The organism is Mesorhizobium sp. M0152 (assembly GCF_040322415.1).
Classification (GTDB): domain Bacteria; phylum Pseudomonadota; class Alphaproteobacteria; order Rhizobiales; family Rhizobiaceae; genus Mesorhizobium.
Window position 1 is genome coordinate 1 of record NZ_JAMYTH010000041.1, and the last position, 44,127, is coordinate 44,127.

Below are 44,127 nucleotides of genomic sequence, written 5' to 3' on the forward strand. Positions count from 1 at the left end.
ACGCCTCTACCCGCTCAAGGTCTATGACATGCACGCCATCTCAGAAGGAGGCGGCCCTCCCGCGCAGCGGGTTCGTGCATTGGGCGCATGCCAGGCATTCAGCAGCCGACCGTTTCGCGTGCCAGTCGTATCTTCCCTTCCACATCGTCGATCGGAGAACAGCCTGCATATGCTCTGCGAGGTCGAGTTCGCCGAGCGCCTCGATCTCTAAAAGATATAGGGCCTTGGCCAGGCGATCCCCTTCCCCAACCGCAGCATACCTGCAGATCGCGAGCAGCGCCCTCTTCTCCTCTCGGCCGGCTCGGGCGGAGTCGCTTCTGCCACCACCTACTTCGTGCAGGGCTTTACCGAACGCAGCATAAGCTGTCTTGTGAGCCTCAATCAGCGCTCGCAATTTATTGGAGGGTTCCTGGTCTCGACCTAACGGCTCTGTGCCCAGTGGCGTTGCCGCAACGGTCGAGGCGACGACTGCGCTGCCCGAGTGGAAGAGCAAGGCGCGGCGGTTGATCCTGGACGTGGCAAACTCTCCCGTTTGCTTCGAGGGCTATCAGATCGGTGACGTAACACCATCAGAACTTAACACGCTGGTTTGCGCATTCGTGTCAGGATGGAAGGCCCCATAGTAGCCGACAGCCCGCACGGCTGGGCCCTGCGCAGCGCCCGCATCTCGGACAGGATACCGCGCCCTACATGCCGCGATGGAAGCTTGGATCGGGGCAGGCTTGTAGCGGCCGGGGCACTTCGATTAACCCTTGAAGCCTATGCATCCGCAGTGCGGCGGGGAGCGCTAGCCGACAAGCCTGCGCTCGGCCGCCATCCTACAGCCGACGCGGGCGATGTCCGCTGCCGTTAGGCCCGACGAAGACCGCCGTGGCCGCCGTGCCGAAGCCGACAGCGAGTCACCGCAAGCTAGGTCAACGAGATCTGAAATTGAGTATCTACCAGCTTAGCTGCCCGCCGACGCGCGCAAAGGCTCAGGAAACAGCCCGACTTATGCAGTGGCCAAAAGCGATGTCTGGTTTCAGGCACAAAGCTGACCTGAATCAAAAGGTAATCAGACGTGGGGTTGGTCGCAAGTGGGCACGATGAGCGGCGGGAGGATCCCTCCCCTTGGTTCCACCAACGTCAAGAACCAGCGGCCCGGTTACATCGTCGTCGCGACAGTGTCATGGGCTGGCGGCGGCATCCAGCCAGTCATGCGCGCGGCCTCTTGGTCTGGCCACCAATATGCCCTGTTGCCGGGCGGCCTTGCTGAACGCTTCGAAGGCGGTGCTCGGACGGCAACTGCCCTCGATCGCGAGCCTGACCAGCCGAACGGCGTGGAGATAGCTGGGCGCGGTGTTGTCGGGCCATTGCTGCCGCAGCGCCGTCTCGGCCTCGGCCACGGAGCCGACCAGCATCGTCTTGTTGCTGCAAAAGCACAGCGTAACCGGAATGAAGGCCGTCATCGGCGGACCTCCCCTTTGCATCGACGCGACATAACGTGCGGGCCGGCGGCTGGTTCCATCAATCCGACCGCTGGCGCGGTGCGGAGAGTGGCATGAGCGGGGGTCACAGGTACTCCCTCCTAGGGATCGAGGAGTAGCATCCCTGCCTCCATGGCAGCCTCAACGAACGTACCAAAGGTGATGGCCGACATCCGAGCCTTAATCAGGGGTTTGGGCCGGTTCTTCTCGTCCTTTCTGGCGGAGCAAGGAGTGTGCCCGAATGGCCAGTAGGTCTGGCTAGATCGTCAAATCTAACCGCTTGTGCAGGTAGCGACCGGTTTCATCGTGAGCAATGATCCGCCGAACAGCGTTCGTCGCCGCCATCTGCCCTGATTGATAATGCTCAGCCATGATTGGGGAAACCCCACCTAAGGTCGTACCGTTGTTGGCTCATGAGTCTTTGGTGTGCCTGCGGTCCAGTTCGTCAAGTAGCGATCGATGCTCTTGCGGGAGATCCTCATCTGCCCTCAGCCTCAGTAGATGGCGAACGTAACGGCGGATCGTCTCTGAAGTAATCCACTTGCGGACAAGACGCGATATAGCCCGCTGATGTGCTGCGTCGAGTTCTTCCATGGCCGGACTGCCAGTCGAATCGGGCCGAACTTCGAGGTATGCGAATGGTTCCCTCCTGCGAGGCGCTACGGCACTTTTTCGTCAAAGGCAACGCCGAGGTGAAGTATGATGGATATCTCGATTGGTGCTGCAACCAATCCGCAGTCGGTTTCTGGTAGCTGTGGAGCTTGTTTCCGGACCGCCGCAATGGTTGCTTGAACTGACACCACGCCACCCCCTCCGGCCGCATGAATGGCCGCGAGAACAAGTTCCCTGATGGTGACTCCAGGAATGTAGTCGGTCGGCGAGTCCATGAGCCTCCACCCGGGTGGACCATCAGACTACTTCTAGCGAAAAATGCAACGTTCTCAATCGCACAAAGAAGATCGGGAATGTTTGGTAAAAAAATGCGAGCGGGTGATCGGATAACAGGCACGCGCTAAGACCCCCTGCCCCCCACGGTGCCGAGGGGTGCTTAGGGGGCCGAGGTAGCCAGGAGACACCCTCAGTCATCCCGATCTGATAGGAGGACCCCTTCCTCCTTGGCAGCCAGACGGAACAGCGTTCTGACATCCTGAGCTGACACCTTGCCTACCCCGAAAGCCATGCAAGCCAGGACCGCACGCCGCCAGTTAGCACCCCTCTTGGTGAACTTCAGGAGCTGCTCGCCGGCTGCCTCGACAGAAGAGACGTTGTAGCGATGGCTGAGGCTGGTCTTGACGGGGACCGGAGGGGAGAACCAATGGAGTGACATCAGGTGAACCCCTCGTAGGAGAGCCCGCTCTTCATGTCATAGGCGTTCAGCAGCATCGCGACGGCTGGGTAGCCGCTTACGATAGCCGGCAGCCCGGTGAACACATCGAACACCGTCCACGTCCCATCCGGCTCCTGCCTCACGTCGTACCGCCGAGTTAACATGAGGGAAGTCTAATGTTGGTCGGGAATGTTTGGTACAGATTTCTTCGAACCCCATCAGATATGTGGCAGCGCACGATACCCCCGTGCCCCCTCGGTTCCACCCGAGGCCACCCTCAGTGAATGCCCAGGCAGCCTCGCTTCACCCAGCGCTTGACGCGCCAGAGCCGTTTGTCGGTGGGGACGTGCATTGCACCCTCGCGAGACCGAACGCGGGCTGGGGGCTTGCCGTCTGCAGTCCGTCCCCATTCGATAAGCTCGTTGCCATGGAAACGCAGATCACCAAACGCGATATGTGCCGCGACTGGAGGCTTCTCCGGCACGGCTTTCGATTTTGAGTCGCTCGTCCGTACTTTTTTGCCAGTGTGTTCCCAGCGCTCCTTGCCCGTCACCTGGCACCTTATGCATGCAAGAGCTCCGGCTCAGTTGGACGTATGCCAAGCAGGGAGGCAGGCTGTGTTAGGTCGCGCCAATACTGCAGCGCCTTGACCCTCGCTAGAGTACCGGAATGGCCAGCCGCTCGAACGTCGGCCATGCGAGCACAGGTGTCGGTTCGCGTGCGTTGGATGCGGCCTTGATCATGGTCATTGAAGTTCCCCAGGTTGAAAAACCGGCCGCCAGGCCGGCAGTGCCGACCGCAATGCGCGGTCGGGTCGTTTGATGAATTTAACTCAAAGATTCGGAATTTTAGTTGCGCATGACGGGCATGCGGGTTGAGCAGAATCGCACTCGCCGAAGGATTTGGATGTCCCCCTAGTCTTCCTTCAAAGCCTCTGCCTCGTCTTTAAGTTTCTGCCAGTCCGCGCCATGCTTGCGAAGCAGCGCTCTGGCCTGTTTCGGAGAGACGTCCGTCACCTCCGCCAGGTGCTCAACTTCAAGTTCCGCACCCTTCACCACGCGGCTCGTGTCGTTCGTTTTTTTGGCGGCCATATCCTGCGCGCTCCTCGCCCATCGATCAGAGGCAACGAGCGCTAGTGAGCATTGTTCCGGACCTATGGAACTATCTGCCCGCCGCATTGGTTTCTCGATGGAAAGGAGGAGGATTCATGCTCAAATTTTTACTTGGTCTGGCCGCGCTCTATGCAGCATTTCAGATCGGCCGAGACTTTGGCCGAGCCGAGGCCTCGGTCATGTTGTCGCCTCCCGTCGATTATGATCGCCACCCATCGACAACGAGCGATTAGGGCTCGTCGGCCCTCGTCTCCCCGATCGGAGGTCGAGCGGGTGATAGCAGATTGTTGAATGAAAGACCGTCGCCGCCCGATTTGCCAATCGGCGAGGCCCCCGCCGCTCCAAACTGCCGGTCCCGACAGCCGGCGTTGCTGAACGCTGCAATCCTGGTGCCAGCCGCAAATGACCTATTATGGGTCGCCTAAGTGCGTCAGCTTAGGCGGCATCGGCTAAGATTAGCCGAGCGGCGCAGGCGCCGGCATGTGTGGCATGGTTCTTGCTCTCATAGCCGCAGACATGCTGAGCGAAAGACACTGTTCCACATCGTCATCGGCGTGTGAGGTTGGGACAATGATGTCGCGTAAGCTTTTGTTCGGTCTCCCCGCAGTGTTCTTGGCTGCGGCCCTTGGGAAAGCTCTCTTGTCGCCCGAGACCTCATTGGAATTTCTGACTCCGACCAAATCCGAACCGGTGTTTTGTTCAAGTGGTCCGTCACCTAAGACCTTATCGGCCTTGCTGTCGCGGATTTTGCCGTCATGTCCGCCGAGCGTCACCGGCTCATAGGAGCGCCTCGATGGCCGGGAGACTGTGGATGTTGTCGCGCATAGCATTCCTTAAAGGGTAAGATTGTGTCATGGGGTTGGTCACCAGTTGACATCAGCCTTTCGCGAATTCGTGGCACCGCGCTACAGACCAGAGCTCCACTCTATGCCCGGCCCCGGGCCGGCGACCGCGCGCCGCCTGAGCGGGCGCTGAAACCGACTTTCATGCTCCAACGTCCGCCACCGGCATGCTCGCGCGGCGCAGGGTATGGAGTTTCGTAATCGCAGCTTCGGCGACCCTCGGCGAGCCACCGCCTTTCCTCCGCATGGCTCGATTTTGCTCACCAGAGCACGATGCTCCTTGCCGAGGTTTTTCGCTAAGGCGCGATCTACGCCCCATTTTGACTGCGACCTTTAGGCTCTCGATGTCGCGGAAGATCGCAGCATCAGCCACCGTGCGCCCCGCGCGCTTGAAGCCCAGCTGGCAGTCCTTGGCAGCAATATCTCCATTGACCGCGTTCCCGTCCCATTGCCCGGCATAGCCGACATAGTTGATGGAAACATCGTAGTGCTGGCTCCAGAAGAACGGCACCGCGACGAATTTCTCGCGATGGCCGAGCATGTTGGCAAGGCCGAAAGAACGCCCGGATTCCTCCCCCGGCGCTGGGCGGCCTGCAATGTCCCGCGTGCGATGGAGCTCCAAGCGTCACCTGCTCACGCATCTTGACGTGGGGATGCGTCAATCGGGAATAATTCAGGCGGGAGGTTCGTTAATTCCTCAGACCATGCCGGGTTAAGGCAAAGTGGAAATAGCACTTCATTGAGGCCGCCAGACAGGTTGCGGCTTGCTCTGGCTCAGCTCGAAGGAAACCAGATATGAAAACGGCTGTTTCGACCCCTTTCACAAGACGAAGCGTTGTCGCGGGGCTGGCGGTCGCCGCCACATCGACGGCTGTATTGGCCGCAGACAACACGCAAGCGCAGGCCAAGCAAACCACGCCTGAGAAAAGTCTGTACGTGCGACTGGGAGGAGTGTTCGCCATCGCAGCGGTGGTGGATCATTTTAGCGATGCAGTCGTGAAGAACCCCATCGTCGGCCAGAGGTCCAAGAACCCGCAGCTGCGGAAATGGCACACCAAGAACCTTGGCAGGTTGCCCGGCTTGAAGTTCATGCGCACGCTGTGGGTCTGCGACGTTTCTGGTGGCCCCTTCAAGTTCGTGGCCACCAAGCCCGGGACGACGCCGCTTGGGCTTGAAGAGGCCCATCGGAACCTGCGGATCTCTCCCGCAGAATTCGATGAGGTCGCAGCAGAACTCGGGCGAACCCTTGACCACTTCAAGGTTCCGAAGCCCGAGAAGGCGGAGGTTCTGGCAGCCTTTGCCGCCCACAAAGAGGAAGTTACCGCCGGCTATGTCAAGCAGGGCTGAAGCCCAGCCCGCGAGGTGCAGCAGTTGCGGGAAGATGATTAAGCCGATTGTTAGCCTGGCAGAGCGTAGCGTAGGTCTCGTCAGACCATCGCGATCCAGCGAGGGGAGACGACCGCAGCGAGGATTGCCGCCGCAGTATGTTGCTAAGCTTCATCTCCTGGTCGCGTAGTTAGCCAGGCTTTTCGGAAGAGGCCACCATCCACGATGCCCGCCCAGCCCGGCATGGAAACGCTTGAGCTTGTAGCCGGTCCTTGGATTCCTCGGCGGGTTGCTGATTCTGGTCGGCTTTTTAACCCGGCCGGTCTCGTTCATCCTCTGCGGATGATGGCGGTCGCCTATTTCATGGTGCATCCCCAAAAGGGTTTTTCCCGCGTACAATATGAGCGATGCAGATCTTGTTCTGCTTTGCCTTCTTTTATCTGTGCTTCGCCGGACCTGGCCTATGGAGCGTCGACAAGCGAAGCTGAGTGAGGATGGCACGAGGCAGAAGCATTTGATGTCGTTCTAGCCCATCGACGACCAGCCTCCGGTCCACTTGACCTCGGGCTTGAACACCTAGGGCCGACAACGCTATTGCGCTCAGAACTTGACGCGGAGGTTGACCCTGGCGCCCTGATCGAAAACTCCGCTGCCGAGTTGCCCCGAATAGGACAAGCCGAGTGTGGCATAGGCCGCGAGTTGCAGATCGAGGCCGGCTTCAAAAAGGGCCGCGTCCCGCGCAATCGGCACGCCGGCGATTATGAAGGCATCGCCGCCGGCAAAGGCGAAGGTCGAGGTCGGCGTGACATCGCCAAAAGCGTGGCGCCAGCCGAGCATGCCGCGCGCGGTGGCGTTCACGCCGCCCAGCTCGAAGTCGGTCGAGCCGCGCAATCCAAGCGTGCTAAAGCTGGCGGCGGTGCTTGTGCCGGCGCTGGTCAAGGCCGCCGCCCCGCCCGTTTCGGTGAAGCCGTCGGTGACATAAGCGAGATTGGCGAAAGGCTCGAACCTAAAGCGCCCGGCATCGGGCTTGTAGGCGAGTGCGGTGCCGGCGTCGTAGTCGGCCGACAACGCATCCGTGAAGCCATCGAAGGCAACGGAGCGATGTGTCGAAAGTCTGCTCCAGCTATACGCCGCGCCGGTGTGCGAAAGGCGATCGCCGTCCAGCCATGGGCCACGACGCCCCTCATCCTCCGCCAAGAAGAGGTTGCAAGGCTAGGTAGGGCCGTTTCCACGGTCCGCATTATAGGTTTCCACGCTGACGCACACGCCTGCTTCCACACCGCCGGCCGATGACAAAGCCTTGAAGAAATCCTTCGAGGGCTGGAACATGTCGAATCGTCACTCATCACCTGTAGGCAGGGAGCTCCTGGACAGCGCGATGCCGCTGCGCGGTCTGTTGGCTGCCGCCGGCGCTACGACCGCGATGGCGTTCGGATTTGGCAGCCTTGCGCTGACATCCGTCTTCATCAGACCGCTTGAGGCGGAGTTTGGCTGGTCGCGAGCCGACATCAGCCTCGCCTACACGCTTTCCAGCGTCGGCATGGCCTTGGGCGGGCTGTTCTGGGGCCGCCTGTCAGATCGCCTGAATACCAGAAGTCTGCTGTTCATCGGCTCGGCAGGCATGGTGATCGCGCTTGCCGCGCTTTCCTTCGCCACTTCGCTTTGGCAGATTTATGCTGCCAACTTCGCTTTGGGCGGGCTCGGCTTTGCCTGTCTCTATGCACCGGTGCTTGCCGTAACCGGACTCTGGTTCGACCGCCGCCGCGGCCTGGCCATAGGGATCGTCACAGCGGGCGGAGCCTTGGGCCAGGGCGTGATGCCCTACGCCGCAAATGCCCTGATCGACGGCGTCGGCTGGCGCCTCGCATACGCGATCATGGCTGTGGCGACGATGACTATGCTGGCGATCTCCCTGCCATCGGTTCAGGCGCCGCCCGTCGATCGTGTCGTTGCCGCACCGTTGCGTTCTTCAGCAAAGCCCGGTTCCCAAGCTGGCCGGATTTCTCCGGTGACGCTTCTATCTGCCGCAGCCTTCCTCTGCTGCGCCTGCATGGGCGTCCCGCTGGTGCACCTCGCGAGCTTCGTGACGGGCGTGTGCGGGTCTTCGGATGTCGGATCGCTCAGCCTGCTGATCGCCATGCTGTTCGGCGCCATCGGGCGGATCGCATTCGGGCTGCTCGCTGACCGGGCAGGCAACCTTTCTGCTTATGTCGTGGCGTCGTTTATTCAGACTGCATGCGTTGCGCTTTTTCCCGCTCTGGACCAGCAGCTGAGCCTGTTGGCGCTGTCGGCGGTTTTTGGCTTCGGCTTTGCCGGAAACATGACGTGCCTGATCCTTTGCGTGCGCCAATTTGCGCCAGCCGAACGCTTTGGCCATTCACTCGGCATCGTCATGCTGATCGCCTGGGTAGGCATGGGCGTGGCCGGTTATTTCGGCGGCTTTGTCTATGACAGCCTCGGCAGCTATGGGCCCGCTTTCCTGGTGGCATTTGTCGCAGGTGCGGCCAATCTCGTGGTTCTCGGCGTATTGGCGGCATCATACGGCGCGAGAGCGCAGGTTCCATGCGGCCGGGTTCCGGGCCCAGCGATGAGCCGCTGATTCAAACGTCAAATCATTCAATTCCACGTTGGTTCGAACGCTGCAAACCACGGCCTCCTGCCAACCTCAAAGATCGATGAAAACGGGCGGAGCACCGTCCTCACCAAGCAGGGACCAGCTGAGATGAGCAGTATCTACGGCAGCATTCTCGACACGATCGGTGATACGCCGGTCGTTCGCCTTTCGCGTATCAACAACGGCGCCGCTTCGCTCTATGCCAAGATCGAGGCGTTCAATCCTGGCGGCTCGATCAAGGACCGTCTTGCCGCCGCGATCATTGAAGAAGCGGAGAGTTCCGGTGCACTTCGGCCTGGCCAGACGGTGATCGAGGCGACCAGCGGCAACACGGGCATAGGACTTGCCATGGTTTGCGCCAGGAAAGGCTACCCTCTCGTCATCGTCATGCCGGAAAACGCCAGCCTCGAACGCCGCAAGCTGATGCGCTTTTTCGGTGCCAAGGTGGTATTGACCCCTGCGGTAGAGCGCGGCAGCGGCATGCTCGCCAAGGCGGTCCAACTGGCCGGAGCGCACGGCTGGTTCCTCTGCCGGCAATTCGAGACGCCCGTCAACGCCGATATTCATGCCCGCACAACAGCGCTCGAAATCCTCGAGGCGTTCCAGGACCGTCCACTCGACTACTGGGTTACCGGCACCGGGACCGGCGGAACGCTTGCCGGTGTGGCGCGAGTACTCAAGCGCGAGCGTCCGCAAACGCGGATCATAGTCTGCGAACCCGACAATTCGGCGCTGCTGTCGAGTGGCATTCCCCAAAAATTCGACGAACACGGACTGCCGACTCGGGCGCACACTCGCTTCCGGCCACACCCGATGCAGGGCTGGAGCCCTGATTTCATTCCGAAGATCGTCGGCAATGCGATGGCTGACGATCTTGTGGACGAAATCCTGCCCGTTTCAGGCGCCAGCGCTTTGGAAGCTGCGCGCCGGCTTGCGACGGAAGAAGGAATACTGGCGGGCATCTCCGGCGGGGCAACCCTGAGCGGGGCACTGGAAATCGCTCGACGCGTCGGACCGGACCGGAACGTGCTATGTATGTTGCCTGACACGGGCGAGCGGTATCTCAGCACGATTTTGTTCGATCACATCAGCGAGGAAATGTCGCCCGCCGAAGAGGCGATCTCTCGCTCCACAGCCGGCTACCGCTTCGACCGGCCGCCGTCCTTCGCCCTTTCATCGGCGCCCGTCGACGAAATCCAAATTGATCATTCGGCGCATGCGTTTGTCGATGAGGCGATCAATGATCCGGAGCATCCGGTGGTCATGTTCGCCCTCACGTGGTGCGAATTCTGCTGGACGGTGAGAAATCTCTTCGATCGTGCCGGAATCGCCTACAGGTCCATCGAAATCGATACTCCGGAATTCCAGAAGAACGGCCGGGACGGGGAAATCCGCAAGGCCCTGAGGGCCCGGATTGGTTCGCCAACAATTCCGCAGGTCTTTGTCGGCGGCGAGCATATCGGTGGCTGCATGGATACGCTTGCGGCCTGGCGGGACGGCACGCTCGCCGCCCGGCTGGAGTTCGTTGGCGCAAACTACACGCCCGGCGCATGCGCAAATCCCGAGAGCCTGCTGCCCCGATGGGTGCGCGCGGCAGCGTGAGATCCCGCTCCCGTCTTTTCAGAGTGCCGTCGCTCAAAGCGAGCCGGAACGGGCGTGATCCCGTTCCGGCTCGGCATTCAGGTGGACTTATGTCCGTGTCGGCCTTCTCACAAAGCGAAGCCAAATCAGATCGCAGGCGGAAACCTCACGTTTCCGGAAACGAAGGCTTTCGGCGGTGGCACCGACTTGATACAATCCGCTGCTAATTTAGCAGGCGCACTGGGATTGGCATGGTGTCGCTCGAAATTCGCGTCCTCGGAGATCTGACCGTCCTTCGCCGTGGCGAGGTCGTTTCCTTGCCGCCTTCGAAAAAGACGCGGGCGCTGCTGGCCTATCTTGCGCTCGCAGAGCGCCCGCAGCGGCGCGAGCGCCTTTGCGAAATGTTTTGGGAGGTACCGGACGATCCTCGCGGCGCCCTGCGCTGGAGTCTCTCGAAGATCCGACAGGTCGTCGACCTCGGGGACGGCGAGATCCTGCAAGCCGACCGCAACGCAGTTCGCCTGAACACCAGCGAAGTCGTGCTGGACATTGCGCCGCTCCGGGGCCTCGGCGGTCGCGACATAGAGGCTCTCGAACCGGAGAAACTGGAGGCCCTCGCCGGAGCGTTCCGCGGCCGTTTCCTGGATGATCTTTCACTACCGCGCTGTCCGGAATTCGAAGCCTGGCGCATTGCGACCGCCGACGAATTGCACGTGACGCATCTGCGCATCCTTCGGGTGCTCGTCGACCGGCTTGAGCCGGCGCGAGCACTTCCGTACGCCCATGTCCTGGACGGGTTGGAGCCTGGAGACGAGGCTCTTCGAGCGGACATCCGCCGGCTGAGCGAGGCAGCACGGCAATCCGCCATGGTCCAGAGCCGCGCTTCGAGAGCCGACATCGGGGTCGCTCCCGCCGATGAGACCGTCCCTCCGACGCCTGTTTTGCCTGCGTCGGAGATGCAGCTTGCCTCTCCGCCGGAGCGAATCCTTGCGCAGGAGATTCGCCGATGCACGACGCCCGACGGCGCGTGCTTGGCCTATTCCTTGAGTGGTCAAGGCCCCCCTTTGGTAAGGGCCGCCCACTGGATGTCCCATCTCGAGCTCGAATGGGACAGTCCGGTCTGGAAGCACTGGATCGAGGGCCTCTCCGCCCACTACCAGCTGATCCGCTACGACCAGCGCGGCAATGGCCTGTCGGACCGGTATCCCACCGACCTCTCCTTCGAGGCCATGGTTGCCGACCTTGAGAGCATCATCGATGCGGCTGGTCTGCGCCGCGTTTCCCTGCTTGGGATTTCCCAAGGGTGCGCCGTTTCCATAGCCTATGCCGTCAGGCATCCAGAGCGCGTCGCCGGGATGGTGCTGTATGGCGGATTTACGAAAGGCTGGCGCAAACGGGGCAATCAGCGCGAAATAGCGCGCCGCGAAGCGATGGGAGCGCTGATACAGGAAGGCTGGGGCCAAGATGACCCGGTGTTCCGGCAAATGTTCACCTCCCTCTTCATTCCGGAAGCAACGCCGGAACAGAGGAATTGGTATAACGAGCTCCAACGCAATACAGTCTCGCCCGAGATTGCCCATCGCATCTTCGAAGAAGGCGCCGTCATCGACGTCGACGAGCTGTTACCGCGGGTCCGTGTCCCGACCCTGGTGATGCATGCCAGGGGGGACGCGGTCATTCCGTTCGATCACGGCCAGGCGATGGCCGGCAAAATCCCCGGCGCGCGTTTCGTTGCGCTCGACAGCGTCAATCACGTGCTGCTTGGCCACGAACCGGCATTCGCGACCTTCGTCGACGAAACGCGTCGTTTCCTTGCCGACCCCGAACAGACGCAGCAACTGGCAGGCCCTCCGGCGTCCTTGGGGATCAACCGCTCTCGGCAATACATAACAGTGCTGGCCGCCGAAGTGGTCAGTCCCATGCATCTCCTCGAAACGGAGGATCCGGAAGTGGCGATCCGCGAATTCCAGCCCGTCGAGGATCGGGTGATAGAAGTCGTTGAGAGCCATGGCGGCGTCGTCACGTCGGCTGCTGACGGGACAATCACCGCAGCATTCGGCCTGGCTCGCGCCACCGAGGATCACGCTTATCTTGCATGCCGCGCCGCGCTTGCGGCCAAGCTGGCAGTGGAGGAGCTTTCCCAGGGCGGGATCCAGTTGAGGGCCGGAATAGACACCGGCGAGGTGATCGTACGGCAGCAATGGACGCCCAACGGCAGCAGGGTCGAACTGGCCGGAGCCGCGCCGCGTGCGGCCAACCGGCTGATGCGTGCCTTGCACCGCGCGACGATCGCCGCGACAGGCCGGGGGCGCGCAGCCGCCGGGGGCTACGTGCAGATGCACCGCTTAGCGCATTCTGAGCATCCGCAACTTGGCCAAGAGGAACGCATTTACGAGCTGTTGGGAGAAAATCACGCTTTGTCGCGCTGGCACCTGAGGGCCAACCGCGGCCTCACCGGCCTGGTGGCGCGCGAGATCGAGCTGAAAATCCTTCTTGCAACCTGGCGCCGCGTCAGGGAGGGCCACGGCCAGGTCGTCGGGATCGTCGCCGACGCCGGCATGGGCAAGTCGAGGCTTGCCCATGAATTTCTCTCCCTCGACGAGGTGGCCGGTTTTGCTGTTCTCGAATGTGGTGGTCTGGAGTTTGATTCATCAGTTGCTCTGGGCGCTGTAAAAAAGCTGCTGCTCTCGGCTTGTGGCATTCGCGGCGAAGACGGCTTGGCGGAAGCCCAGCGCCTGTTTACCTTCAAACAAGCGGAACTGGACCTAGATCCAAGTCATACGGCGCCGCTTTCCTTCCTCGCGGACCTGCCGGTCAATGATTCTTCCTGGCGGCATCTCGATGCGCGGGAGCGGACCTCACGGGTATCCGAGGCGATGAGCGCATTTCTCGTTGCCTTGAGCCGGGCCTCGCCCGTAGCCGTGCTTATCGAGGATCTGCACTGGATCGATGCCGAGAGCGAGGCCGTACTGAACAGGCTGGTCGAGGTCATGGGCGCAAACCGTATCATGCTGCTCGCCACCTACAGGCCGCAGTACCGGCACGAATGGAACCGCCGCGGCTATTTCCAGCAGATAAGGCTGGAGCGGTTCGCGCGGGACGAAATGGACCAGTTCCTCACCGAATTGTTGGGATCCGATCCCAGCCTGGGGGAACTGCGGCAATCGCTTGCCGAGCGAGCCGAGGGTACGCCGCTGTTTCTGGAGGAAATGGTGCGCGGACTGGTTGCCGATGGTGTCCTTGCTGGCCAGTCGGGCTGCTACGAGCTCAAGAGACCAGTGCAATCCATCACCATCCCGTCGACCGTTCAATCGCTCATCGCCGCACGCGTCCAGCAGCTGGGTGATTCGGAAAGGCAGGTACTCCAAGTCGCTTCGGTTATCGGCAAGAATGTTCCGTATCCGCTGCTGAGCGCGCTCTCGCCGCTGCCGGAGGCGGAGCTGGAGGCATGTCTAACCAAACTTCAGAGTTTGGAATTCCTGTTCGAGGTCCAGAGCTATCCTCACGTGGAATATACGTTCAAGCATGCGTTGACGCTCAAGGTGACCAACGAATCTCTGCTGGCGGAGGACCGAAAAAGGCTGCATCGGGCTGCATTGGTTGCCATGGACAGACTCTATGCCGGATCGCTTAACCACCACATCGAGGAACTGGCCGAACACGCGCTTCGTGCCGAGGCATGGGAACCGGCCGCGGATTATCTGCTGCAAGCGGCGGGTCGGGCTGAGGAACGCTCAGCCTATTCCGCGGCGGTGCAGTTCCTCGAGAACGCCCGCAAAGCAGTCGCCGCGCTGCCCCGAAATCCGAAAACTCTCGCCCAGGCGATCAAACTGCGGGTGCGGATGCGGCCCGCCTACGGCGCCCTGGGTGCCTATCGGAAGGCGCTGCCGCAGCTATTGGAAGCGCGCGAGCTGGCCATGGAACTGGGCGATCCGCAACTCATCTCCGACGTGTTGCTCCACTTGAGCTACCTCAACAGCTCCCACGGCCGCTATGAGGAGGCGCTGGAACCGGCCGACACACTCAAGCGCGGCGCGACGGCAAATGGCGTGCAGCGCTGCATAAGTGAGTCGGATCTGGCCGCCTCACAGGCCCTTCTGATCCGCAGCGAGGCGCGGCAGGTGCTGGAGCGGCTTGTCCCGCATGAGGAGTGGTTCACCAAAGCTTGGCGTCTGGAGCGTTTCGGACAGCTCGGTGCGCGTGCGGTTTGGTACCTGGGGCACCGCGCGCAGGCGGAAGCGCGCCTTGGCCGGTTCGATGATGCGGAACGTTCGCTTGCCGAACTGCAGAAGGTCGCCGCCGAAGTGGCGCGCCCGATCGACAGCTGCGCGGCCGCCTATTTCACCGGTGTGGTGGGCGTCCTGCGCGGGCCCGAGCCGGCGCTTGTCGAGGCGCTGCGGTTGTCGTCCTCCGAAGCCGCGACCAGCGCATCTATCCTACTCCGGCCATGGCTGTTGACTATGCTCGGTCATGCGGAATTCCTGCTCGGCCGCAACTACGACGCGGGCGCCACCTTGGAAATGGCGGTGACCGAGGCCGAGCGGCTCGATCTTGCCCAGTTCGAATGTCATGCGCGCGCGGTGCTCGCATGCGTGCGTACGCGCCTCTGTGAGCCCGAAGCTGCGGCCAATCTCGGCCACGCGCTCGAGCTTGCACGGGGACGCGGCGATCCGTGGAGCGAGATTATCGTACTGCGCGGCCTTGCCGAGCTGAAACCTTCCAGATCGGCCATTAGCTGGCTCGAACAGGCCTGCAATCTTGCCAGGCGGGTTGAATTGCGGCCGGAGCTTGCCCGCTCCTTGCTAGCTCTGGGGCTCGCGAAGCGGCGCGGTAAAATCCCTGGCGCGGATGCCACTCTCGCGGAAGCGGGCAGGCTCTACACAGAAATGCAGATGCGGCAGGATTTCTCCGACACGGAACGCCCGGCCCGAAATATCGTGCGCGATCGCATGGCCGCTACGGTGTGATTCCTCCGCATCCAAGGATCTTCGAAGGATTGCGCTGCCTGTGGGGCAAGCAAGCCGCAGTTACCCAGCTCGCGATCCTGCGGTGTATGGAACAATATCTGCCGGACCAACCGATCGGCCACCACGTGTGTGGGTGTCAGCGGCCCCATGTGTCCGGCCCCGGCAACAATCACCAGATCGCGGCTGGGACGCGGGAAAGCGTTTGCACGCGATGAGCCGCGTCGGAACTGGTGCAAATTCGCCGCGCAATACCAAGACCGGAAAGTGAAATCGGGCATATTCGCTTGCCGGCATCGCCTCGTGGATAACGCGCAGAAGTCGAGGCTGGCCTGCGGCAGAAACCGCACGAGTGCCGCCTGAAGTTCCGGCTTCATCGCGTCGAAGATGCCTGCTCCGCTCCAGCAGTCGATGACCTGAGCTCTCGCGGAGAGACAGCTGCCGTTGATCAAGCCGTCGTGTATGCGCCTGCGATCGCCGAAATTTCGCCGGGCGCCTCGTCGCCCTCAGAGTCCAGCTGGCGCAGCAGGCAAAGGTTCATAAAGACAAAGGCTGGCAAGCCGGTCTGAACGCATCGCTGCTATATGCAAGGCCAATCCACCACCAGGCCCGTCATGGTGGGTCGATCATCTCCAGAATCCCGGCGGCTTCGTGGGTCAGATGGAGAGCGCCGGCACCAGTCCAGGTGCCGCCGCCCCGCGCCCCGATCAGATCGGGTGCGATGAACCGGTAGCTGTCATCGAGCCGCTCCGCCAGGTTGCGCCGTTGCCACCCGCTGCCGCCTGAGCAGTACAGGGCGATGACAAGGTGCGTGGCAGGCCTTATGGGAGACGTGGAACGTCGATGCGGTCATCGAGCCCCGCCCTCCGCCCTCAAAAAACGCGTGCGGCGGCTGGGATCACGCCCGGCAAACGAAGTGATCGAGTTGATCTCGGAGCGGGTGATGCCGATGTCGCGCAAGATGTAGTCCGGCAACTCATAAAGTTGTCGACGGTCCCGCTGGATGCGAATGAAACGCCAGACCGCGGCCAACATTGTTCCGCCAGCCCAGCGCAAACCTCGCGTTGTGGTGGGGGACAGGGTTAGGTTCACCATTGCACTCATTTTGATTTTCTCCATGGTTGCGGGCGCTGACTACGGCGCCAGTGGAGCCCTTGTCGTGATCGGCCGTGAGCGTCATCGTTGAAGGCAACGTCGATTTTTGCCGCGCCAGCGTTGTATTCGGCGGTCAGGCCGCGGCTCGGCGGGAGGCGTCGAGAAACATTGCCAGGTGAGCCGCCAGCGCCTCGGCATCGCGGCCGACGCCGTCGATGAAGCTGGAGTTTCGATGGCGCATGAAATTGAGACCGAGCACGTAGAGTCCCGGATACGCGCAGACGCCGCCATCGTTCAGGATTTCGCCCCGGGCGTCGAACACATCCAGCTTCAGCCATGGGTATTCCCGGCGATAGCCGGTGGCCCATATGATCGTCTCGATGCCCTGGTCGATCAGGTCGATTTCGGTCGCCTCGGCGCTCAGGATCAGGCTCGGAATGGAACCGGGATCGATCGAGTAGAGGCCATTGCCGGCGGCCGAGCGGTCTATATTGGCCAGCACGCGCCTTAACCTGCGTTCCGCCGCCACGGTCGTTTCGGCGAGATCGCCGTTGAACCGAATGCGTGTATCGCAAGCGGCAGCCGCTCGACCGACAAGACGAACGCCTTCCTCACGAAGACCGGCAAGGTCGAGCGTCCTGCGCTCGGGTGTGCCTATCAGCTGCAGCGAAGGCTGCCGCCGTACCGCAGTGAGATCCGGAACTTCAGCGACAGGCTTGGCAAGCATTCCCAGCCGGTCGAGCCACCACAGGATGTCGTGCCCGCGGTAAAGCCTCGGCAGGCGTGTATGACTGCCGACCGACAGCATCACCGGACGTCCGGAGCGATTGATCTCCTCCGCAAGTTGTATGCCGGTCGCCGAGGCCCCGGCCACGAGAACGCCACCCTGGGACAGTTGCTGGGGATTGCGATAGTCCCGCGGCACGATTTGCCTGATACGAGAGGAGATCTGCTTTGCGAGTGGCGGAATGCGTGGCCTGTCGCTGTATCCGGTCGCGACCACGACCGAACGCACGCTCCATTGGCCGCGATCGGTCAGCAGCCGGAAGCCTCCATCGACCCTTTCGGCCGAAAGCACCTCAACGCCGTTCTCTACGGGCGCGGTGATCGAGCACGCGTAATCCTCCAGGAACCCGACGGTCTCGGCCATTGTCATGAAGCCGTCGGGATTGGCCCCACGATAACCGCCGCCGGGCAGGCGTGTCATCCAATTGGGCGTCAGCAGGCGCAGCGAATCCCACCGTTCGCTGCGCCAGCGCTCAGCGATGCGGCCGCGCTCCAGCACGACGTGGTAGACCCCGCGCTCGGACAGGCACCGGCTCATGGCGAGACCCGCCTGTCCGGCGCCGATAATGGCCACGTCTGTATGCTGCATGGAATCCGCGCCTTGTAAGCAGGGGCAACAGATCGCCGGGCCATCCTTTTCAAGACGAGGCCGGCGATATTGCTCTTGCGGACCGAAGTCAGCCTTTCACGGCAACCGAGACCGGCACGCCGTTGGTCAGTACGTCGAACACCGCGGAACGGGCGCGCGACTGCATCACGATTTCCTCGAGCTTCTCAGCCGGAGCATCGCCCTTGATCTTGAAGGAGATACGGATGCCTTGGTAGCCGTTGCGGACCTCGTTAGAGATGCCGAGGATGCCGCGAAGGTCGATGTCACCTTCGACGGTCGATTCCACCTCATGCAACGTCACGCCGCGCGCGGCTGCGATATTCGCGATGCCAGCAGTCAGGCAGGAAGCAAGCGCGTGGAGGAGGTACTCGACCGGCGTCGGGCCGTTGTCTGTGCCGCACAAGACCGCTGGATGGTCGCTGTCAGCCTGGTAGGCCATCGTGTGAGACTGGTCGGCGCCGGCGCCGAAGAAGTTGGCCATCGTGCTGCTGCTGTGCGTGCCGGTGATCCAGCGGTTCTTGGCACGGAACTGGAACTTGGCAAGCTCCGGCTGCCCCGCGACGGCGTTGATGGTGGCCAGAAGGGTGGGCGTGTCCACGCCGTTCCTCGGCTCCCGCGGCGCGTTCTTAACGGAAGCCTTTTCCATGACCATTGTATCGTCCTGCATGTCATTCACTCCTGGGTTCGGATGTTGCGCGACCGGGATCGCCCCGGACGGCTAAACCTCGGCCGGCAGCGTTTGACGTGGAGTGGGAACGACAGTGGAAAACGAGAGGTTTTTGCGCCAGAACGCATCTTGACGCCCTGCAGGTCGGGTCTGACAAAAAAACAACGGGCATTCAAACGCTGGCTTCCCTGCGAAACTGCGATCTCCGCAAGTGCGCCAAGAAGGCGTCGCAACCGAAACCACAGGAGATCAGATCATGTCTCGTTCATTTGGGATGGATACCCGTCCGTCGTCGACCGACTGGTCAGTCATAGTTCGCGGGCCAAGCAAGGCCGAGGTGCTTGCCCATACAGCGAAGATTCACACATACGCGAGCACACTGAAGCGGCCCGGCCGCGAGATGTCACGGCAGCAAAGTGATTGACCGAATCCGGGCCTTCAGGCTGGGAACAGGAATGCCACGGCGGGGTCGAAGAAGATTTGCCTGCTCGAAGCGGCACCGTCCGGTTGTGCCGCGTCTGAAGTCGGCCTGACGTCAATCTCGTCGCCGGACGTCGTGCGCGCCAAGACGCGCCGACGGTCGCCGAAAAACGCCGTATCGATGATCTCGACGGGGACTGCCGCAGTTCCGGGCGCGGCGGTGAGGCGGAACGCTTCCGACCGTACCATCACCCTCACCTTCTGGCCACGCTTCAGAACTTGCGTGGTCTTCACGCCCTTGACGATCGAGCCGTCGGCCAGACGAACCGTCGCCGCGCCGCTTTGCGTTTCGAGATATTCAGCCGGGAGAAAGTTGGAATTTCCGATGAAGCCGGCAACGAACTCGGTGGCGGGCCTGAGATACAGATCCTCGCCGGTGCCGATCTGCTCGATGCGTCCGTCTTTGAACAAGGCGATGCGGTCGGAAAGGTGCAGCGCCTCTTCTTGATCGTGCGTGACATAGAGGATGGTGACGCCGGTCTCGCGGTGGATACGGCGGATCTCGGCCTGGATCTCCTGGCGCAATTTCTTGTCAAGCGCCGACAGCGGCTCGTCCATCAACAGGATCGGCGGGTCGTAGGCCAGTGCGCGGGCAAGTGCCACGCGCTGCTGCTGACCGCCCGACAATGCACCTGGATTGCGGTCGGCGAAATTCTCCAGCCGCACGAGCGCCAGCATGTCGGCAACCTTGCGCTTGATTTCAGCATCTGGGCGGCGGCGCACGCGCAATGGGAAAGCGACATTCTCGGCGACGCTGAGATGCGGGAACAACGTATAGCGCTGGAACACCATGCCGATGTTGCGCTTGTGCGACGGCACTGCAAGCAGCGACTTGCCCTCGAGTTCGACGTCCCCCGAAGTCGGATCCTGGAAACCTGCGATGGCATAAAGCGTCGTCGACTTGCCGGAGCCTGACGGCCCGAGGAACGTCAGAAATTCGCCTTTGGCCACATCGATGGTGACGTCGTGCACGGCGACAAAGGCGCCGAACGCCTTTCTCACTTGGCGAATGGACAGGAATGGGCGGGTCATCTGGTTGGTCTTCTTCGCAGGAGTGCGGTGACGATCATCAGGCACAAGGTCAGGCCGACGAGCAGGCTGGAAGCGGCGGCGACGACCGGGCTGAGGTCGGCCCGCAAGCTGCCCCAGATCTTGACCGGCAGCGTCTGCAAAGTCGGGCTTGCCATGAAGATCGCCACCACCACCTCGTCCCATGAGGCGAGAAAGGCAAAGATCGCGGCGGAGAAGATGCCGATCCTGATTGATGGCAAGGTGATCCGAAGCTTTGCCTGCAGCGGGCTGGCACCACAGACGATAGCCGCGTCCTCGATGGATTTGTCGAAGCCTTCGAGCGCGGTGGTGATTGGAATGATGGCGAAGGGCAGCGCCAGGATGGTGTGGGCGATAACGAAGCCGATGGTCGTGCCGCTGAGACCAATGCGCAGGAAGAAGGCATAGATGGCGATGGCGAAGACGACGACCGGCAGCACCATCGGCGTCAGCAACAGGCCTCGCAGGAATTGCCGTCCACGAAACTCGCCCCTGACCAGGCTGAAGGATGCCATCAAGCCGATGAGCACGGCGAGGATCGCTGCCATGGTGGCAATGCGGGCGCTGGTCAGTGCCGCATCGACCCAGGCCGGATCGGCAAACAGCTCCTCATACCATTTCAACGTCCAGCCGGGCGGCGGAAAGGCCAGCCAGCGCGACGAGCCGAATGACAGCAGCACGATGAAGACCACCGGCAGCAACAGGAAGCCGGCAACCAGGCCAGTGAAGCCGACAAGGGCGATGCGCAGCCAACCCAGCCGGTTATAGTCGAGCAGCATCTTACAGGGCTCCCGCGAGGCGCTTGGCGCCGACCAGGCGCAGTTGCAAGGCATAGAGCATCATGGTGACGACCAGCAGCACGAAGGCGGCGGCGCTGCCCAGACCCCAATTGAGCAGGGACTGGATGGTCTGGGCGATCATCTCGGCCAGCATCATGTTGGAGGTACCGCCGAGCAGCGCCGGCGTGACGAAATAGCCGAGTGACATGACGAAGACCATCAGTCCGCCGGCGGCGATGCCGGGCAGCGACAGCGGCAAGAGGATGCGGCGGAAGGCGTCGAGCGGGCTCGCGCCACACAAGGCGGCAGCTCGCAGCGTCATGGGATCGATGGCGCGCAAGGTGCCGACCAGCGGCAAGATCATGAAAGGCAGCATGATGTAGACCATGCCGATGGTGACGCCGGCGAGATTGTTGATGAGCGGCAGCGGCTCATGAATGACGCCGAGACCTATCAGGGCGCGGTTGATGACGCCGGTGCGCTGCAGCAGCACCATCCATGCGTAAGTGCGGGTGAGAAGATTGGTCCACATCGACAGGATGATGATGCCGAAGACGACCGAGGCGAAGGCCGGCGGCATGATCGCCAGCGTCCAGGCGACCGGAAACGCCACTACGACGGTTACGGCGGTGACGACGGAGGCCACCAGGAAGGTGTTGAGGAACACCCGCACATAGGTGCCGCTGCCGAAAAGCGTGGCGTAGTTCTGCAACCCAGGCTCGGGATCGGTGACGCTGCGCAGCAGCAAGGCGACCACCGGGACGATGAAGAACAGGCCGACCAGGATGACGGCCGGCAAGGCGCCGCCGCTGCCGACCGGTAGGCCGGCAACCGAAGTGCGTCTGAGCGAATTTCCCGACATTTGGCGATCCTGGTTCTCGAACGGGGCGCGGCTTTTCGCGCCCCGTTGGCTGTAGCGGCCTATTTGGTCTGCCAGGCGTACCAGCGCTCGGCGATGGCGTCGCGGTTTGCCGCCCAATAGTTCATGTCGAGGTTGATCTGTCCTTCGACATGGGCATCGGGCAGGCCCTTCACAACATCGGCAGGCATTTCGGCCTTCGCCGCGGTGTTGATCGGCGCATAGCCGCTGGCTTCGGCGAACTTAGCCTGGCCGGTTGGGCTGGTGGCGGCGGCCAGGAACTTCATCGCGTTGGGCTTGTTCTTGGCGCCCTTCGGCACGACGAGAACGTCGGCGGCGGTGAGGTTCTGGTTCCAGGAGACGCCAACATCGGCGCCGTCCTTCTCCAGCGCGAAGACGCGGCCGTTCCACAGCTGGCCGAACGCGGCCTCGCCAGAGGCGATCAGCTGCTGCGACTCGGCGCCGCCGCTCCACCAGACAATGTCGGACTTGATCGTGTCGAGCCTCTTGAAGGCACGGTCGAGGTCGAGCGGGTAGAGCTTGTCGGCGGGCACGCCGTCGGCAAGCAGCGCGATCTCGATGACGCCCGGCGCCGACCATTTGTAGAAGGTGCGCTTGCCTGGGAATTTCTTCAGGTCGAACATGTCGGCCCAGCTCGTCGGTTCACCCGCGACGGCGCCCTTGTTCCAGGCCAGCACAAAGGAATAGTAGAAGCTGCCGACGGCATGATCATTGCTGAAGCGCGGGTCGAGATCGGACTTGGGCACGGCGGCGAAGTCGATCGGCTCTAAGAGCCCGTCCTTGGCGGCCTTGATGGCGAAATCCATCTCGACGTCGACGACATCCCAAGTGACGTTGCCGGCATCGACCATGGCCTTGAGCTTGCCGTAGTCGGTCGGCCCGTCCTGCAACACCTTGATGCCGGAGTTGGCCTCGAAGGGGGTTGCCCAGGATTTGGTTTGCGCCTCCTGCGTGGTGCCGCCCCAACTGGTGAACACCATTTCGTCGGCGCGGGCGGCGGTTGCCGCGAGCAGCCCGGCCAAAAGGCCCGTCAGGATCAGTTTCATGTGTTTCTCCTCTGTTGGTTGCTATTGTTGTTGTTCTCAGGGCTCCGCCGCCATGCGGTTCTCAGCGCATGACGAAGGGATCGGGGATCGGCTCGTCCGACGTCTTGATCCAGACGGATTTCGAGCGCGTGTAGTCGCGGATGGCGTCGAGCCCGCCTTCGCGGCCGAGGCCGGATTGACCGTAGCCGCCAAAGGGAACGAGCGGCGACACGGCGCGGTAGGTGTTGACCCAGACGACGCCGGCATGAATGTCGCGCGCCATACGGTGCGCCTTGCCGAGATTGCTGGTGAACACGCCGGAGGCCAGCCCGAAGGGGGTGTCGTTGGCGAGCGCCAGCGCCTGTGCCTCAGTGTCGAAGGCAAGCACGCTGAGCACCGGACCGAACAGTTCCTCTCGCACGCAAGGCAGGTCGGCGCTGCCGGCATCGATGATGGTCGGCGTGTAGTAGAAGCCGGGGCCGTCTGGGCGTGTGCCGCCGGTAACCAGCATGCCGCCCGCTGCAAGGCTCTCGGCGACGATCTTCTCGATCCAGTCGCGCTGACGCCGCGTCGCCAATGGCCCCATCTCGGTGGCAGGGTCCTGCGGATCGCCGATCTTGATGGCCTCCGCTTTGCGCTCCAGTCGGCTTAGGAACTCGTCCTTGACCGAACGCTCGACCAAAAGCCGCGAGCCGGCAACGCAGCTTTGGCCGGTCGCTGCGAAAATGCCGGCGACGACGGAGTTGGCGGCGCTGTCAAGATCGGCGTCGGCGAAGACCACGACCGGGCTTTTGCCGCCGAGTTCGAGCGTCGTGTAGGCGAGGTTTTCCGCTGTGTTCCTGACGATGGCACGCGCTGTCGAGGGACCGCCGGTGAAGGCGACGCGCGAGACCAGCTTATGGCTGGTCAGACGCTGACCGCACTCACGCCCGAAACCGGTGAGGATATTGGCAACGCCCGCCGGAAAGCCGGCTTCCTGGACGAGTTCGGCAAAAGCGAGCAGCGGCGCTGGGCCATCCTCGGACGCCTTGAGCACGACGGTGCAGCCGGCGGCAAGCGCCGGACCGAGCTTGACGGCGGAGAGGAAGAGCTGCGAGTTCCATGGCACGACAGCGGCAACGACGCCGATCGGTTCGTGGCGAATCGTGACGTCGAGATCCGCCTTGTCGATCGGCACATGCGCGCCTTCATGCTTGTCGGCGAGCCCACCGTAGTAGCGGTAGTAGTCGCCGACATAGGCGATCTGAGCGCGGGTTTCTCGGATGATCTTCCCGGTGTCGCGTGTCTCGAGCTCGGCAAGTCGCCCGGCATTGGCGGCGACGAGGTCGCCGAGCTTGACCAGCAGTTTGCCGCGCGCGCTCGCCGTCATGCTGGCCCACGGAGCGGAGCGCAGCGCCCGGTGCGCCGCCTCGACGGCGCGGTCGACATCAGCTTCGCTGGCCGCAGGCATCTTGGCCCATGCCGTCCCGGTCGAGGGGTCGACGCTTTCGAAAGTGGCGGACGGCTCGTCGAAGCGGCCGTCGATGAAATTCCTGAATAGAGCGTCGGTCATGGGGCTCGCGATCAGAGGAAGGCCGGCATCACCCGGTCGATGAACAGTTGCAGCGATTTTGTCTTGCGCTCGTGCGAGAGGCCGCTGTCGATCCAGATCGAATACTGGTCGTAGCCGAGCGCTTCGTAGGCCCTAAGCCGGGCAATGACCTCGTCGGCTTCGCCGATCACCAGGTTCTGCCGGATCTTGTTCGGCGCATATTGCGGCATGGCGGCGATTTCGTCTGAAGTCAGCGGTTCGAGCACGCCTTGACGCACCGGTTTCTTGTTCTGGAACAAAGCGCCGAACTGACAGTAGAAAGTCGACAGGTCCTGCGCGAGGCGGTCGGCGTCGGCCGCATCCTCGGCGACGAATGTGTGCATCAGAAGCATGATTTCCGGCCGGGTAATGCCGGGATGGGCCTCGCAGGCAGTGTTGAAACGCTGCATCAGGCTAATCACCTCGTCGTCACCGGACGCAAGCGGTGTCACCTGCACGTTGCATTTGTTGGCGACGGCGAAATCATGCGAGTTGGGATCGCGTGCCGCCACCCAGATCGGCGGATAGGGGTTTTGCAACGGCTTGGGTGAAGAGGTGGTTGGCGGGAAGGACCAGAACTCTCCGGAAAGCTCGAAGTCGCCGTCCCACAGGCCGCGGATCGCCGGCACCATCTCGCGCATGCGCTGGCCCGCGCCCCAGGCATCGAGCCCAGGAAAGAGGCGCTGATACTCATAGCTGTAGGCGCCGCGCGCGATGCCGATGTCGAGCCGTCCGCCTGTGATAACGTCGGCCATCGCCGCTTCGCCGGCAAGCTTGATCGGATGCCAGAACGGAGCGACGATGGTGCCCGTGCCGAGCCGGATGCGCTTCGTCTTGGCACCGAGATAGGCGATGTTGATGAACGGGTTCGGCGAGATGGTGAATTCCATGCCGTGGTGTTCGCCGATCCAGGCGGTTTCGAAGCCGGCCTGTTCGGCCAGAAGGACGAGCTCCTCAAGCTCGTGCACCAGATCCGAATGTGGCTTCGTCAGATCCGACCGTTCCATATGCACGAAGAGCGAAAACTTCATCTCTGGTCACCCTGATTGGAAGCGACGCTGGCAAGCGGCCGCACCTCGCCTTCGATCTCGTTGCCGACATAAACGCCGAAAGCATCCTGCGTGCACTCACGGACATAGCGCGCAAGCATTGAGCGGATTGCCGGATCGGCGATCTTCATCTCTTCGATCGCGTCGATCTCGACAAGCCGGATACTGTCGTCGCTGGAGGCAGGCACATCGAACGTGCCGCGATAGTAGACATGCGTTCGCGAGGTATTTCGGGCATCGTCCCAAACCGCGAAGAGAAAGCCGAGCTGGGCTTCGATGGCCCTTGCGGCAAGAAGCCCGTTGAGGCTCTTTTCGTCGCTTGCCGAGCCGAGCCCCCTGCCGTGCGGCAGTTCGTGGAAGCCGTCGGCCGTTTTGAGGAACAGGATCCTGCCGCCGTGTTCGAGAATGGCGCCGACATCGGTGCCGGGCTGGGCGGCGGCCATCGCCGCCTGGCTGAGCCCAGGCGCGACATACGCGCCACGGCAATAGCCGAGCGGTGGCGAGGAGTTGTGCGAGAAATCGCGCACGCGGCCGATCAGAATGGAATGATCGCCGGCTTCGACCAGCCGCTCCATATCGCAGTCGAATGCGGCGACCGAGCCGTCCAGCAAAGGGCTGCCAGTCTGTCCCGGGCGCCAGGCGACCGAGGCGAACTTGTCTGCCGCTTTCGAGGCGAAAATACCGGAGGCAGCTTTCTGGCTCTCGCTGAGGATGTTGATGGCAAAGCTTTTCGAGGTGGCGAATACTGGATGCCCCAACGCCTTGGTGGCGATACAGACGAGCACGAGTGGCGGCTCCAGCGATACCGAGGTGAAGGAGTTGGCGGTGAAGCCGCGCGGCTCGCCTCCTGGGCCGATTGTGGTGACGATGGTGACGCCGGTCAGGAAGGAACCCAACGCGCGCCGAAACTCGCCACTGGCGAAAACGGATTCCGTTTTTCCGACCTTTGCCTCCACGTCGCCCTCAAGAAAGTCGACAATGTGGCGCGTGGTCAGGTCGGGCGCGGTCACTGCCATCATGTGCTTTTGGCCGTCAAGCACGGCGCAGCGGCCTTGCGGCGCCAGACGCGCCATCGCGGCCGACATCACTGGTGAGGAATTCCTGTCTTCGGAGCCGGTCATGAATAGCGCCGGCACGGCGAGCGTCCCCAGGCGGTCGGCGTGATCGCCGTCGGCGCGGGCAAACAGGCGATAGGTGCGGGCGTAACCTTCCGGGTCGGCGTTATTCAGGGCCGCGGCCGTCTTTCGGGCAGCCGTCGACAGGTTTGCCGGCACCGGATTTCCGAACCAGCGTTCGATGGTCATGGCGGTGCCAGATGGATCGCCCTTGCCGTTCAAGGCGGCCGCGCGCTGACGAACGGCCTCGGCCAAATGCGGCGGGCGCCGAAATACTGCGTTGAGTGAGACGACGCGGCGGACGCGCTCCGGTGCGCGAAGCGCGAGTTCCTGGGCGACAAGCGCGCCCATTGAATGACCGATGACGAACGCCGCGTCGATGCCGAGATGGTCTAGCAGCCCGATGGCCTGGCCCGCATAGTCGGCCAGGTCCGGGTTCTCTCGCGGCAGCGGCGACTGCCCGTGACCGAGCATGTCGAGGGCGATCACATCCCAACGGTCGGCCATCCGCTCGATCTGCGGCTCCCAGATGGTTGCGTTCATGCCCACGCCATGAATGAGCAGCACCGGCGCGCCCGATCCGGCGCGGAGAAAGCCGGTGCCGTCCAGGGTCTTGCCCCTGATCCATGCCGGTGCCGCGGTGTCAGCCATGCAGGTCCCCGAGCTCCTTGAGGTCCTGGTAGCGATCCCCGATGCGGTGATGCGGGCGCCCACCGATGGAAGCGCCAAGCGCCACCACCAGTTCGTCGGGTGCGGGCGCGTCGCCGATCTGGAAATGCACGGTCAGATAGTGTGAACGTCGGCCCTCGTCGTTCTTATCCATCAAGGGGATCATGATTGGCGTGTTCGGCCCGCCGCGCAGATTGGTGAAGGCAAGATAGGTCTTGGCGCCGACAGCGCGGCGAAAATGATTGCCGAAATGCAGCGTATGGATCAGCGCCGATGCGTGTTCGATCTCTCCCGATGTGCCGCAGATGGCGGCCTTGCCGTAGCCTTCAATCGCCTCGCCCGTACCGGCGATCGCGATGACCTCGCGGGTCAGCAACTCACCCAACACCGGCGCACAGGCGCGGATTTCCGGGGAGAGATCCTCAGTGAAGCCACGCCCGGCCCAAGGGTTGGTCAGCACCGCGGCGACGCCGATCAGGCGCAGCGGTTTGGGTGCTGCCTTGCTGCCTTCGATGAGCGTGTTCTCGGAATAAGTCACGATCTTGCGAATGGCCGGGTGCATGGAATCCTCGATCGGTGATGCGCCTAAAGGGGTCACTTGTTTAACGCAAGTGTGGTATACCATAATATGGAACACCAATAAACTTGTCAATCGGCCATCGAATCTGATTTGGTGGCGGCGCAGGAGACCCGGGATGCCAGACGACTCGCTACGCATCGATCGCACCACCAAGACCTTGAGAACGCTGGCGCTGGAGCGCATGCGCGAGGCGATCATGGATTTTCATTTCCAGCCCGGCGAAAGGCTGATCGAGCGGCCGCTGTGCGATCAACTCGGCGTCAGCCGTTCGGTGGTGCGCGAGGTTCTGCGGCAGCTGGAAGCCGAGGGTTTGGTGCAGATGATCCCAGGGCACGGGCCGGCGGTGGCCAAGCCGGATCTCGGGCGCACCGATGAAATCTATGAATTGCGTGCGCTACTCGAAGGTATTGCGGCGCGCGCCTGCGCCATGTCCGCGACCGATGAGCAATTGGTCTTGCTCGATCGCGCTTTGGCCAACCTTTTTGAAGCCTGGGCATCCGGCAAACCGGCCGAGGTGATGCGGGCGACGACGAGTTTTTATGAAGTGCTGTTCGACGCGGCCGACAAGCGCGTGGCCTGGGAGATCGTGACCGGGCTCAACGTCCGCATCAACCAGCTCCGTTCCATGACGATTCTTTCGGCGAACCGCCGCGAGCCGGCGATCGCCGAGATGACCGCGATCATGGACGCGATCCGGTCACGCAAGCCGGAGGAGGCGGAAGCCGCGGCGCGACGGCATGTCGAATCGGCCTGGCAGATCGCCCGGCAGAAGCTGAGCCTTCATCCGCGTTAGCCGGGCCGTGGCAACCCGTCCCCCACAACTATTGATCCGTGTTTTGACCATTGGCCGACAAAAGCAGACGGCCGCCAGATTGCTTGCAGCGCTTGGCTCCGCGCCGGTATGTTTCGCAGCGTTCTGGTCTGGCGAGCCTGAGCAAGCGCTGTTCGGCCGCATCGACCTCGAGGTCGGCCGCTGTAAAGCCGAGAAGGCCGATCGCCGCTGCTCGGTCCGTCGGATGGCTCTTGCCCGTGAAGGCCAATGATCCATAAACGTTATTCGCAGGCTTTGCAGTCGGAACGTCCTCGCATGATGACGCAGCATCTCAGGAACCGCACTCTCATTTGACCCCATTATTTGGACCGAGGCCGATCTTGTAGATGACGAATACGCTAACGAACATCTGAACATTTCGCGCACGATGTCGAGCCTCTTGCTTCGCCATCCGTTTCCAGCGGCGAAGTCCATGTGCTGTCGTCGCATGACAATGCGCTCTTAACGCAAGCCAAAGGAGCCATCGAACAGGCCTCAAGAGCTCGCAGGACTTACGTCTTGGGTGTACACGCAAAGGTCTTGGAGTTGCGGTTTCGTTCATTGGACGTTCCGCTATATAATCCAGCAATAATAATCTCGGGCAACCCGGCCAACCATGAAAGAGACCTGCATCGGCAGTCGGACTTCATCGCCGATCTTTTGGCTGCGACCGCATCGTGTCGACGGAGCAGGTAACCACGGATTGACCCGCAACGCCCGCCCAGCGTCTCCCAGCAGCCAGTTAGTTGGCGCAAATGCATATGGGAACATTCGTTCGCGATCACTGTTCCTCTTAGGAGGTACGATCGATGACCGACAACAAGAGCAAGCGCGGTTTCCGCGACCGCGACCGCGTCTCAGCCGACGAGGAATACGAGGTCAAATACTTTGCCAAGCAGAACCGCATCTCGCCCGACGAGGTCCGCGAGCTTATACGCGAGCACGGCGAAGTTCGGGCGAAGCTGGTGCGGGAAGCCAGGAAGCTGCACGGATGACGGACGTTTCGCGACTCGGGCCCCTGCTCATCTCGGCCGGTGATCGCGGACGGCGGCCTTGTCGTTGGACGCTGGGCTTAACGAATCGTTGACCGCGCTGTCCTATTCTGAGACAGCGCGGCCAACCCGCCCTTGACTGCGCAGGCGGCTCCGGCACCCCAGCACCCCGCCGCAATGTCGGAGTCGCCACCCACACTCCATGCTAATATGCAAGCAATGGTTGAATTAACCGTTACCGAACGTGCTTTCCAACCCAACTTTCCCGATGATTAGATTTTGATGCATTGGGATCTCAGTTCCAGTCCGTCCGCAAGACGTTGCACGGAACCCGCGCTCAGCATAGCGCGTTGCATGGCCATCGCTCATACTGAGGATCCGGCAGTGTCAGAACACCTATCTCGCAAGCAAGAACGACGCGGCACCAGAAGGGTTCTCATGTGGGGCATCGCGATAGTCGCCGCCCTTTTTGTGGTGCTGCTGGCCATATTTCTTCTCGGGCCGTTTATATAGGACCTTGGAATGCGAACGAGGAAGCCCTGGCTTGACGCCCGCGCGGTCTACATGAAAGCGCGATCGGAGGCGTTAACCGGCTGCGCCGGAATGACATCAGCCGGCATTGAGAAACATTGCACCAGCAATGCCCTCCTGAGGAGGTTCATGGACCGACGCCCTACTAGGCATTCCAAGATGATTGCGTGCTAAAGTCGTCGCGGCGGATCTCGGTTCGTCCTTGCGGGGGGGGGTAACGAAGTTCTTTCTCATAGCTAAGATGCTTTGCCCGGCCGATCACCCGTTCAGCCGCCGCGACGATAGCTTCTTGGCACGCGGGAACACTCTGCTGACGCCGAAGTGTTTGAAGAGGCAGCACCTCCGCCCACAGATATTTATCCCGCTTGCAGTGCCCTGACGCTCCCCAGCGGTCTGGCGATACAGGCATCACAACATGGCAGTGTCGGTAGCTCCCGCGGTCGTAGCGCCATTGCTGCCAGTAGACCCACCACCTTCCGCGATCACGCCATAGGCGTCAACAGCGTCCCTGTTATCTTATCCGAGCGGCGGGCCTGAATTCCGCCTGGCCGGCGCTCCCCAAAGCCCACCGCAACGCTCGGCGCCGGCCCTCTTCATCCCTCAGCCGGCCCTTGCCGAAAGGTGTGCAATACAATGTTCGGTCGCGTGACGCAGGTCTCCCCCGGCACCATAGGTGGTCTAAGGCTGGGCCTGAAACTTTCAGGCCGTCGGAGTGCCGTTGTGAATCCCGGCATGCACGCCGGCTACGCGGCGCCGGCAGCCGCGCTGCTCGCCCTCCTGGCAAATGAGAAGCGGCTGTTGGCCCTAGACCTTCTCACCCGGAGTGAAATGTCGGTCGGCGAGTTGGCGAAGCTGGTCGGGTTGAGCGCTTCCGCGCTTTCCCAACATCTGAGCAAGCTTCGGCAGCTCGGATTGGTTACGACAAGGCGCCACCAACAGACCATCTACTACTCGTGCGCGTCTGGGCCTGTTCGAGCAATCATTAGTCTGCTGCTGCGAGAGTTCGGAAAATCCAGACGCTCATCACGCGGCCGTCTGCCGAACGACCAATCTTGGCGATCGGGAGCGCCGCCCACAATCTTGCAATCGCTCGGGGAATAAAGTCGGCGACGAAGTGGCGATCGCAACGGTTCTGAATCGCGTCGCTGACGACCACGTCTGGCGTACTGAGCCGGCTGAGGGTTAGTTCCCGCTAACGCGAAATGATCGTGTCATCCGTGGCCGCCCAGGAGCGGCTGCAGCGTCCCGGCAGGCATCGAGTGCGCCGCCGCAATCCCCGCATTTCAGGTATCCTCCCCTCTTGGCTTGGCCTGACTTTGCTTCCTCGGGGACCGCCCTGTTCGCGCTCCTTTGCTGTGTGACATCCGAGAGCCGCGACTCCGGTTCAGACAAGATCCGCCGGTGTCGGAATGGTTGCCGTCGAAATGGCCCATTTCGTATAGGCGACCAGAGAAAAGGTTCGCCGCCACCTATGGCAGTGGGTGAGGCTGCGCAAACGTTCATGGGCTTGATCCAGGACCTAAGTCCGCAGTTCGATGCGACCAAGGGCTAGCCGCGGAACGTTTGAAGGGTTCCTCACGTTCATGTCCGAGGGTTCTTCTAAGGTGAAAAGGAGAACGTCATGGCTGACCGCCCAACTGTCGTTAATACAGGCGGAGGTGGCAATGTAGTCCTCGCCATCGTTCTGGCTGTTGTGGCCATATTTATTCTGCTGTTGGTTACAGGTGTCATCGACGTCGGTGGCGGGGGCGGCAAGGACGTCAATGTGAAGGTTGACGCGCCTGCCATCGAAACACCTGCCGCGCCGGCCCCGGCTGCAAAAGCCCCGGCGCCTGCAGAGCCTGCTCCAGCGACGCCGGCTCCAGCGCCTGCACCGGCACCCGCTGCACCGGCCCCGACCAACGGTGGTTAGTTCAACTCACCGTTCTAGGTGGCGGCAAGACAACGGCCCCATCGGCATCAGAGCAGATGGGGCCGCCTTGCGCCTTGCCCCATCCAAATGTTGGTGTCGGCAGGGTCGTTTGATCGAGCCAACCGCCCATGAGCACCCGCGGTTCCGACTTCCCTGGTGAACGCTCACGGTTTCTTCTCCTGATCATCGCTGACCATGAATGGGCGGCTTACCAGAAACACCTGCACCGCTCTCGGTCAGATTTTCCGGCTGGCCAGAAGCCGTGTAAGCCAGTCCGGATCCATTTCAGGCACGGATGAAAGAAGCCTTTCAGTATAAGCTGCATGCGGGGGCGCAAGAACTTCGCTCTTCAAACCCTGATCAATGACTTTCCCCTGATGCATGACGACGCTTCAGCGTCAGACCGACCCCGCGGACGATGGGATGCCACCGCTCATCCGAAAAACCCTCAACATACAGGTCGCGGACCTCGAGCAGATCCTTTCCTCTTTCATGCGAAACGTGTCCGCTATTTTTCATCGCGTAACCCGCTTGTTACGTGCAGGAACCAGTCGACGACGAAATTCACGGACACCGTAAGGAGTGCGATCGCGCCGGCCGGCAGTAGCGGCGTGACGTCGCCATAGGTGATTAACGTCGCGTTCTCGCGCACCATCGATCCCCAGTCGGCCGTAGGCGGCTGAATGCCGACGCCGAGGAAGGACAACGCTGCAATGGTGAGGAAAACGAAGCAAAATCGCAGACCGAACTCCGCGATCAGCGGCGGCATCACGTTGGGAAGGATTTCCTTGAGGATGATCCACTTTGGACCCCTCCTCATTGCCCTTACCGCCGAACAGCCCGCGTCGCAGCTCATCTCCAACTGGGGAGGCTGTTGCCCAAGACAATGTGACAGTTGGAGAGAGTGCTCCTGCCGAGGCTCCGGCCATTGCTGCAGCGCCTGTCGCCGAAGCAACCTCGGAAGTCCCGATCCGCCCAGATGAAAGGCAAGACGAGCTATCCTTCACCTTGGCGCCAGGCCAAGGTGCCGAAGTCAAGCTCGTGATGCGGCAGGGCGCCAAGGCAAACTTTTCCTGGACAGCTGACGGTGGCGTGGTGAACTTCGAGACGCACGGCGATGGCGGCGGTCAGTCCGTCAGCTACGAAAAAGGTCGCCGCGTTCCCGCTGACGAAGGTGCCATTGAAGCCGCCTTCGACGGAAATCACGGTTGGTTCTGGCGGAATCGCGGCGACAGAGAAGTAACGCTGACGATCACGACAGAAGGGAACTACATCGACATCAAGCGCCTGATCTAGCGCTGCGGGCTCCGATATAAGAACGGAAGCCGATCCGTCGGCTTCCGCAACAAGATGCAGCGGATTGATCAGAGATGAGAGCGGGTTGATTGACGCGTCACGGGAAGTCTGGCTGTCCGGTTGCCCGCGTCATCATCTGAAGAGTCGCTAAAAGCCCTTACGGCAAAGGTTCTCCAGATCCACTTTTCCTATTCCTTCGATGCCGAGCGCAGGAAGGATATCATTGTCTGCCTTAAGATCGCGACCATAAGCCGCCGAGAATATCGCAATTCCAGCCTCATGGAGGATCGCTGGGTTTCCGCTGATCTTCCCCAAGAATACCGTCGGCAGCAGCCCGAAAGGAACGTCTTCCAGAACATAGCGACTTTCGATAGTTGACGGGCCGAAGCCGCCGCGGCCTTGGCGATCCATCTCCTGGTTCATTTCCGAAACGGTGCCCATAGGGACGTGAAACGACAATGAAAAATGCTCTTCAACTGTGCGCACGGCAATTCCAAAACGGGCGGCGATCGCCGATCGTTCCGCGTCCAGCGCCTCGATAAAGCGGCCGACAGCCGGCGTGACGTTTCCGGCCTGGCTCCATTGTTCTCCCTTCTCCATGCGTGTGAGATTAAGAAGGGCGATCCCGAGATGGTTCTGCGGATTGAGGTTGCTGAGCGCGATAGCAAGCATGCCGTCGCGCATGACGAAACGATCTCCAAACAGGGTCGTGCAAAGTCGGAACCCTTGGTCCATCGCGTCGAACGGGAGCGTCGCGACATCGAGCTTCTGGCGAACACTGGCGACATGGACTTCTGTCGGCCCGGACTGGCGGCCTGTCACCAGCGTTGTGCCCCAGACGACGATCGGCAGACTAACCTTGCGTTGCGCCAACTGCCTGGAGAGATACAGCGCTCCGAAGGAACTGTGAGAACTGATGATTACCGGCATTCCCTCCCTCAGATAAGGAGCGGCAGCATCCATCACTTTCTTGTGCCCATTAGCCGGCAGCGCGATCATCACAACGTCTGCAGTGGCAACAGCCTCTTTACAATCCTTGGCGATACGCACCGACACCGTTGCCTCGATAGCGCCCGTGGCAGTTAGCGATTCGCCGGTGGCCAGTGCCTTGGTGCGCTCTCCCGACGGCGACCAAAGCATTGGATCGTGCCCCGCCTCCGCCAGGTAGGCAGCAAGGCCGTAAGCAATTGCGCCGGCCCCCAGAATACTCACCCGCATAGGAGTTCTCCTGTTCCAGTCTTTATGGATCGCAACGCGGCGAACGCCATCGCATGCACGGCCAGCAGGCAGGCACAACTCGATCGAAACCTATCGCTTCCTTGAGCCTGGCCATCCATGAAAATCGTCATCCATGGGGTTCAGCTGGAACGCTTTCGAGCCACATGGCCGAGACGGCCGACGACGCCCTGTGGGCTTGCGTATCATTCCGATCGTACGGCGAATCACCGAGGCGTCTCCAGCTATGTTCCATTTCCGCCTTGACATATATCAAATCTGCATGAGACGATCGTACTCATACACAATGCGCATGTAGGCGTAAATGGAAACACGAGATCTCCAAGCCTTTCTTGCCGTTGCCGCCAACGGCAGCATCACCAAGGCTGCCGCGATGCTCGGGTGTTCCCAGCCTTCGGTCACACGCACCATTCAGGATCTTGAGGCGGAGCTCGGCTTCGAATTGCTGCACCGTGTCGGTCGGCGGGTGCAGTTATCCGAGGAGGGTGTGGCCTTCGAAGAGGAGGCGCGGCGTTTGCTGATGTCCTTCACCGAGCTTGCCGCGCGGGCCAAGATAATTGCCGCCGGCCGTGGACGAATCCTGCAGATTGTTACCACCTCTGCGATCGGTACTGGCTTGATCCCGACGGCAATGGCTGAGCTCAAAGGTGTCGAGCTTCCGCACGAGACGCATCTCGGGCTGTTTCTTCCCTCGATCGTCGCCCAGGAAGTGCGTAGCGGACGTGCCGAGATCGGGTTTTCAAGCCTGCCGCTCGATACGCCCGGTCTGGATGTCCTGCGGCTCTATTCGGCGCCTGATGTTGCCGCCGTGCGGGAGGACGATCCGCTGGCTGAACTTGACGTCATACCGCTTTCCGCCTTTGCCGGTCGCCGCGTCGCCACATTGCTCAACCCCCTACGTTTCCAGTTGCACGTCTCCAAGGCATTGGCGGCCAAGGGCATCGACACCGGGCCGGTGATCCGGACGAATACTGCATATGGAGCGTTGCAGATCGTTCGGCGGACTGGCGTTGCGGCCGTCATCGATCCCCTCACCGCCTATGGCGTGGCCCTGCCTGGGGTCGTCATTCGCCCGATCGACGTGACCGTCCTTTTCTATTGGGGCGTTGTGGCTGCCGAGAAACGCCCCCTTCGTCCAGTCGCGCAGGCGTTGATGGATGCGGTCGAGGCGGTGGCTGAACGGTCGATCGTCGGCTTCAAGAAACTAGATCCGACCCTCGCTGGCCAATTGGTGAGCGATCCTGCATCCGGCACAAATCACGGAACAGGAATATGAAGCATACCGCCGCCGCGCCAACGCCGATAGGTCTTGCTGCGCTCGAAGCACAGCTCGCGCAGGATCTCGAGTTTCTCGAACTGCCCGCCAAGCCATGGGTTCCCGCGCGTTCGCACGACAGCGTGCCGGTCCGTGATGTCGTTGTCATCGGCGCCGGCATGTGCGGACTTGCTGCCACGGCAAAGCTGGTGCTGACCGGGATAACCAATGTCGTGGCCTATGATGCGGCGCCGGCCGGGCTCGAAGGACCGTGGGTAACGTTTGCCCGCATGCAAACGCTCCGGTCGCCGAAAACCCTGCACGGTCCGTCGCTCGGCCTGCCGCAATTGACGTTCCGCGCCTGGTTCACGGCGCAATGGGGCGTTGAGGCCTGGCGCTCGCTGGACAAAATCCCCAAGGGCCAGTGGATGGACTACCTGGTCTGGTATCGCAAGGTTCTCGGTCTGCCGGTGCGCAACAGCGTGCGTATGACCGGACTGGCACCTGTTGGAGATCTGATTGCGATCGATATCGACGGCGCGGAAACCGGCCGGGTTCTCACCCGTCGTCTCGTTCTGGCCACCGGTCGGTCCGGGTTGGGCGGTTTTGCCGTGCCCGATTTCCTCAGTGGCGTCGATCGCGCCTATTGGGCCCATTCTGCCGATGACATCGACTTCGACACGCTGAAAGGCAAGCGTGTGGCGGTGATCGGCGCTGGCGCCTCTTCCATGGATAATGCCGCAACGGCACTCGAGGCGGGAGCCGGCTCTGTCGACATGTTGATCCGGCGCAAGGAAATGCCGCGCATCAACAAGCTGACCGGCATTGGCAGTCCGGGTGTTGTACTCGGCATGCATCACTTGCCCGACGCCTGGAAGTGGAAATTCTTCGATTATACCGCCTCGACCCAGACACCGCCGCCGCGTTCATCGACACTCCGCGTGTCTCGCCACCCCAATGCTCGGTTCCTCCTCGACTGCGGCATAGTTGCGGTGAAGGAGGAGGCAGGGACCCTGCTGGTGGAAACCACGCAGGGACCGTTGCGCTACGACTTCCTGATCGCGGCAACCGGCTTTTCAAATGACTTCAGCGGCCGCCCGGAATTCGCGGCGATCGCCCCACATATCCGCACGTGGTCGGATGGCCGATATACGCCGGATATGGGGCCGGCTCGTGCAGGCATGTCGGACACGCCGGATCTCGGTCCGGCGTTCGAGTTTCGCGAACGCGTCCCCGGCTCCTGCCCGATGCTAGCACATATCCACTGCTTCAACGACGCCGCCATGCTGACGCACGGCAAGGTCTCCGGCGACATCCCGGCCGTCAGCGCCGGTGCCGACCGTCTTGTGCGCGGCATCGCATCTTCACTTTTTGCCGAGGATGTCGAAACCCACTTCGCCAATCTGATCGCCTACGACACGCCCGAACTTCTGGGCGACGAATGGGTCGATTCAACTCCCTTGCTGCAGAAGGAGGCTGCGTTGTGATCGACGCGATGGACAAGGCTGCCGGCCTTTCACCGGATGATACCCTCTTCGCCACAAGGCGGTTTCGGCCCGAATTCGTGCGAGGGGCAGAAGAATGTCGCCTCTCAGTGCTGCACCCGGCAACCGATCAGGGGCTGGCGCCGAATTTGCGTATTGCTCTTGCCCGTCGCATGGCGGCCCTGAACGCCGATCCGGTCTTGGTGGCCGAATATGATGTGCAGCTGGCTCAGCTTGGTCCGACCGAGCAGCTTCTGGCCTTGGCCCAGGGGGAAACGGATTTGAATGAACCTTTGGCGACCATCGTTCGTCATGTTGACCTGGTCACCCTGACGCCAAAAAAGGCCGAAGCGAGCCATATCGCTCTCCTGGAGAAGGCTGGATTGAACAATCCTCAGATCGTCGCGCTCTCCGAACTGATTGCCTTTGTCAACTTCCAGACACGGGTGGCGACCGGCTTGCGATTGATGAGGTCGTCATGATTTCCTCGGTGCGCCTGAAGCCGCTGAACTGGCAGCCATACATCGCGCCGGTCGAGCTGTCCGAGGCCACGCCGGAACAGCTCGATGCGATGAAGGTTACGCCCTCCGCCAAGAAAGTTTCGGAATATGTACGGACCCTTGTCCATGATCCGGAAAGCTATCTTGCCCGCACGGTTCTGTTCAACGCGATCATGTATGTCGAGGGCGGGCTCGCCCGTCCCGATCGCGAACTTGGCGCATTGGGCGCATCAATGGTCAATGGCTGCAAATTCTGTGCCGTTGTTCACGCCCGCCGACATGCGGAGTTGACCAAGAGCGACGATGTGGTCACCGCGCTGTACCTCGACAAACCCGAAAAGCTTGGGCCGCGCGATGCGGCAATCTACAGTTTTGCCCGCCGCCTGTCGGCGGCCCCGTCGGAAGCGACGGCAGACGATATCGCCGCGCTTCGATCAGTCGGCATGGATGACCGCGAGATCATCGACCTGATCCACGCCATATCGATCTTCGGCTGGGCAAACCGGCTGATGCACGTTCTGGGCCATGCGGAGAGCGGGTGATGATATCGCATACGGTCAAACCAGTCCGTCCCACACTTTCCGAAGGGCTAACCAGCAATGCTTGGACTCAAAGATGTAAAGCTGTCTTACGGAAGCACCCAGGTTCTGAACGGCGTCAATCTATCGGTAAAGCGGGGTGACGTGGTGTCGATCATCGGCCCCAGCGGCACCGGCAAGACCACGTTGCTGAAATGCATCAACTACCTGGCCAAGCCGTCCTCAGGAACCATCGCGTTCGATCAGATTCGGATGGATTACCAGCGTGCCGACAAGGCCGCTGTCCAGGCGATCCGGTTGCGAACGGCGATGGTCTTTCAGCAATTCAACGTCTTCAAGAACATGACCGTCGTGCAGAACGTGATGGATCCCCTGGTCGTCGTGCAGCGCAAGTCAGCGGACGAGGCGCGGGAGATCGCCTTGCGGGAGCTCGAGCGGGTCGGCCTCACCCCGAAGCGAGATAGCTATCCCTCCCAACTGTCGGGCGGCCAGCTCCAGCGCACCGGCATCGCGCGCGCCCTGGCGGTTCGCCCCGACGTGATACTCTTCGATGAGCCTACGTCATCGCTAGATCCCGAGCTCGTCGGTGAAGTTCTAAAGGTGATCAAGGATGTCACCTCGTCAGGGATCACTTCGCTGCTTGTGACCCACGAGATGCAATTCGCAAAGAACATCTCCAACCGGATCGTCTTCATGGATCGTGGCGTGGTTGCCGCCGATGGCAGCCCGGCCGAAATCTTCGATTCACCTTCCAGCCCGCGACTTGCTCAATTTCTGCAGTCCGAACTCGCTTTTCAATAGCTCAACAAGAAGGGAACCCAAGAAATGTCTGCAATCAAATCCAGTTTTTCGCGTCGCTATGCCCTGGCCGTCGCCAGCGGCATCGCAATCGCCCTTGCAACCGTGGGGATCAGTCACGGCGAAACGGTCCGGACGATCAAGATCGCGACATCTGCCGAATCCAAGCCGCTGGCATGGGGCGCGATCGGCGTCGAGCCGCAAGGCTATGAGCCCGATCTGCTGAGGGCGATCAACGCAAAGCTGCCGCAATACAAGTTCGAAATGGAAGGTGTCTCGGATATCGCGCAGGAAACTGGCCTCGCCACGGGCAAGTACGACATCGCGGTGGGTGGCTACTACAAGTCCCCCGAGCGCGCCAAGCAATTCCTCATTCCGGAAAATCCTATGGGCGCCAGCCTGATGAAGATTTACAGCAAGAAAGACAGCGGCATTAAGGAAATGAAAGACCTGGTCGGCAAGAGGATCGTTCCGACCACGGCCGGCGGTGGAACCTACAAGTTCATCATGAATTGGCAGAAAGAAAATCCGCAATACAAGCTTGACGTGACGGCGTCGAGTGCCGGTATTCCCTACCCGAACCGGCTTGACGAAGTTCAGAATGGCAAGTTCGACGCTCTCGTCCTGCCGTCGAATCTCGGTGAGCAGACCGTCATCGAGCAAAAGAAACTCGATATCGTGGCGTCCGAACCAGTGTTCAGCAACAACACCTACATGCTGATCCACAGATCTGACGAGAACAAGGTTCTGGCCGACGATGTGAACAAGGTTCTCAAGGAATTGAAAGACGACGGCACGATCGAAAAGCTCTCGCAGAAGTGGTTCGGCGAGGGCATCGTCCAGTACATGAAATAGCACGGCCGTCGACGACCATATTCGCTAGTCAGCGGCAAGGCTGAATTGCAAGAAGGAGCGTTTCAAAGTGGATGTATCTGCTATGATTCCCGAGTTGCTCTCGGCATTGCCGCTGACGCTCGCCATCACGTTTACAGCCCTCATTTCCGGGTTCTGCCTGGCTCTCATCGCGACAACCCTCCGGGTCCGCAGGGTGCCAGTCATCAGTCACCTGGTGGACCTCTACGTGTCCTATGCCCGGAGTGTCCCTGTCGTACTGCAGTTGTTCGTCGCGTTTTATGGGCTTCCACTGTTGGTGATCCTGTTCGGCGCCAAAGATTTTATTTCGGCGACGATGGCTGCCATGGTGGGGTTGAGCCTCTACCACGGCGGCTATCTGTCGGAAGTCATGCGGCCTGCATACCTGGCCGTCGATCGCGGCCAGCACGATGCGGCCGACAGCCTTGGATATACGTTCCGACAGAAAATTACTCGCGTCGTCGGCCCGCAAGCGGTGCACTTCGCTTTGCCGGGCTATGGGAACTCCATCATCTACCTGATCCATAACGTTGCGCTGGTCATGTACATCGGGGCGGCCGACGTCATGGCGACTGCGCATCTGATCATGGAGCGCGACTACAACCAGTTCCAGTTCGAAACCTACCTCGTCCTGGCGGTCATCTATTCGCTGATGTGCCTCGTCGCATGGCTCATCGTGCGCTTCTTCGAGCTCCGATCACCGATGCAAGCGCCTGAGGCGACAACAACAACTCCGATCAAGAACGAGCTCCTCGCGAGCGTCTGACGTAAGGGTATTCAACCATGTTTGATACCGATATTTTGCTCCAGGACACGCAGGAAATTCTGAGTGCCGTACCCGTGACGATTGGAATGGCGCTCATGATTTTCGTCCTGTCGACGATAGTCGGCAGCATATTCGCGCTTATCGAATACAGACGGGTGCCGGTGCTGCGAGAGCTCATCATGACTTACAAGATCGTCTTCAAGGGCGTTCCGATGGTCATCGTGATTTTCCTCGCCTATTTCGGTCTGCCGCCCGCATTCCAGTTCCTGTTCTCATTGCTCGGGATCAACTTCAACGCCCACGAAACCCCCAATTGGGTCATCCTTGTAGCTGCGATTACCGGCTGTGTCGCCGCGTTCCAATCGGAGATTATCAAGGGAGCCCTGAATGCATTCGACACCGGTCAGTCGGACGCAGCCCATTCGCTGGGCTATACGAGCGGCCAACTGTTCCGGCGTATCCTATTTCCCCAGGTGGCCCTCACGGCAATTCCCGACCTCACAACCTCGATGATGGTCATCATGAAGGCGCTTTCTCTCGGATTCGCCATCGAGGTTGTCGATATCTTCGCCCAGTCCCAGCTGACCGCCGCGCTGAACTACTACTACCTCGAAGCCTTCGTGATTGCCGTCGTGATCTACATGGTGATTGCCTATCTCGTCACCCAGATTGCCGACAGGCTGGAGCAAGCCCTTAGGGTACGGACGTGAGGACAAATATGTGGGCCTGGATCGCCAAGCTTCGGATATCGAGCCGCACCTTGGAGGCAATTCTGTTGGGCATGAAAAGCCCGAGGAGAAGCCCTAATAGCCGATTTTTGTATCGTTAATTTGATACGATTTGAGCAACAGCATCGTTTGCGGCTGCCGGTCGGCTTCATGCCGCCTGGAGCGAACGCGGCGTGGAGCAAATAGACTAAGCTTCCATGCCCAGTAGCATTCTCCATCGGCACTCACGGATGTCACATATTTGTTGAGGTGGATTCTGGGCCGATCTGGAGGGATTCCCCTTTGAAGGCCGCCGAAGTCAACGTCAGCCCAACTGCCTTCAGCGCCTTCACCTGCTCCAGCGCGACTTTGACAAGCCGCGGCGTCAGCTGGCGCGCCGTCTCGAGGAGCTCGGCCTCAAGTTCCGCCCGCTCGCGCGTAATGGCGTGTCTCTTTTCCACGCCTTCAAAAAAGTCGGTCAATAGCATCTTGCATCTTGAGGATGCGCGCAAGCTCAGCGAGCGTCGCGATGCTGGGCAGCTGTTTGCCGCGTTCGATATTGGAAATGCTCTCAGGGGTGCGCCCAACACGGTCATGGGCGCGGCGATCGTGTCCGACCGTGTCTATGAGGTCATCGCGGACGGTACGGCCGACGGGTCGGTGTTCGGCCATCGCTTGACCTATCCCGGCGATCCCGTGAGCGCTGCCGTCGGGCTCGAGGTCATGCGGCTCTATCAGGAGGGCGGCCTGCTTGAAAATGGCCAACGGGTCGGCGCGTTTTTGAGCGGCGGTTGGGAGAGTTTCGCGATCACCCACTGGTCGGCGACGTGCGCTCGATCGGCCTGCTGGGCGCTATCGAACTCGTTGCCGACCCACCGAGCTGACGGCGACCGGTATCTTTGAGAATCTGCAATGTCCGACCACCTCCTGCCCCGCCAGAAGAAGCCGAAGCCGATCGTCGTCGTTGCCGCACTCTGATTCGATCTTGGTCGCTCTGCGAAGCGTCACGGGCGGCGCACGAAGTTTTTGCTTGACCTGTGACTTTCCCGCTACAGACAAAATCGTGGATGCTGTCATACCCCTTCAGTGCACACATTTCGTTAGCGGGGATTTCGATGAAAAGATTCTTACTCGCCTCTGTTTTTGGCCTCGCACTCTGTGTGCCTGTGATGGCTGCGGATATCGTTTCGCCTGTCGAAACCCCAGAATGGACGTGGCAAGGTGCTTACGCGGGTGTCTTTGGCGCCGGCACCCTTGAGCACTACAAGATTCACGCGCCGGGCATTGGGGCAGCCACGCACAATGTCGGATCGGCAGCGATCGGAGGCTTTGCAGGCTACAACTTCCAATCAGGCAAGGTCGTCTACGGTGTCGAAGGCGAGCTTGGCTATCGCTTCAAGAAGAACACTTTCGATGACATTCCCGGGGCGGGCGTCCTCGATGCGTCAACAGGATTGTTCGGTTCGTTGAAAGGTCGGGTTGGCGTCGATATGGGGTCGTATCTGCCTTTCATCACGGCAGGTGTCACCGCAGCGAAGCTCAAGACTTTCTATCCTGGTGGCGCGGCTGAACGCGACGCGACGATTGTCGGTGGCATTGTGGGTGCGGGTGTCGATGTCGCGCTTACCCACAACGTTTTCCTGCGTGGCGAGTATGATTTCTCCTTCTTCGGCAAGAAGTCGCTAGAATATTGCGGCGGCGGATGCACACTTGAACACACGGTTCAGACGCACGATTTCCGCGTCGGCATCGCCATGAAATTCTAGCTGGCACGGCGTAACTTGGGGGGCATGGCCCTCTGTGGACGCGTTTATGCCTATTCTCCCGGAAACGCTGGTGAGAGGCTACAGATTTGTGCGGCGCCGGTTGCGGGGCCGGACCAGTTGCGGGAGCCTTGGTCAGGTAGTTGCCTGCGCAGTTGTGAAGACCGACCCACACAGTAGCGCCTAGCAAAAACACCATTATCAACCGCGAAGGATTTGATGGCATGTCGACGCTTTCGATGACGCGGATGCGGCAAACGGCCCGCAAGTCTTATCGTTCCGCAATGTAGCCTTCCGGACCCTAGGATTTGCGTTCCACGTTGCCAGAGGCGTCAGCGCATGCTCCCGGCCAATAGGCCGAAGCGGCGAACAAATCCTCCGCGGGCAGGTCGAAGATCATTCCTCCCGGAAATCCTGAAAGGAAGCGTGTCGAAGATCCTCCTCACCACGGAGATGCTTCACGCGGCCGATGATGCCTGGTTTGATCCATTGCGTCGCCGGCCGCTTCATGCCCTTTGGCGCCGGGCCGGCATGCTCCTGGACACGCTTCCAAAGCCGCTCACGGATGGCGCGGCTGGAATTGATGAAGGCAGAGCCCACATATTTGCGCGTGCCCAGCTCGCCCATCAGGGCGAACGCAGGTTTCCCGGCCTCCCTCTCGACGCCAAGCAGTTCAAATTCGTCGACAGCGAAAGCCTTGCTCTTTAGCCAGGCCGTCGTGTTGCCGCTTCGGTATTTGCTGCCCTTGCTTCGAAACCATCCCCTCCAGGCCCGCCTTATCGATCAGATGGAAGATTTCCTTCGCTCCGCCGGCAAGCGCTTCGCTGAATTGGATCCGCTGCCCCTCAGCGATCATCTCTGCAAGGATCTCGCGCCGGTCCTCCAGAGGCATGTCCCGCAAGTCTTGCCCATTGGCGTGCAGCAGGTCGAAGGCGACGAAATAGAGGTCGTGCTGGCGCCGGGTGATGGCTTTGCCTAGCGCACCGAAGTCGGACAGGCCGTGATCGTTGAGACGACGATCTCGCCGTCGAGGATTGCGCTCTCACCGTCGAGATCGGCGGCAGCTTTTGCAAGGTC

At 61.2% G+C, this 44,127-nt stretch carries 41 protein-coding genes and 4 pseudogenes; 21 read left to right on the top strand and 24 right to left on the bottom strand.

Annotated features, from left to right (window positions below; genetic code table 11):
- On the top strand, positions 1–211 hold a 211-nt coding region (locus tag NKJ26_RS27955; protein WP_352698587.1), incomplete at its 5' end, for a hypothetical protein.
- Positions 212–1,166: 955 nt separating this feature from the next.
- Here NKJ26_RS27955 and NKJ26_RS27960 read toward each other — a convergent pair.
- From NKJ26_RS27960 to NKJ26_RS27985, 6 genes and pseudogenes are all read right to left on the bottom strand, one after another.
- A complete protein-coding gene (locus NKJ26_RS27960) occupies positions 1,167–1,448 on the bottom strand; it encodes a DUF982 domain-containing protein (protein ID WP_352698589.1) in 282 nt (93 codons plus the stop codon).
- Positions 1,449–2,125: 677 nt separating this feature from the next.
- Positions 2,126–2,353 (bottom strand): hypothetical protein, encoded by a 228-nt coding sequence (locus NKJ26_RS27965; protein WP_352698591.1) that lies wholly within the window; start codon positions 2,351–2,353, stop codon positions 2,126–2,128.
- A gap of 191 nt (positions 2,354–2,544) precedes the next feature.
- Positions 2,545–2,793: a DUF982 domain-containing protein gene (locus NKJ26_RS27970; protein ID WP_352698593.1), complete on the bottom strand. Its 249-nt coding sequence runs from the start codon at positions 2,791–2,793 to the stop codon at positions 2,545–2,547.
- Positions 2,793–2,957 carry a hypothetical protein gene (locus tag NKJ26_RS27975; protein ID WP_352698595.1) on the bottom strand — a complete coding sequence of 55 codons (165 nt, stop codon included), beginning with the start codon at positions 2,955–2,957 and terminating at the stop codon, positions 2,793–2,795. The genes NKJ26_RS27970 and NKJ26_RS27975 overlap by 1 nt, the downstream gene beginning before the upstream one ends.
- A gap of 750 nt (positions 2,958–3,707) precedes the next feature.
- Entirely contained in the window at positions 3,708–3,884 is a 177-nt protein-coding gene (locus NKJ26_RS27980) for a hypothetical protein (protein WP_352698597.1), read from the bottom strand.
- A gap of 1,173 nt (positions 3,885–5,057) precedes the next feature.
- Positions 5,058–5,291, bottom strand: a pseudogene (locus NKJ26_RS27985) (pyridine nucleotide-disulfide oxidoreductase); the annotation flags it as partial.
- 251 nt (positions 5,292–5,542) lie between these two features.
- On the opposite strand from NKJ26_RS27985, the gene NKJ26_RS27990 reads away from it, so the two are divergent.
- A complete protein-coding gene (locus NKJ26_RS27990) occupies positions 5,543–6,094 on the top strand; it encodes a group I truncated hemoglobin (protein ID WP_352698599.1) in 552 nt (183 codons plus the stop codon).
- A 247-nt stretch (positions 6,095–6,341) separates the two neighbouring features.
- A pseudogene (locus NKJ26_RS27995) lies at positions 6,342–6,561 on the top strand (DoxX family protein); the annotation flags it as partial.
- A gap of 112 nt (positions 6,562–6,673) precedes the next feature.
- On the opposite strand, the gene NKJ26_RS28000 reads toward NKJ26_RS27995, so the two are convergent.
- Positions 6,674–7,270 carry an autotransporter outer membrane beta-barrel domain-containing protein gene (locus NKJ26_RS28000; RefSeq protein ID WP_352698600.1) on the bottom strand — a complete coding sequence of 199 codons (597 nt, stop codon included), beginning with the start codon at positions 7,268–7,270 and terminating at the stop codon, positions 6,674–6,676.
- Positions 7,271–7,373: 103 nt separating this feature from the next.
- Between NKJ26_RS28000 and NKJ26_RS28005 the strand changes: the two genes are divergently transcribed.
- The 3 genes from NKJ26_RS28005 (at position 7,374) to NKJ26_RS28015 (ending at position 15,235) form a co-directional block, all read left to right on the top strand.
- Positions 7,374–8,672 (top strand): MFS transporter, encoded by a 1,299-nt coding sequence (locus tag NKJ26_RS28005; protein WP_352698602.1) that lies wholly within the window; start codon positions 7,374–7,376, stop codon positions 8,670–8,672.
- Between the two features lie 123 nt (positions 8,673–8,795).
- The gene (cysK, locus tag NKJ26_RS28010) at positions 8,796–10,289 is read left to right on the top strand and encodes a cysteine synthase A (protein ID WP_352698604.1); all 1,494 of its coding nucleotides are present in this window, start codon (positions 8,796–8,798) and stop codon (positions 10,287–10,289) included.
- A gap of 230 nt (positions 10,290–10,519) precedes the next feature.
- Positions 10,520–15,235 (top strand): alpha/beta fold hydrolase, encoded by a 4,716-nt coding sequence (locus NKJ26_RS28015; protein ID WP_352698606.1) that lies wholly within the window; start codon positions 10,520–10,522, stop codon positions 15,233–15,235.
- An 846-nt stretch (positions 15,236–16,081) separates the two neighbouring features.
- Here NKJ26_RS28015 and NKJ26_RS28020 read toward each other — a convergent pair.
- The 11 genes from NKJ26_RS28020 to NKJ26_RS28070 form a co-directional block, all read right to left on the bottom strand.
- Positions 16,082–16,336 carry a DUF1127 domain-containing protein gene (locus tag NKJ26_RS28020; protein WP_352698608.1) on the bottom strand — a complete coding sequence of 85 codons (255 nt, stop codon included), beginning with the start codon at positions 16,334–16,336 and terminating at the stop codon, positions 16,082–16,084.
- Between the two features lie 124 nt (positions 16,337–16,460).
- Complete coding sequence (locus NKJ26_RS28025) at positions 16,461–17,702, bottom strand: NAD(P)-binding domain-containing protein (protein WP_352698609.1); 1,242 nt, start codon at positions 17,700–17,702, stop codon at positions 16,461–16,463.
- An 88-nt stretch (positions 17,703–17,790) separates the two neighbouring features.
- Positions 17,791–18,390: an OsmC family protein gene (locus NKJ26_RS28030; protein ID WP_352698611.1), complete on the bottom strand. Its 600-nt coding sequence runs from the start codon at positions 18,388–18,390 to the stop codon at positions 17,791–17,793.
- Between the two features lie 438 nt (positions 18,391–18,828).
- Complete coding sequence (locus NKJ26_RS28035) at positions 18,829–19,902, bottom strand: ABC transporter ATP-binding protein (RefSeq protein WP_352698613.1); 1,074 nt, start codon at positions 19,900–19,902, stop codon at positions 18,829–18,831.
- Positions 19,899–20,699 carry an ABC transporter permease gene (locus NKJ26_RS28040; RefSeq protein ID WP_352698615.1) on the bottom strand — a complete coding sequence of 267 codons (801 nt, stop codon included), beginning with the start codon at positions 20,697–20,699 and terminating at the stop codon, positions 19,899–19,901. Before NKJ26_RS28040 ends, NKJ26_RS28035 begins: the two co-directional genes overlap by 4 nt.
- A 1-nt stretch (position 20,700) precedes the next feature.
- On the bottom strand, positions 20,701–21,561 hold the full coding sequence (locus NKJ26_RS28045) for an ABC transporter permease (RefSeq protein WP_352698617.1): 861 nt from the start codon (positions 21,559–21,561) through the stop codon (positions 20,701–20,703).
- A 59-nt stretch (positions 21,562–21,620) separates the two neighbouring features.
- Entirely contained in the window at positions 21,621–22,625 is a 1,005-nt protein-coding gene (locus NKJ26_RS28050) for an ABC transporter substrate-binding protein (RefSeq protein WP_352698619.1), read from the bottom strand.
- Between the two features lie 61 nt (positions 22,626–22,686).
- On the bottom strand, positions 22,687–24,156 hold the full coding sequence (locus NKJ26_RS28055) for an aldehyde dehydrogenase (RefSeq protein WP_352698621.1): 1,470 nt from the start codon (positions 24,154–24,156) through the stop codon (positions 22,687–22,689).
- A gap of 11 nt (positions 24,157–24,167) precedes the next feature.
- Positions 24,168–25,205 (bottom strand): LLM class flavin-dependent oxidoreductase, encoded by a 1,038-nt coding sequence (locus NKJ26_RS28060; RefSeq protein ID WP_352698622.1) that lies wholly within the window; start codon positions 25,203–25,205, stop codon positions 24,168–24,170.
- A complete protein-coding gene (locus NKJ26_RS28065) occupies positions 25,202–26,989 on the bottom strand; it encodes an alpha/beta fold hydrolase (protein WP_352698623.1) in 1,788 nt (595 codons plus the stop codon). The genes NKJ26_RS28060 and NKJ26_RS28065 overlap by 4 nt, the downstream gene beginning before the upstream one ends.
- The gene (locus tag NKJ26_RS28070) at positions 26,982–27,569 is read right to left on the bottom strand and encodes an amino acid synthesis family protein (protein ID WP_352698625.1); all 588 of its coding nucleotides are present in this window, start codon (positions 27,567–27,569) and stop codon (positions 26,982–26,984) included. The genes NKJ26_RS28065 and NKJ26_RS28070 overlap by 8 nt, the downstream gene beginning before the upstream one ends.
- A 133-nt stretch (positions 27,570–27,702) precedes the next feature.
- Here NKJ26_RS28070 and NKJ26_RS28075 point away from each other — a divergent pair, with 133 nt between their 5' ends.
- Positions 27,703–28,380: a GntR family transcriptional regulator gene (locus NKJ26_RS28075; RefSeq protein WP_352698655.1), complete on the top strand. Its 678-nt coding sequence runs from the start codon at positions 27,703–27,705 to the stop codon at positions 28,378–28,380.
- A gap of 28 nt (positions 28,381–28,408) precedes the next feature.
- On the opposite strand, the pseudogene NKJ26_RS28080 reads toward NKJ26_RS28075, so the two are convergent.
- Positions 28,409–28,630, bottom strand: a pseudogene (locus NKJ26_RS28080) (serine dehydratase beta chain); the annotation flags it as partial.
- A gap of 577 nt (positions 28,631–29,207) precedes the next feature.
- Between NKJ26_RS28080 and NKJ26_RS28085 the strand changes: the two are divergent.
- Entirely contained in the window at positions 29,208–29,393 is a 186-nt protein-coding gene (locus NKJ26_RS28085) for a DUF3606 domain-containing protein (protein ID WP_352698627.1), read from the top strand.
- A gap of 1,260 nt (positions 29,394–30,653) precedes the next feature.
- A complete protein-coding gene (locus NKJ26_RS28090) occupies positions 30,654–31,022 on the top strand; it encodes an ArsR/SmtB family transcription factor (RefSeq protein ID WP_352698657.1) in 369 nt (122 codons plus the stop codon).
- 1,319 nt (positions 31,023–32,341) lie between these two features.
- On the opposite strand, the gene NKJ26_RS28095 is transcribed toward NKJ26_RS28090, so the two are convergent.
- Complete coding sequence (locus NKJ26_RS28095) at positions 32,342–32,689, bottom strand: ABC transporter permease subunit (RefSeq protein WP_352698628.1); 348 nt, start codon at positions 32,687–32,689, stop codon at positions 32,342–32,344.
- A gap of 32 nt (positions 32,690–32,721) precedes the next feature.
- On the opposite strand from NKJ26_RS28095, the gene NKJ26_RS28100 reads away from it, so the two are divergent.
- Positions 32,722–33,129 (top strand): hypothetical protein, encoded by a 408-nt coding sequence (locus NKJ26_RS28100; RefSeq protein ID WP_352698630.1) that lies wholly within the window; start codon positions 32,722–32,724, stop codon positions 33,127–33,129.
- 147 nt (positions 33,130–33,276) lie between these two features.
- Here NKJ26_RS28100 and NKJ26_RS28105 read toward each other — a convergent pair whose 3' ends face one another.
- A complete protein-coding gene (locus tag NKJ26_RS28105) occupies positions 33,277–34,347 on the bottom strand; it encodes an NAD/NADP octopine/nopaline dehydrogenase family protein (RefSeq protein ID WP_352698632.1) in 1,071 nt (356 codons plus the stop codon).
- 322 nt (positions 34,348–34,669) lie between these two features.
- On the opposite strand from NKJ26_RS28105, the gene NKJ26_RS28110 reads away from it, so the two are divergent.
- The 8 genes from NKJ26_RS28110 (at position 34,670) to NKJ26_RS28145 (ending at position 41,290) form a co-directional block, all read left to right on the top strand.
- Positions 34,670–35,641: a LysR family transcriptional regulator gene (locus tag NKJ26_RS28110; protein WP_352698634.1), complete on the top strand. Its 972-nt coding sequence runs from the start codon at positions 34,670–34,672 to the stop codon at positions 35,639–35,641.
- On the top strand, positions 35,638–37,107 hold the full coding sequence (locus tag NKJ26_RS28115; RefSeq protein WP_352698636.1) for an NAD(P)-binding domain-containing protein: 1,470 nt from the start codon (positions 35,638–35,640) through the stop codon (positions 37,105–37,107). Before NKJ26_RS28110 ends, NKJ26_RS28115 begins: the two co-directional genes overlap by 4 nt.
- Complete coding sequence (locus NKJ26_RS28120) at positions 37,104–37,586, top strand: CMD domain-containing protein (RefSeq protein WP_352698638.1); 483 nt, start codon at positions 37,104–37,106, stop codon at positions 37,584–37,586. The genes NKJ26_RS28115 and NKJ26_RS28120 overlap by 4 nt, the downstream gene beginning before the upstream one ends.
- Complete coding sequence (locus tag NKJ26_RS28125; RefSeq protein ID WP_352663534.1) at positions 37,583–38,146, top strand: peroxidase-related enzyme; 564 nt, start codon at positions 37,583–37,585, stop codon at positions 38,144–38,146. The genes NKJ26_RS28120 and NKJ26_RS28125 overlap by 4 nt, the downstream gene beginning before the upstream one ends.
- A 57-nt stretch (positions 38,147–38,203) precedes the next feature.
- Positions 38,204–38,944, top strand: coding sequence for an amino acid ABC transporter ATP-binding protein (locus tag NKJ26_RS28130; RefSeq protein WP_352698640.1), 741 nt, complete (start codon positions 38,204–38,206; stop codon positions 38,942–38,944).
- A 24-nt stretch (positions 38,945–38,968) separates the two neighbouring features.
- Positions 38,969–39,796, top strand: a complete 828-nt coding sequence (locus NKJ26_RS28135; RefSeq protein WP_352698642.1) for a transporter substrate-binding domain-containing protein — start codon at positions 38,969–38,971, stop codon at positions 39,794–39,796.
- A 67-nt stretch (positions 39,797–39,863) separates the two neighbouring features.
- Positions 39,864–40,580 carry an amino acid ABC transporter permease gene (locus NKJ26_RS28140; RefSeq protein WP_352499137.1) on the top strand — a complete coding sequence of 239 codons (717 nt, stop codon included), beginning with the start codon at positions 39,864–39,866 and terminating at the stop codon, positions 40,578–40,580.
- Between the two features lie 17 nt (positions 40,581–40,597).
- A complete protein-coding gene (locus NKJ26_RS28145) occupies positions 40,598–41,290 on the top strand; it encodes an amino acid ABC transporter permease (RefSeq protein ID WP_352698643.1) in 693 nt (230 codons plus the stop codon).
- Between the two features lie 251 nt (positions 41,291–41,541).
- Here NKJ26_RS28145 and NKJ26_RS28150 read toward each other — a convergent pair whose 3' ends face one another.
- Both NKJ26_RS28150 and NKJ26_RS28155 read right to left on the bottom strand, forming a co-directional pair.
- Positions 41,542–41,775 (bottom strand): hypothetical protein, encoded by a 234-nt coding sequence (locus tag NKJ26_RS28150; protein WP_352698645.1) that lies wholly within the window; start codon positions 41,773–41,775, stop codon positions 41,542–41,544.
- Positions 41,753–41,959 (bottom strand): helix-turn-helix transcriptional regulator, encoded by a 207-nt coding sequence (locus NKJ26_RS28155; protein ID WP_352698647.1) that lies wholly within the window; start codon positions 41,957–41,959, stop codon positions 41,753–41,755. Before NKJ26_RS28155 ends, NKJ26_RS28150 begins: the two co-directional genes overlap by 23 nt.
- On the opposite strand from NKJ26_RS28155, the pseudogene NKJ26_RS28160 reads away from it, so the two are divergent.
- The 3 genes and pseudogenes from NKJ26_RS28160 to NKJ26_RS28170 form a co-directional block, all read left to right on the top strand.
- Positions 41,882–42,159, top strand: a pseudogene (locus NKJ26_RS28160) (aminotransferase class III-fold pyridoxal phosphate-dependent enzyme); the annotation flags it as partial. The gene NKJ26_RS28155 and the pseudogene NKJ26_RS28160 overlap by 78 nt on opposite strands.
- Positions 42,160–42,402: 243 nt before the next feature.
- Complete coding sequence (locus tag NKJ26_RS28165) at positions 42,403–43,053, top strand: outer membrane protein (RefSeq protein WP_352698649.1); 651 nt, start codon at positions 42,403–42,405, stop codon at positions 43,051–43,053.
- 423 nt (positions 43,054–43,476) lie between these two features.
- A complete protein-coding gene (locus NKJ26_RS28170; protein WP_352698651.1) occupies positions 43,477–43,758 on the top strand; it encodes a hypothetical protein in 282 nt (93 codons plus the stop codon).
- Here NKJ26_RS28170 and NKJ26_RS28175 read toward each other — a convergent pair.
- Complete coding sequence (locus tag NKJ26_RS28175) at positions 43,724–43,951, bottom strand: DNA ligase-like domain-containing protein (protein ID WP_352698653.1); 228 nt, start codon at positions 43,949–43,951, stop codon at positions 43,724–43,726. The genes NKJ26_RS28170 and NKJ26_RS28175 overlap by 35 nt on opposite strands.
- Between the last annotated feature and the right edge of the window lie 176 nt (positions 43,952–44,127).

Coding starts and splice junctions, on each gene's coding strand:
- NKJ26_RS28025 (WP_352698609.1), bottom strand. CDS start 17,702: ATGCAGCATACAGACGTGGCCATTATCGGCGCCGGACAGGCGGGTCTC.
- NKJ26_RS28015 (WP_352698606.1), top strand. CDS start 10,520: ATGGTGTCGCTCGAAATTCGCGTCCTCGGAGATCTGACCGTCCTTCGC.
- NKJ26_RS28145 (WP_352698643.1), top strand. CDS start 40,598: ATGTTTGATACCGATATTTTGCTCCAGGACACGCAGGAAATTCTGAGT.
- NKJ26_RS28035 (WP_352698613.1), bottom strand. CDS start 19,902: ATGACCCGCCCATTCCTGTCCATTCGCCAAGTGAGAAAGGCGTTCGGC.
- NKJ26_RS28105 (WP_352698632.1), bottom strand. CDS start 34,347: ATGCGGGTGAGTATTCTGGGGGCCGGCGCAATTGCTTACGGCCTTGCT.
- NKJ26_RS28090 (WP_352698657.1), top strand. CDS start 30,654: ATGCACGCCGGCTACGCGGCGCCGGCAGCCGCGCTGCTCGCCCTCCTG.
- NKJ26_RS28055 (WP_352698621.1), bottom strand. CDS start 24,156: ATGACCGACGCTCTATTCAGGAATTTCATCGACGGCCGCTTCGACGAG.
- NKJ26_RS27980 (WP_352698597.1), bottom strand. CDS start 3,884: ATGGCCGCCAAAAAAACGAACGACACGAGCCGCGTGGTGAAGGGTGCG.
- NKJ26_RS28110 (WP_352698634.1), top strand. CDS start 34,670: ATGGAAACACGAGATCTCCAAGCCTTTCTTGCCGTTGCCGCCAACGGC.
- NKJ26_RS28130 (WP_352698640.1), top strand. CDS start 38,204: ATGCTTGGACTCAAAGATGTAAAGCTGTCTTACGGAAGCACCCAGGTT.
- NKJ26_RS28135 (WP_352698642.1), top strand. CDS start 38,969: ATGTCTGCAATCAAATCCAGTTTTTCGCGTCGCTATGCCCTGGCCGTC.
- NKJ26_RS28085 (WP_352698627.1), top strand. CDS start 29,208: ATGACCGACAACAAGAGCAAGCGCGGTTTCCGCGACCGCGACCGCGTC.
- NKJ26_RS28040 (WP_352698615.1), bottom strand. CDS start 20,699: ATGCTGCTCGACTATAACCGGCTGGGTTGGCTGCGCATCGCCCTTGTC.
- NKJ26_RS27965 (WP_352698591.1), bottom strand. CDS start 2,353: ATGGACTCGCCGACCGACTACATTCCTGGAGTCACCATCAGGGAACTT.
- NKJ26_RS27970 (WP_352698593.1), bottom strand. CDS start 2,793: ATGTCACTCCATTGGTTCTCCCCTCCGGTCCCCGTCAAGACCAGCCTC.
- NKJ26_RS28020 (WP_352698608.1), bottom strand. CDS start 16,336: ATGAGTGCAATGGTGAACCTAACCCTGTCCCCCACCACAACGCGAGGT.
- cysK (WP_352698604.1), top strand. CDS start 8,796: ATGAGCAGTATCTACGGCAGCATTCTCGACACGATCGGTGATACGCCG.
- NKJ26_RS28075 (WP_352698655.1), top strand. CDS start 27,703: ATGCCAGACGACTCGCTACGCATCGATCGCACCACCAAGACCTTGAGA.
- NKJ26_RS27975 (WP_352698595.1), bottom strand. CDS start 2,957: ATGTTAACTCGGCGGTACGACGTGAGGCAGGAGCCGGATGGGACGTGG.
- NKJ26_RS28115 (WP_352698636.1), top strand. CDS start 35,638: ATGAAGCATACCGCCGCCGCGCCAACGCCGATAGGTCTTGCTGCGCTC.
- NKJ26_RS28050 (WP_352698619.1), bottom strand. CDS start 22,625: ATGAAACTGATCCTGACGGGCCTTTTGGCCGGGCTGCTCGCGGCAACC.
- NKJ26_RS28165 (WP_352698649.1), top strand. CDS start 42,403: ATGAAAAGATTCTTACTCGCCTCTGTTTTTGGCCTCGCACTCTGTGTG.
- NKJ26_RS28030 (WP_352698611.1), bottom strand. CDS start 18,390: ATGCAGGACGATACAATGGTCATGGAAAAGGCTTCCGTTAAGAACGCG.
- NKJ26_RS28125 (WP_352663534.1), top strand. CDS start 37,583: ATGATTTCCTCGGTGCGCCTGAAGCCGCTGAACTGGCAGCCATACATC.
- NKJ26_RS28070 (WP_352698625.1), bottom strand. CDS start 27,569: ATGCACCCGGCCATTCGCAAGATCGTGACTTATTCCGAGAACACGCTC.
- NKJ26_RS28095 (WP_352698628.1), bottom strand. CDS start 32,689: ATGAGCTGCGACGCGGGCTGTTCGGCGGTAAGGGCAATGAGGAGGGGT.
- NKJ26_RS28065 (WP_352698623.1), bottom strand. CDS start 26,989: ATGGCTGACACCGCGGCACCGGCATGGATCAGGGGCAAGACCCTGGAC.
- NKJ26_RS28155 (WP_352698647.1), bottom strand. CDS start 41,959: ATGGCCGAACACCGACCCGTCGGCCGTACCGTCCGCGATGACCTCATA.
- NKJ26_RS28045 (WP_352698617.1), bottom strand. CDS start 21,561: ATGTCGGGAAATTCGCTCAGACGCACTTCGGTTGCCGGCCTACCGGTC.
- NKJ26_RS28060 (WP_352698622.1), bottom strand. CDS start 25,205: ATGAAGTTTTCGCTCTTCGTGCATATGGAACGGTCGGATCTGACGAAG.
- NKJ26_RS27960 (WP_352698589.1), bottom strand. CDS start 1,448: ATGACGGCCTTCATTCCGGTTACGCTGTGCTTTTGCAGCAACAAGACG.
- NKJ26_RS28150 (WP_352698645.1), bottom strand. CDS start 41,775: ATGCTATTGACCGACTTTTTTGAAGGCGTGGAAAAGAGACACGCCATT.
- NKJ26_RS27990 (WP_352698599.1), top strand. CDS start 5,543: ATGAAAACGGCTGTTTCGACCCCTTTCACAAGACGAAGCGTTGTCGCG.